Origin of the sequence: Anabaena sphaerica FACHB-251 (assembly GCF_014696825.1) — a bacterium.
Taxonomy (GTDB): domain Bacteria; phylum Cyanobacteriota; class Cyanobacteriia; order Cyanobacteriales; family Nostocaceae; genus RDYJ01.
Genome location: NZ_JACJQU010000021.1, coordinates 1 through 57,671 on the forward strand (window position 1 = coordinate 1; position 57,671 = coordinate 57,671).

A 57,671-nucleotide genomic window follows, 5' to 3' on the forward strand; every position below is an offset into this window, starting at 1 on the left:
AAATTGAGTTGTCAAGGTTCTGTCGGAATTTCTCCCGAATATTTCCCTTGCCTGTCATCCCCGAATATTTCTATTCGTTTCGACAGAACGAATCACACTAGCGAACTGCAAACATAATTATCCGTCAAAATGTCTTTGACAGACTACTAGTGTTGCGGCCGCATCTTTAACAATCTGTGAGCGGTGATAAGGAGCGCCGTCCCAAATCAATGTCATGGGGTGATTTGGGAAATCGTTTTGATTGAATTGCGTAACCAACGATTTGCTTCATCTTGATCGCTCAATGCACTCCACAACATCGAAATCATCCACGGTTCTGTGGCAATTGGTAGTTCAAAGATAGTCAAAGTGCAGATCATTGCAAAGCGGAAAGCGATGCGGTAAGGAAGTGCTGCTACCAAGTCACTGGATGCGATCGCAAAAGGCAAGACCAACATATGCGGCGTGGTTAGTGCAATGCGACGTTCTAAATTCTGCTCATTTAACGCTTTATCAATTTCGCCAATGGTATCTCGTCGCAAGGTGGTGAGGGCATGGGAAAAGGCCATGAATGCTTCTAAACTCATCTTTCCATTCCTAATCCCTGGGTGTCCTTGACGGCCAATTCCCACAAATCGTTCTTCAAAAATGGGTTCCCATAGGGTTTGCCGAGGTGGCTTCGGGAAAACGCCTAGTGCAATATCAATCACTCCCTGTTCAAACAAATCTCCAACACTGTCTTTTTCAAATCCAATCATTTGAAAGTTGAGAAACGGAGCGTTTTGATGGCTAAACTCCATTAGCGGTGGCACTAACACAAAGCTTGTGTAATCTGAACTACCAATGGCAAATGTGCGCTCGCTGGAGGTTGGCTCAAATGTCTGATTGGATGTCATGGTTTGACGAATCTGTTGCAATGCTGCCAATATCCCTGGTGCAAGTGCCTGAGCTTTGAGAGTTGGCTGCATTTGCCGTCCTAACCGCACAAATAACTCATCTTCAAACAAGATGCGTAAACGGTTGAGTGATGCACTCATAGCAGGTTGTCCAATCTGAAGTTGTTCAGCGGCTTTAGTCACACTGCGCTGCTCCAGTAAGGCTGCAAACGCAACCAACAGATTGAGGTCAATTGCTCCTAAATTTATTGATTTCATTAATAGTATTTATCTTAAATATCATCTTGTTCACTAGTTTAAGACTTGCTACGGTGACGGTATTACAAATTTAAACCGTATTTCTTGAAAAATATGATGCAGAAAATAGCAGTAATTACTGGCAGTCACAAAGGATTAGGGTATGCGATCGCCCGTAAGTTAGCACAAAAAGATGATATTCAAGTTGTGCTGACAAGCCGTAAGGAACAAGATGGTCTTGCCGCCCAAAAACAACTCTTGAATGAAAATATTCAAGTAGATTATCATTCCCTGGATGTGACAAGTGATTTAAGTGTGCAGCAGTTTACCGCCTGGTTGCAACAAACCTATGGCAGAGCCGATATTTTGGTCAACAATGCGGGTGTCAATCCCACCATGCAGCCAGAAGAATCTAGCTTGCTCACAGTACAAATCGAAATGATGCTATCAACATTTACCACCAATGTTCTAGCAGTTGCTCGCATCACCCAAGCTTTATTGCCATTGATGCAAGCGCAGAACTACGGGCGGATTGTCAACGTTTCTACTGAAATGGCTTCTCTCTCTTCGATGGGTAGCGATTACTATCCATTAGCTCCTTCATACCGCCTCTCCAAGATAGGGCTAAATGGGTTGACTGCAATCTTGGCAAAAGAACTTCAGGGTACAAATATTTTAGTCAATGCTTACTCTCCAGGCTGGATGCAAACCGATATGGGAGGTGCCAATGCACCATTCACAGCAGACGAAGGAGCAGAAACCGCCGTGTATCTAGCAACATTGCCAGAGAAAGGCGCACAGGGCAAATTTTTTGCTGAAATGCGGAAGTTTGGGGGGGCGATCGCACTGCCTTGGTAAGCTGTTAAACCTTTAAGTTGCACATTGAGACACATAGGGGAGAAAGATTAACGCTTTTTCTCCAAAATCAAAAATATGCAGCTTAATCTGATAATTTGGAACAACTGTTTGCTGACGATGCTTATCTGTTCTCACCCCAAATAAAAAAGTAAGTAGTCATACTAAAACTAACAACAATCACAAATATCCGCACAAAGCGAGGGTCTAAATTTCGAGCATAATGAGCGCATAAATAACCACCAAGAGAACCACCCACAGCCATTAAAATAGCCTGATGCCAAGCAATTAAACCAGCGAACATAAAAGGAAAAATAGCAATACCATTGATACAACTACCAAGAAAAGATTTAAAAGCATTCATAGTGTGAATATTTTTAATACCTAAAAAGCTTAAAGTTGCTAACATTAAAATTACTAAACCTGCACCAAAGAAACCACCATAGATAGATATTGCTAATTGAGCAATCACGAGAATTAATAAAGGTGGAGATTCTGATGATGATTTCTTGCTTTGAAATTGTAGCCACATTTTTAGGGGTTCGCTAAATGTAAATATCAGCGTTGCTGAAAGTAACAGATAAGGAAGTAGCTGTTTAAACATATCCGCTGATGTATATAGCAAAATAACAGAGCCAATTCCTCCACCAATTAAACTGGTAACACATAGTATCAAAAGCTGTCGTCGCGGGATGAGCAAATTGTAACGATATGCTCCTGCACTTGCCATAGCTGCAATCCATAAAGCAGTATTATTTGGATTCAGCCTACACCGATTACACCATTGAAGATGACTTGGAACAAACTAGTCAAATTAGTTTGAAAGTGATGCGGAAAAAGAAATCCACTTTAGTTGATTTAGGTGATGCCGTAGCTGATGAACTTTCTCTCCCTTTTGATGATATTTCATTAGAAATGATTTATCGTGGTCTTTATCATTTTACTATGGCTCATCAAAAAAGTAAGGCAACTGACCCTGTTCAGTATTTTGCTAACCCTCACAATCGAGATTTAGGTATTATCAAACAGAAGCGAAAACCAAATATTAAGTTAATTGTCTCTCCTTTTCCTGACCTTCAACGTGGGTCTGACCAATTCTTTTTCCATCATCCCCCAAAAGCCTCTTGACAAAATACTTTCAGCCTTAACTTGTCACCAATGGATCGCACTCAACTCTACACCAGAAATGCGTTAGCGAAGCGCACCGTAGGTATCGCTCTTAACTCTACATCAATAATGCGTTAGCGAAGCGCACCGTAGGTATCGCTCTTACTCTACATCAATAAATGCACTTACTTCCATTTATTGTTAAACTAGGAATATAACTTGAAAATATCAAACACAATGTCCAATCATTCTTCAGTTATAAGTGTGTCTCCTGAAATTATGAGTGGTACTCCTGTTTTTACTGGGACAAGAGTTCCTATACAAACACTTTTAGATTATTTGACAGCAGGAGATTCAATAGATTATTTTTTAGATGGTTTTCCCACGGTTACTAGAGAGCAAGTAATTACATTTCTAGAGGAAGCAGGAAAACAAATGATTAGTCAGGTAGCTTAGGATGAAACTGTATCTATTCGGTTTGGTTCAATGAAATATTAGCCTGGTTAGCACTAGAAAACTGATTTTCTTTCATAACTCTCATTAAAAACCGTAGTGCTTCATTCACTGCTTCAGCATTAGGAAACATCTCCGCAACATCAGCTTCTAACTTAACTGTTACCTCACCAAAGCTTTTCCGTTCAGCACCTAATTTCCTCACCCTGAGACTTTTTAAGTCATATTCTGGTCTGAGATCGTCTTCTATTTCTAGGTTATCCTTGTTCATAAGCTTCTCGTTCGGTTCGTGTTACAAGTCTGGCACTAATTAAACGAATAGAGTTTGTTCTTTCTGTATAGGACACAATTAATAAGCGTCCCTGATTTGACTCTCCAACTATAAGATAACGTTCTTCATCTACAGAATGATCTGGGTCGTAGAAATCTATATAGAGTGGGTCTTTAAAAACTGTTTTGGCTTCTTCAAAGGAAATTCCATGTTTTGACAGATTTTTTGTGGCTTTATTTTCATCCCATTCAAATTTCATGTAGTTATTATCAAGTTTAACATTTAGGAAAATAACAAATATATTTTACAGTTTTTGGTATAAAATAAATGCGTTTGCGTAGCGTCTCTTAGAGAAGGTATCGCTCTTACTCTACATCCATAAAATGCGATCGCTATTTACTCTACATCCATAAAATGCGTTAGCGAAGCGCACCGTAGGTATCGCACTCAACTCTACACCAGAAACGCGATCGCTATTTACTCTACATCAGAAATGCGATCGCTATTTACTCTACATCAGAAATGCGATCGCTATTTACTCTACATCCATAAAATGCGTTAGCGAAGCGCACCGTAGGTATCGCACTCAACTCTACACCAGAAACGCGATCGCTCTTTACTCTACATCAGAAATGCGATCGCTGTTTACTCTACCTCAGAAATGCGATCGCTATTTACTCTACATCAAAAATGCGTTAGCGAAGCGCACCGTAGGTATCGCTCTCAACTTTACATCAGAACTGCGATCGCTCTTACTTTACCTCAGAGATGCGATCGCTGTTTACTCTACCTCAGAAATGCGATCGCTATTTACTCTACATCAAAAATGCGTTAGCGAAGCGCACCGTAGGTATCGCTCTCAACTCTACATCAGAAATGCGATCGCTGTTTACTCTACATCCATAAAATGCGATCACTGTTTAATCTACATCAGAAATGCGATCGCTCTTTACTCTACATCAGAAATGCGATCGCTCTCAACTTTACATCCATAAAATGCGATCGCTCCTAACTCTACATCAGATAATGCGATCGCTCTCAACTTTACATCAATAGTGCGATCGCACTTCACCCTATATCTATAAAATGCGATCGCTCCTAACTTTACATCAATAAATGCGATCGCTATTCACTCTACATCAGATAATTTGATCGCTCTCACTTTACATCAGAAATGCGATCGCTCCCAACTCTACATCCATAAAATGCGATCGCTCTTAACTCTACATCAGATAATGCGTTAGCGAAGCTTACCGAAGGTATCGCTCCCGACTCTACATTGATATAGCTATACTCTTATTATGCAAGTCAATTTTTAAGAAACCAGCGCGAACTTCTTGATTTACCAGTACGATAAACATATTTTGATTCTCTTAAAAATGCACTTGTATAAGTGCTATTTTTATGTCCTAATAGATATGTTATATCCTCATTTGAGGCTTCTCCTACTTCCATTAAATACTCATATAATTTGACGTGTTTCTCTGAAGTTAGCATCTGAACAAAAAATGCTTTCCTAATTTCAAAAAACTCATTCCATGTTGGATTAACTCTTATAAAGATACCATCTTTGTTACCACACAACTCTACCTGTTCTATTCTTTCAACAGATTCTTTTACATCAAGCCATCCATTTCTTGAAACTCCGCTGACTCTTTGTATTACTTCGTTAACAGAAATTGCACCTTTTCTATATAGACTATTGATTATAATTAGATCAATCAGACCGTAATTATCAGGTTTTTCTTGTGTCACAACAAATATTCCAGGTAAAACTGATTCTGCCTGCATAATAACTTCTACAGAATTAAAAGATTCTTGAAATTTCGGAAACTCTCGACCATACATGAGTGAACCCAACCCCATTCTCTTAACACCCATTCCGGCTCTATCAACAAGTTGAAACTCCATCATGAGTTTGGCTAGAGCTTTATTTCGATGTCTTGGATGATGAATCGCAATATTATCTGATGTGACACCACCATAAAAATTACCTGGATTAGTAATTATCATTTCTGTTGAATCAAAGTCAACAGAGATCATTCCATCAATGGAGTAGTCACGATGAACAATTGCATTGATGAAAGCCTCATGGAATGCGATATCATCAAGAATAGGTACTTGGTACGTTTTATCTCTAAACTTTAATTCTAGCTTAACATTACATACTCCAAAACACTTTTTAGCTAATTTTACAGAATTCCAAATACATTCTTCCCTCACTTCATTTATGATAAGTTGACCTGTTCGAGTTTTCCAACTAAATCTGTACTCGTAAACACCCAGCCATTTTTTAATAACAACCGACTTGCCTAAAAATAAAAGACCAGACTTGGTAAGAGAACCATTGCTTGTTGCCCCAATTGCTTCTAAAAAAGCATTCTTGTCCGGCTTTGATTCTGGAGAATATTTTTTTCTATTACAATGATCTTCATAAGCTTCATCTATTGCTACAGGATTTAAAGAAGAAAACACATCTAGCTCAAGGATATCTGCGCTCCAGTCATAGTTTCGTAAATTAGTGACTGCTTGCCTAATCTCGTCAGGGTTCATAGGTCGGCTTGATCTACCGTCTCTAATACAAGTTTTTCCACTTGCTGTAGTTATCAAAGAATCACGTCTTTGAGGAACATGAATAACGAGATAATCTTTTGTTTCAAAATCTAAATATTCAGCCATTATATCAAAATAAGGTTTTATATTTCCTTTTATCCTTTGCTGAATTTCAATAACATCTCCACTTTCAAACCCAACAAGTTGACTCCCCCAATTCATATTATCTACATTATTACTATCTTTAACTCCAACAATAATAATTCCACCTTTCCAGTTGGCTAATGCTGATATTTCTTCAGCTAATTTCTGAGATTCGTTGTGTAGGGATTTAATATTTTTATATTCTTTAAATTCAACTTCCTCATTTTCAAGATTTTCGCTTGGTGTTACTTTGCATTCTGCCAATATTTCTCTTATTGAGTTTTGATCTTTAATTCTCATAACGGAGTTATTAATTGATGTTTTTATGTTTAACTATTTATTATACAAGAAGTTGATCAAGCATAACGGCAATAATACGCACATCATGAGTACGTTTACCCATTACCTTATTAGTTGTTACCAAATTTAACCAATTGGGAAAAATGTATTCAGACTCTTCCAGCAATGGGAAACGCTGACGAAGTTGGTGTATTGTGTTTCTGGTTTTTTCCACAGTCCACCCCAAACCATTAACTTCAAATGGTCGCGTAGCTACAACCCAAAACTCAACGAGTATTTGCGCTGTCAGCAAACATTCATCTCCCTGTGCGAGTAAGCGAGATATAGCCTCTGTTGCGAGGTGATGCTGAACATCAGAAGGATTACAGAAGCGCATCACAACATTAGTATCAAGAATATATCTCGTCATTCTTCGTAAATACTATCTCGACTAAAAGCTTCATCACTCAGACTCACACCAGTTTCAGGAAGTTGAGAAACCCAATCTCGAAACTCACTCGCCCTTGCTTCTGGTGTTAATTTTTGCCATAATGGAGTAGTGTCAGAAAACTTTTTAGATTGAAACTGAATAAAAGCTATAAAATCAGCTATTTTTTCCAGTTGTTCTTCATCGAGATGATCTAATTCTTGCTTGATTTTCTCTCGCAACATAACATAATTTAAGATTGTACAAATTAGACTGTAACAACAATCATTTTATAATTAGTCATTCCCCATTATCACTATATTCTAAATCAAGGTATCTTCTTTGCGCCTTTGCTCCTTCCCGTCTTTGCGCGAAACTTTAATCAAAATAAAGCATAATTAACCATTAACCAACACAGAAAAATCACTATGAACACACAACCTATCCGCGTCGGAGTTCTCGGTTTTGGTGGACTCGGACAAGCAGCCGCAAAACTCCTCTCCAGCAAACGGGAAATGATTCTCGTCGCAGCCGCAGACCAAAAAGGCTATGCTTACTCCACAGAAAGCTTAAACACCGAAGCTTGCATAACCACCTACCAAAAACAAGGTACAGTCGGCTATTTAGAACCAGTCGGGACATTAAGCAATAACAGCATTCAGGATTTAATTCAAGCCACAGGTAACGCTGTAGATGGTTATTTTCTGGCTTTACCCAACCTGCCTAACGACTTTATCCCCAACGTCGCTAAACAATTCATCCAAGCTGGTTGGAAAGGTGTGCTGGTGGATGCTATCAAACGCACCAGTGCAGTTGAACAACTCCTGTCCATGAAAGATGAACTCCAAGCCGCCGGAATTACTTACATGACTGGCTGTGGTGCTACCCCTGGACTATTAACCGCCGCCGCCGCTTTAGCTGCCCAAAGTTACGCCGAAATTCACAATGTAGTAATTACCTTTGGTGTGGGAATTGCTAACTGGGAAGCATATCGCGCCACAGTTCGGGAAGATATTGGTCATATGCCCGGTTATAGTGTGGAAACAGCTAGGGCGATGACTGACGCAGAGGTAGAAGCATTACTAGATAAAACCAACGGTGTGCTGACCTTGGAAAACATGGAACACGCCGATGATGTGATGTTAGAAATAACGGGAATTTGTTCACGGGATAGAGTGACAGTTGGTGGTGTAGTTGATACCCGCAACCCCAAAAAGCCTCTCAGTACCAATGTGAAAATTACCGGACGCACCTTTGAGGGTAAAATATCCACCCACACCTTTACATTAGGCGATGAAACCAGCATGGCGGCTAATGTGTGCGGTCCCGCCTTTGGTTATTTAAAAGCTGGTCAAGAATTACATCAACGTGGCATTTCCGGCTTATTTACCGCAGCGGAAATTATGCCTAAGTTTGTAAAATAGATGATTGGTGATAGGTCATGGGTAATTGGTTAATATTTCTATTATCTGTCACCTGTCACCTGTCACCTGTCACCTAGTCTAAGGAAGAATAAGATTCTTGATATTCTTCTTCTTCCAAAGTAGTAGGTGTTTGTATCACAAAAGGTAATTCTGCACCTATTAAACCTCGTTGGATACGTTCTGATGTTTGATTGAAAACTACAAACAGAGGATAGACAGTATTTGCACCTTCACTCAAAATATGACTATGACGGAAGGGCATGATCCATTCATATTCTTTATCTAACCAAACTTGGCATTGTCTCCATCTTCCTAATAAATCGGAAAAGTCTTCATGGGGACGATGAATAAATAGTAAGATTTCTACCCCAGTTTTAATTTTCCATTCTGGGTCACACATAATAATGGAAATATCACAGGGTAAAGCTCTTGTCTGTGAGGTTTTAGCTTCAATATCACGAAGCCGGACAATAGGTAAAGGAATAGTAATGACACTTTCAGAAGGACGACGCAAACTGGGTATCATCTCCAAATAGGGACGATGTTGTTTTAGTAGTGCGATCGCTGCTATATGATTGCTATATTCGGACAAACTAGCTTCATAAAGAGATCTTTGTACAGGCATAATATTAATTCAAACTTCAAACTTCAAAATAGATTGTTATCTAGTAACTGAGCCTTTATGTAAGTGTTATATTGAGTCTATCGCCAGGCTCAATATAACACTTGTCGAGAGCCTGATACATTTTACCCTGAGAATTTTGCTTTTCTGGACTAATCAACCGAGCTTTTCAAATACCTTAAACATCGGTAGATACATTGCCAGCAAAATCGTACCTACCATCCCCCCAAGAACCACAATCATTAAAGGTTCTAATACACTAGTCATTGATTTAACTGCCTGTTCTACTTCATCTTCATAAAAATCGGCAACTTTCATCAACATTCCATCTAATTCCCCTGTCTCTTCCCCAATCATCATCATCTGAACCGCCATAGCTGGGAAAACTTCGCCTTTTTTCAAAGCATCACTAATCATTCCCCCTTCTTGAACTTCTCGACGGGCTGCATCTATAGCATTAGCAATAACTTGGTTTCCTGATGTATCCCGCACAATTTCCAAACAAGTGATAATGGGTACACCTGAACGAGTTAAAGAACCAAAGGTACGGCTAAATCTAGCAACCGAAGATTTTTGGATTAAATCACCAAACAGGGGAACTTTAAGAGAAAGGCGATCAATAGTTTCTTTACCTACACGGGTTTTGTAATACTGCTTATAGGCAAAACTGGCAGCCATAAAGCCAGCAATAATCACAAAAGACCAATAACTTCGTAATATTTCACTACAAGTCATCAAGAATTGGGTGAGGGCTGGTAACTCTACTCCTATTTCTTTGAAAATGTTGGCAAAAATAGGAATTAGAAAAACCGTCATACCCACAAAGATAGCGGTTGCCAAAAAACCGACTACCACTGGATAAGACATAGCAGATTTGATTTGGTTTTGTAATCGCGCCATGTCTTCTAATAGTTTGGCTAGACGATTTAATACTTCATCTAATACACCACCTATTTCCCCAGCTTGAACCATACTCACATACAATCCATCAAAGCAATCAGGATGCTTCCGCATAGAATCGGAAAGGTTAATGCCAGTTTGCACATCATTACAAATCTCAATCAGAGCCTTTTTTAGTTTCGGATTGCTGCACTGTTCTGACAGCACACCCAAACCTCTAACAATTGCTACACCTGCATTTACCAAGGCAGCAAATTGACGAGAAAATACTGCTTTGTCTTTCACAGAAACCTTAACAAAGGAATTCTGAAATTTTTCCAAATTAAAGCGAGAAGCAAAAGTTTGAGATTCTTTTAGATCTTGAACTATAAAACCCTTATCTCTGAGATTAGTGCGTGCATCTGTTAAAGAATCAGCCACAAATTTTGCAGTTCGGGATTTTCCTTGAGAGTCCCGAACACGGGCAAGGTAGGTTGGCATAATATTAATTCAAGATTAGGTAATTGGTAGTTGAGAATTCATAATTTATAATTCATAATTCATAATTACCATGGGAACTACGAATTACGAATTAGAAAATTTAACGCGCTTTTGCACCAGGTTTTGCACCTGCTGGTGGTGCCGTTGCACCAATTAGACGTTGGACTTCATCGGGTTTAGAAGTCTTCGACATTGCTGATTCAAAGGAGATAGTTCCAGCTTTGTACATATCAGCTAAAACTTTCTCTAGAGTTTGCATACCTAATTTACCACCAGTTTGAATAGCTGAGTAAATTTGGGCTGTTTTACCTTCCCGAATCAAGTTAGAAATAGCGGGAGTGATAATCATAATTTCCTGCGCCATTACCCGACCATATTCACCTGGTTTGGGATTCTTCTTGGGTACTAAAGTTTGGCTAAAAACTGCCACTAAGGAGTTAGACAATTGTACCCGCACTTGGGTTTGTCTTTCCGCTGGGAAAACGTCAATCATCCGGTCAACGGTTTGAGAAGCGGAACTAGTGTGCAGTGTACCAAATACTAAGTGACCTGTTTCTGCAGCAGAAATCGCCAAAGAAATAGTTTCCAAGTCCCGCATTTCACCTACCAGAATGATATCTGGATCTTCCCGCAAAGCTGCTTTCAAAGCATTAGCAAAGCTTTTGGTATCTTCACCTAATTGACGTTGGTGAACTAGACTTTTGATTGGTTCATAAACGAATTCAACGGGGTCTTCAACGGTTAAAATATGCTCTGCCCTAGTGCGGTTAATTAAGTCAATCATGGCTGCTAGGGTAGTGGTTTTACCAGAACCTGTTGGACCTGTGACGAGAATTAATCCTCTAGGCTTTTCAGACATTTCCCGGACTATATCTGGCAAACCCAATTTGTCAAAGTTAGGAATTTTAGAACTTAAAGCTCGCAAACAAGCAGCATAAGCACCACGTTCTTTATAGACGTTTACCCGGAAGCGAGCTAATCCTTTGACACCATAGGAACAATCTAATTCCCATGTCTGTTCTAAGGTTTTCCGCTGGGTATTGTTGAGCATACTAAATATCAGCCTTTGACACTGATCTGCCGTCAGTATGTGATCACCAATAGGGGTGAGTTTGCCACTGATACGGAAGTAGGGCGGCAAACCTGCGGATAAGTGCAGATCCGAACCACCCATATCTATTAGCTGCTCCATCAAGTCTTCAATCATGAATTCCATAGTCTTGCTCCCTTTTAATTGAAAATGATAAAAGTAGTATGGCTTAAGCCAAGCTGCGCTATCAGTAGTAAATAAGAAATTGTTACCTTCTGCCTCCTGTTTCCTGGTACTAATCTATAAACCGAGGTGTCATACAGTAAGGACAATCTAGCCATTCCGGTTGTAATGTGGCATCACAATTTTTACAGGTTAGACCGCTCTTGCGTTTGGCTTTTAATTCAGCTTCCAAACCTGTATCAGTAAATGTCACCCGTTCGACTTCTTCCAGAGTAGTCGCACCTTGACGGACTAAATCTAGGCTATAAGCGAGTAAGGTTTTCATACCCTCTTCTACAGCTACTTCCTTGATCCGTTCTGTAGGTGCTTCTTGGTTGATCAAGGTTTGCAGGTTTTCTGTAATCCTCATGACTTCATAAACACCACAACGTCCCTTATAACCAATACCATTACACTTGGGGCAAACCTTAATTTTGCCTTTGCCTTCGGCTATGACTTCTGGTGGTATGATGTTGGCTTTGTAGAAAGTGACAGCACCTTCTTGAGAAGCTGACAAACCGTAACGAGCTAGTTCTGCTGGTGTAGGAGTATGGGGAATTTTACATTCCGAACAGACACGGCGCATTAAGCGTTGTGCTAATACACCGATGAGGGAACTGGAAACCATGAACGGTTCAATACCCATTTCTCCCAAACGAGCGATCGCACCAGGAGCATCATTGGTGTGCAACGTAGTTAATACTAAGTGACCTGTCAGCGCGGCCTCAATCGCTGTTTTGGCTGTTTCCTTATCCCGTGTTTCACCCACCAGTAGCACATCTGGGTCTTGTCGCAAGAAAGCCCGCAGAGCAGTAGCAAAATCCAGCCCTTTTTCTCTAATTACCTGTACTTGAGTAATCCCTGGCAAACTGTACTCAACCGGGTCTTCTACGGTACTGATGTTAATTCCTGGATCATTTTTTTCTGCCAGTGCCGAATACAACGAAGTAGTTTTACCAGAACCAGTTGGACCTGTCACCAAAATTAACCCAAAGGGCTTGCTGACCATATCCTTAACTATGTGCAAAGTCTCTGGATCAGTAATTAACTTATCCAAGCCCAGTTGGGTGGATGAGTTATCCAAAATCCGCAGACAGATTTTTTCTCCATAGCGACTGGGTAAGGTATTGACCCGGAAGTCTACTTTTCTACCATCAAAAACTCGACGGATACGTCCGTCTTGAGGTAAACGCCTTTCCGCAATATCTAGATTAGAGATAATTTTAAATCGAGCCGTTACCGCCGGCACAATGTGTTTCGGCATTGGGCGGATAGCTTCAGATTCACGCAGCACTCCATCTTTACGGAAGCGGATTCGTAAGTTTTCTTCTTGGGGTTCAACGTGAATATCAGAAACTGAATCCCGCAAAGCCACAAAGAGAATTTTATTGACAAGATTGATAATAGGCGCATCATCAGCATCCTTCATGGCTGCTGTCAGATCAACTTCTGAATCTTCCAGGGTCTCCTGAACAGCTTGGAGACTCAGACTTTCTAGATCCTGAGTGATGTCTGTGATTTTTGCTTGTTGTATTTTCTCTTGCCGAACAGCAAACTCATCTAAGTATTGGTTAATCAACCGCTGGTAATCTTCCTCGGTAATTACCATCCGCTGTAAAGAAAAATCTTTGTTACGCAAGATGCGATTAAGTTCATCAGAGGCCTCTAGATTATCTGGATCAACCATCGCCACCAAGACGTAAGGTGATTTTCCGTCTTCGTGTTTCGACAGAGGTACTAGACGGTGACGACGACAGACATCTACTGGTATTAACTCTTCAATGAGTTGTCCCACCATCATGTTGCCAATTTGATTGACTTCTGGATCTAGGAATTCAACGCCGTATAGTATTTTTAGTTCAAATAAATGCTGCTTCTTGTATTCCCTGAGAAACTCAGGTGCTAGTTGTTGCCCAGTGATTGACTCTAATACTTCTGTCAGCATTTTGCCAGATTTGCGGCTTTCAATCAGCGCCTGTCTCATCTGTTGACTGTTGACATAGCCAGATTGCACCAGCTTGTTGCCGAAGGGCGAAAACTCTGTTTTTGTTGTGAGAGCAGTACTGCGCCTTTGTGGTGATGAGTAAGTCATAAGCAATGAGTAGGGGAAACCTCTTATTCTAGTATTCCCACACTGTAGTCAATAATTCTCATTGTGAGTGTATTAAATTTCAGTTTAAAAATTTTTCTTCTTAAAAATTTTTATGATCAGTACCTGGTTGAGGGGGCAGGAGACAGGGAAATGGGAAGAATTACCTTCTATCCCGGATTTCTGCCTCTTGCCATCTGCCTCTTCTCACGGACAACTGACAGCAGACAGGCTACGCGAATCCGTTCAGCATTTGTCAAAATAAGAAGATGGTGACATCACTTTCCAGAAAATCTCGGCGATTACATCAGCTTTAGCTGCAAGCCGTACACAACCACCCTGGCAAGATACAGTAACCGTAGTGTCAACTATGGGATAAATCCAAAATCTAAAATCCAAAATCTCAAATCTGAGATTGAGCCTCTGTCGCAAGACATAGGTTGAATCCAAAATCTACAATTGCTTCAGGCACTGCCGTAAAAAGCATCTGGGATGAGTAGATAATGATGGATGAAAATAAACAAGTAAACAATACAAGTCAGCAATTGGGCGAACCAATAGAGGTAAAGCAAGCAATGAAAAGCGACTCCCCAGCCGAAATTAATTCTCACGAATCTGGCAGCGATGTGACTGAGTATCAGGCAGACCAAACTAATGTACCGGGAGAACCTGCACTCACAGAAGAAAATGGTGTCGCTGCGGCAGAAGCAACAGAAGTGGATACGGCGGCTTTAGCACAATTGACTCAACAACTTGAGTCCATGAAAATGCAATTTGAAGAGCGCAATACTCAATATATGCGTATTGCAGCAGATTTTGAGAATTACCGCAAACGCATCTCCAAAGAAAAAGAAGAAATGGAGACACAGGTGAAGAGAAACACAATTATGGAATTGTTACCTGTAGTTGATAATTTTGAGAGAGCGCGGGCGCACCTCAAACCACAAAATGATGGTGAGATGACAATTCACAAAAGTTATCAAGGGGTTTATAAACAATTAGTGGATTGTCTCAAGCGATTGGGGGTGTCACCAATGCGTCCTGAAGGTCAGGAATTTGATCCCAACTTACACGAAGCAGTCATGCGGGAACCGACGGATGAGCATCCAGAAGGAACGGTGTTAGAAGAATTAGTACGGGGATACTATTTGGGCGATCGCATACTGCGCCATGCAATGGTGAAAGTATCTGCTGCCAAGGAAGATACACCTACAGAACAGGAAGATGAGCCTAGTCAGGAAAACAGTTAAGCCGTATTCACTCGTCGTACTGACTGAAAAGTTCTAGAATTTGGGGAAGAAATCACATTTCTTTAAACGGATAGGGCTGTTGATACTTTTCGGAAGTTGATCAGCCCTTCCATCAGCAAATTTTATCAAAGACTCGGCTTTCTCATCAGTAGCAGACATTTGGTATTGTAAAACAATACTATTGCCAATTTTCCCAAATATGTCTGAAACCCAATAAAATCGTGACGATATCAATAGAGTTTCAGGGTTTTGGCAATAGTATTGGTAAAACATAGCTTTATCTAATTCCACTTTTGGCAGGAGAATTTACTCAGACCTTAACTCGAACTTCCGGCCCTGAGCAAAAACTATAGTCCGCAAAAAATCACGATAACAGCACTCACTAAAAATACTGGCAATATGGGAAAAGTTATTGGAATCGACTTAGGCACTACTAACAGTTGCGTGGCTGTTATGGAAGGTGGTCAACCGATAGTGATTGCCAATTCCGAAGGGGGACGCACTACTCCTAGTATTGTCGGATTCGGCAAGAGTGGCGATCTTTTGGTTGGTCAGCTGGCCAAACGGCAATCCATCACTAATGCTGAAAACACAATCTACAGTATCAAAAGATTTATAGGTCGCCGTTGGGACGATACTGAATCAGAACGCGCTCGTGTACCCTATAACTGTGTCAAAGGTCGAGACGATACCGTTGACGTGCAAATTCGTGGACGCAATTACACACCCCAAGAAATATCCGCGATGATCCTGCAAAAACTCAAACAGGAGGCGGAAAACTTTTTGGGTGAACAAGTCACTCAGGCAGTGATTACCGTACCAGCATATTTCACCGATGCCCAAAGACAAGCAACTAAAGATGCTGGCACAATTGCTGGCTTAGAAGTTCTGCGGATCATCAACGAACCAACAGCTGCTGCTTTAGCTTTTGGTTTAGACAAGCAAGACCAAGAACAATTAATTTTAGTATTCGATTTGGGAGGCGGAACTTTCGATGTCTCCATCCTGCAACTAGGAGACGGCGTTTTTGAAGTTAAAGCTACCAGTGGTAACAATCAACTGGGTGGAGATGACTTTGACAATTGCATTGTCCTCTGGATGGTAGAGCAATTTCAGGAGCAAGAGAAAATTGACATTTCCCAAGATAAGATGGCACTGCAACGCCTGCGGGAGGCAGCAGAAAAGGCAAAAATTGAACTTTCCAGCATGGTAAATACTTCAATTAACTTGCCATTTATCACTGCTGATCAAACAGGACCCAAGCATCTGGAAATGGAATTGAGCCGTTCCAAATTTGAAGACCTCACCGCCCATTTAATTGCGGCTACCATCGAACCGATGAGTCAAGCACTCAAAGACGCAGACCTCAAACCTGATGAAATAGATCGGATTATTTTGGTTGGTGGTTCTACTCGCATTCCCGCAGTTCTTAATGCTGTGATCAAATTCTATAATGGTAAAACCCCTGATCGCTCTATTAACCCTGATGAAGCGGTAGCATTAGGAGCCGCAGTTCAAGCAGGTGTGCTGGGTGGGGAAGTTGATACGCTGCTGCTTTTAGATGTTACTCCCCTATCTTTGGGACTGGAAACTCTAGGGGAAGTATTCACTAAAATCATTGAACGTAATACGACCATTCCCACTAGCAAATCCCAAGTATTTTCTACAGCAGTGGATGGACAAAATTCTGTGGAAATTCACGTTCTCCAAGGAGAACGGGCAATGGCAAAAGATAACAAATCTCTGGGTAAGTTTCTCTTGGCTGGGCTTCCCCCTGCTCCCCGTGGTGTACCCCAAATTGAAGTGGCTTTTGACATCGATGTTAACGGCATCCTCAAAGTCTCTGCTCAAGATAAGGGTACAGGTAGAGAGCAGAGTATTCGCATTACCAATACAGGTGGTTTAAGTCAAACCGAAGTGGAACAGATGCGGAAACAAGCTGAATTATTCGGAGAAGAAGACAGAAAACGTAAACAACTGATTGAACTTAAAAATCAAGCAGATAACCTTTTATTTAGCTACGCAACTACGTTGAAAGACAATGGGGAATTCGTCAGTGAAGAAATTAAAGCTCTGGCAGATGAGAAATTAGCTATACTCCAAGAAGCTATGAGTGACCCAAATATCTCCGCATCTGCCTTTAAGCCGATATTGGAGGACTTCCAACAAACGCTGTTTGCTATGGGTGCAGATGTTTACAAACGAGCAAGTAGCCCTATAAACAGCCAACTGGAAGAGGAAGAGGAAGACGAAGATATTTCTGATATTTCCTTAACTTTTGTGGAAGAAAGTTCTACGACAGAAACATCAATACCACAATTTAATTTTGATTTTGATGAGGATAATACTGCTTCTACTGATTATGAAGCGATAGATTAGGTAATGGGTAATGGGTAATGGGTAATTGGGTTATTCACCTCCCCTGCTCCCCTGCCCCTCTGCTTCCCCATCTCCCCTGACTCCTGAAAATGGTTTGATCTTCTAATGTTTGCTAGATTGTAGAAGCGAACTTCAGTGAATTAGATGCTTTAATACTAGAGATGAGACTAAAAGTATATGGTGGGTTTCCACACTAAATGGTACGGTTAGTTCCTCTGTTTGACGGGCTTGGTTTTGCTCATCTAAGTAGCACAATTGTAAAAGAGATGGGCTGAAGCAGTCTCAGGATGATGCAACTAAATTCACTGATAATTTCGTTGCTTTTGTCTTTTACCACCAAGAAAGTATCTGTTAATCAAGATTTGCTGGTGATTTTTGGCAAAGGTAAAAGGTAAAATAAATTTATTAACAAAAATTAAGTATTGTCTCTATTCCTTTACCTTGATCTTTTAGGTACTTCTGCTTTCTTACTTCTAACTTTTACCCTTGCTCTATGGCCCGCGACTATTATGAAATTCTGGGTGTCTCTCGTGACGCCGACAAAGAAGAAATTAAACAGGCTTATCGCCGCCAAGCCCGGAAGTATCACCCAGATGTGAACAAAGAACCGGGTGCTGAAGAAAGGTTCAAGGAAATCAACCGCGCTTATGAAGTGCTGTCAGAGCCAGAAACCCGTGAGCGTTACAACCGTTTTGGGGAAGCTGGTGTATCTGGTGCTGCCGCCGCTGGTGCTGGCTTCCAAGATATGGGCGATATGGGCGGTTTTGCCGATATCTTTGAAAGCATTTTCAGTGGCTTTGCTGGCGGAATGGGGAGTCCAACCCAGCCGCAAAGACGGCGTAGTGGACCTGTGCGTGGTGATGACCTGCGGCTAGACCTGAAGTTAGATTTTCGGGAAGCAGTATTTGGTGGTGAAAAAGAAATCCGCATTTCTCATCTAGAAACTTGCGAAGTCTGTAGTGGTTCAGGTGCTAAACCAGGAACTCGTCCCCGGACTTGTGCAACTTGCAGCGGATCTGGTCAGGTTCGACGTGTGACTAGAACTCCTTTTGGGAGTTTTACCCAAGTTTCTACTTGTCCTACCTGTAATGGCACAGGGGCGGTAGTTGAGGATAAATGTGATGCTTGTGACGGAAAAGGCGCAAATCAGGTCACGAAAAAGCTGAAAATCACGATTCCGGCTGGAGTGGATAATGGGACACGCTTGCGGATCTCCCAGGAAGGTGATGCTGGTCAACGGGGCGGACCGCCTGGAGATTTGTATGTTTACCTGTTTGTGAATGAGGATGAGGAATTCCAACGTGATGGAATTAACGTTCTTTCGGAAATCAAACTCAGCTATCTGCAAGCGATTTTAGGCTGCCGTTTAGAGGTGAATACTGTAGATGGTCCTGTGGAGTTAATCATTCCCGCAGGAACTCAACCAAATACGGTGATGAAGTTGGAAAATCGTGGTGTACCCCGGTTGGGAAATCCTGTCAGTCGGGGCGACCATATGCTAACAGTGTTGATTGATATTCCTACTAAGATCACCCCAGAGGAGAGAGAACTGCTGGAGAAACTGGCTAAAATTAAGGGAGACAGAACTGGTAAAGGTGGGGGATTTTTTGAAAATCTGTTTAAGTCATGAGTGTATCTTCCTTGTTAACTCCTGATGCTCAACTAGATTTACGCGGCACTCCTTGCCCGATTAATTTTGTGCGGACAAAACTCCGTTTGGAACAAATGCCACATGGAGGTTTATTGGAAGTCTGGTTAGATGCTGGTGAACCAATTGAACAAGTTCCTGATAGCTTAACAATGGCAGGTTATCAGGTGGAAAATATTGCAGACTGCTCTGACTATTTTTCTTTGTTGGTACGCCGTCCGGCAACTGCCGCATGAAAGGAGATACTGTTTCTACGGCTGGACAGTTAGTAGGTACGGTGTTAGCTGTACAGGCGAATTTTTATCGTGTGCAGCTGGATGAAGAACAGGCAGGGGAGCAGGGGAGCAGGGGAGCAGAGGAGCAGAGGAGCAGAGAAGAAAATTCTTCGCCTACCGCTTCTTCTTTGGAGTCCCCAGTCCCCAGTCCCCAATCGCTCCTCTGTACCCGGAGAACTCGGTTAAAAAAAATTGGTCAACAGGTGATGGTAGGCGATCGCGTGATCGTGGAAGAACCAGATTGGAGTGGTGGAAGAGGGGCGATCGCTGATGTTTTACCCCGACAAAGTGAGTTAGACAGACCAGCGATCGCTAATGTTAACCAAATTCTCTTGGTCTTTGCGGTTGCTGATCCACCTTTAGAACCTGTGCAATTGAGCCGATTTTTAATTAAGACTGAGTCTACAGGGGTTGATGTGCTGTTGTGCCTGAATAAATGTGATTTAATTACTGAAGAGGAACAACAGGAAATAAGCGATCGCTTATTTAGTTGGGGTTATAAATCCATTTTTATTAGTGTTCAAAATAATATTAATATTCCCCAAGTTGACGAATATTTAAATAATAAAATTACGGTTATTGCAGGTCCTTCCGGTGTCGGAAAATCCAGTTTAATTAATATGTTAATCCCCGATGCTAATTTGCGTGTGGGGGAAGTTTCCGGTAAATTAGCCCGTGGTCGCCATACCACTCGTCATGTAGAATTATTTGAACTCCCTAGCGGTGGTTTATTGGCTGATACTCCTGGTTTTAATCAACCTGATTTAAATTGTAGTCCTGAAGAATTAATCTATTATTTCCCTGAAGCGAGAAAACGTTTAGAAATTGGTAGTTGTCGATTTAGTGATTGTTTGCATCGAGATGAACCCGATTGTGTAGTGGGTAATGATTGGGAAAGGTATGAGCATTATTTAGAATTTTTGGATGATGCGATCGCATATCAAACTTTTTTAAAACAACAAACCGATCCTGAATCTACATTAAAGTTAATGAGTAAAGGTAAAGGTCAAAATCAATACGAACCCAAACTAGAAAGTAAAAAATATCGTCGGGTTTCTCGTCGGGTACAAGTGCAGAATTTACAAGATTTTTATACAGATAGTGAGGATTGAAGGAGGTAGGAGTCAGAAGTCAGAATTCAGAATATTTTGAATTTTGAATTGAATATATTCACATCTATATATGTATAGATAGTAACAAGAAGTAGGAAATTTTAGCAGTCCGATTTAATTTGTGAAAATAGAAAAGCGCAGATCCCTGAATTCTTTAAGAAGTCGGGGATCTTCTTGTTCACGAATGATTAACGATTGCTATATGATCTTAAAATATTGTTAATTTCTGCCAAACTCTCGACCTTCAATTTACAACCCACCCCAGGACCATTATGGCTATAGGCTACGTCGCGCTTGTACTTCACGCACATTTACCCTTCGTTCGTCACCCAGAAAGTGACTACGTGCTGGAAGAAGAATGGCTCTATGAAGCCATCACCGAAACATATATCCCCTTATTGAAAGTATTTGAAGGCTTAAAGCGAGACGGGATCGACTTTAAAATCACGATGAGTATGACACCTCCCCTCGTGTCAATGCTGCGTGATCCTTTGCTACAAGAACGCTATGACGCACATTTATCTCAACTAGAAGAACTTATAGAACTGGAAGCGGAGCGGAATGTCCAAAACGGACATCTTCGTTATTTAGCGGAACATTACGCAACTGAGTTCAACGAAGCGCGTGAGCTATGGGAACGCTATGACGGTGATTTAGTAACAGCTTTTAAAGGGTTCCAAGATACTAATAACCTAGAAATTATCACTTGCGGTGCTACTCATGGGTATTTACCGCTGATGAAAATGTATCCCCAAGCTGTATGGGCGCAAATTCAGGTAGCTTGTGAACATTACGAGGAAACTTTTGGTAAAGCACCCAGAGGCATTTGGTTGCCAGAATGCGCTTATTATGAAGGTTTAGACCGAATGTTGGCGGACGCAGGTTTGCGTTATTTCCTCACAGATGGGCATGGTATATTATACGCCCGTCCCCGCCCCCGCTTCGGTACTTATGCGCCAATTTTCACTGAACCTGGTGTAGCAGCTTTCGGTCGAGATCATGAATCTTCTCAACAGGTATGGTCTTCGGAAGTAGGTTATCCTGGTGCGGCTGAATATCGGGAATTTTACAAAGATTTGGGCTGGGAAGCTGAATATGAGTATATTAAGCCTTACATTATGCCCAATGGTCAGAGGAAAAACACGGGCATTAAGTATCATAAAATTACTGGACGCGGTTTAGGTCTTTCTGATAAGGCACTCTATGATCCTTATTGGGCAAAGGAAAAAGCGGCTGATCACGCTGCTAACTTTATGTATAATCGTGAAAGACAATCTGAGCATTTACACGGTATCATGGGTCGTCCACCAATCATTGTTTCACCTTATGATGCAGAATTATTTGGTCATTGGTGGTATGAAGGCCCTTGGTTTATTGATTACCTGTTTCGTAAGTCTTGGTATGACCAAGGAACTTATGAAATGACTCATTTGGCTGATTATTTACGTGCAAATCCCACCCAACAAGTTTGTCGTCCTGCTCAGTCGAGTTGGGGATATAAAGGATTTCACGAGTATTGGTTAAATGAGACAAATGCCTGGGTTTACCCACATTTACACAAAGCTGCGGAACGGATGATTGAAATATCAACTCTGGAACCAGAGGATGAATTGCAATGGAAGGCTTTAAACCAAGCAGCAAGAGAGTTATTATTAGCACAATCTTCAGACTGGGCATTTATTATGCGGACGGGAACAATGGTTCCTTATGCAGTGAGAAGAACGCGATCGCACTTAATGCGGTTTAATAAACTGTATGAAGATGTGAAAGTAGGTAAGGTTGATAGCGGTTGGTTGGAAAAAGTCGAGTTGATGGATAATATTTTCCCTGAAATCAACTATCGCGTTTACCGTCCTGTCTAGTCTCTGTCGGCATCAGGATTTACAGGATTTGAGGATGAATCAAGATGAGTAAAGATAACAGGTGACAGGGAACAGGTGACAGGTGACGATGCTCAAAGCCTTTTGGTGTCTAAGTTGTAGCATGAGTTCATGTCCTAATCACCTTGTCCGTTGCTACATATCTGAAATCTTGAAAATCTTCAAATCCTGACCAATCCTGATTCCGACAAAAAATAGATACACTTATACAGATGAGATATTTTCCTAACCTCACCTATATCTAACTGTATCTAAAATCCTGTAAATCCTTAAATCCTGATGCCGACAATAAAAATAAACACACTTTTAGCCAATTGTATTCCCAATATAGCCGAAAAAATCCAGGTGTCAATATCAATGGCTGAAAAAACCAAAACTCATCAGATTATTGACTTTATTATCAATAATCTTGAGAATAAAGCTACTTATTACGAAAAAACTTGACAAACACCTTTTTTGCTGAAAATCAGATTTAAAAAACTAATGAAAACAAAACCCCCAGTGACGGTACTGAGGGTTATTTTTATAGACATTTGATTAAGCGGCCTTGACTACTATTGAGGTAAAGTGCGGCTGGTGTAAGCATCGATCGCATAGGCGGGAGTGCGATCTCTGTAATCTATTTCCATGCCAGTAATAGACTTAGCCAATTGTTCAAAAGACTCAGAACGCCAGTTACGTTCATGTATAGGCTTGGTTTGTTCACCCATGAAGTAAGCCAAAGAACCGACAACAGAACCAGCAACCCAACCTACAACTAATAATGCAATTAAGATAGTCATTCTGAAAACCTCGTCGTTTAAGTTATATTTCCTTATGTAAATAAATGTAACAGGTTTTTAATAAATTTGCAAACTGTCTCCAAGGTGTGCTAACCGATGGGTTCTATTGGGTATTCCACACTGTGACCATTTTCGCAACTCAATGTAAACACGCCAAACTTTTTATAAATGCACTATAAAATGTATTTACATTTTCTGTTCCCGAAATAAGCGAAGAGATGATTGAAAAATAAGTAAATTCTGTGACACAATGAGTATAATATTTCTCAGTCTTAACAATTCTTTCCCAGTTGACATAAATGAAACTTTGGCAACCCAATCAACATCTGAATAATGGCAGATTCATTATCCAAAAAGTGCTGGGTAGCGGTGGCTTTGGTGTGACTTATAGCGTCAGAGAAAGGGATACATATAAATTATTTGTCCTGAAAACTCTCAACCATATTCAACAAAATAAACAAAATTTTAAACAGCTACAGGTAAAGTTTGTTAATGAAGCTTTGCGGTTAGCTAAATGTAGTCATCCCCATATTGTCAAAGTCTATGAAGTGATCCAAGAAGACGGACTTTGGTGCATGGTAATGGAATATATTGATGGACAAGATATAGCTAATTATATTGATATCAATGGAGTGTTATCAGAACAAGAAGCACTACTATATATCGATCAAATTGGGCAAGCTTTAGAATATATACATCACCAAGGATTTTTACATCGAGATATCAAGCCTAGTAATATAATTTTACGTCGAGGAAAATCAGAAGTAGTTTTAATAGATTTTGGTTTAGCACGAGAATATACCAACGGGCAAATTAAAAGCATGACTAATGAGAGAACCGATGGTTATGCACCAATTGAACAATATAAAAGAAGAGGTAATTTTGGTGCATATACAGATATTTATGCCTTAGCTGCAACTCTGTATACTTTATTAACCAAAGAAGTACCTATACCTGCTGAATATAGAAATAGAAATAATACTTTACCACCACCAAAGCAATTTAACTCACAAATTAGTGACAGAGTAAATGATGCTATTGTGCAAGGGATGGCTTTGGAACCGGAAAACCGTCCTCAGTCGATATTTGATTTTAGAGAATTACTAGGTCTTGCTAGTATTTTATCCTCTCAGGATATAGAGGAAAAACTGATTTCAGCGGTGGGGATGGACTATACCCGACTGCGGGACTTACTCGCATCTGGAAGGTGGAAAGAAGCAGATGAAGAAACAACGCGCGTGATGTTAGCAGTAGTAGGAAAAGAAAATGATGGTTGCTTGAATGAAAAAGATATTTATAATTTTCCCTGTCGAGATATCCGCACTATTGACCAACTGTGGGTAAAATATAGTCATGGAAGGTTTGGGTTTTCTGTGCAAAAACGTATTTATCAAAGTATGCGGGGGACTAAAAATTTTTACCGAGATTTTTGGAATAATTTTGGTGAGCAAGTGGGTTGGAGGAAAGACAAAAAGTGGATGTACTATGAAGATTTGACTTTTAATATTACCGCACCAGAAGCCCATTTACCAAGTGGAATTTTTTGGTTTGATTCTTGGTGGGGACGTTATGGGTGGTTTTTGTTGGATGGGGTAGAGAAGCGTTTTTATTATTTAGTAGCGCGAGTAATTAAGTGTAATATATGATATACCGCAGAATTCAGAACTCAGGAGTAAAACTGGCTTTGTGTCTAGCTTGTAATTTAGATTCTGTACTTCATTGATCTGCAATCTGCTGTATCTTAATTTATAAATCTATGAAAATCTGGATACCTAATCAAGAACTGAAAAACGGTAGATTTATTATCCAAAAAGCTCACTGTGCAGGTGGGTTTGGTGCAACTTAATAATGTCTCATGAAATATAGCAATCCTAAATGATTCATAAACACTTTCTGTTCCCTGTTCCCTGTTCCCTGTTCCCTTCCCATGACTTACGTCACGCTACGCTATCACCGATAAGTTCTCAACTCAAATAGGATCGCTATATATATTTTAAATATCTATCCTACGTTATTTTATAAATATATGGTTATATATTTCCTGCGGTAGACACACAAGAAATTGCTTTTTGGTAAGTTAGAGTAGATTTATAAAGTAACAGCAGTTTACCAATCGCCTGCCTATCTTGGTTTAGCTGGCATAATGTCGCAATAGCCGATATCTCTATTCAACCTGAGTTTGTTGAAAGCGGGTCATCAAGAAGTCCTTATCGTAACTTTTGGAATCAATACTAATTTCACCCCGTCAACGTCAAGAAAATCTACTGTGCAATATGTTTCAATATATTAAATAAAATTGCAGTTAAAAATGATGGAAAATACATTAGTTGATAAAACCTTCCGTGACAGCAATGGCAAAATTGTTTTAGCTCAGATGCCAAACCTACCGCTTATTGTTTGGATAGTAGCTAGTTTACTAGCTATAGTTTTTACAACTGGCAAAATTAATACAGTGTTAGGCGTACTGGCAGATGGCTCGTTGTTTACTTGGGCCTGGATGGAATTATTTCAAGGCGTTAATTATTTTCGCAGATCGCTAGGTCTTGCCGTATTTATTGGTATTATCGTATCAAAACTGATGTACTAAAAACCAATAACCGAAGTTGCCTTACGACGTTGTTCCGGGCTTACCTCAAGATAACGTTGCAGAGTTGTTGAGTGTTTCATTAGATTTCATGTCTATAAAAAAAGACAGGCAATATGCCTGTCCCATAAATAATTATTTAGCAGAGAATTTAGAAATTCATCTCAGCAGCTTGGACTTTTTCCACCTGCTTCTTCTTCAGCACTAGCATAACTTGTGCCAACATCACTAAACAGATGAAAGCAACCATCCATGCAACTCTGGAACTATCTTGTAAGACGATTTCTGCATCTTTTTGACCGAAACCACCAACGTTGGGATTCACGGTAAGAGCATCACCAGATGCAACTGTTTGTCCTTCAGAAACAATCAGTTCTGGACCTGCGGGAACGGTATCGTTAACAACTTCACCAGATGCGGTTGTGATGCTAACTACATACTTAACATTACCGTCTTCATCTTCTGTTTTGGCAATCTTGCTGATTGTGCCAGCAGCAGAAGCGTTGTAAATGTTGTTATTGCTCTTTTCACCTGTGGGGTAAACTTGTCCACGTCCTCTGTTACCGCCAACATGAACGGAATATTTGCCAAAGTGGATATTTTTGTCGGTAGCGGGGTTAGGTGAAAGCACAGGGAAGACGATTTCTTGATATTCTTCACCTGGTAAGGGTCCAACGATGACGATATTTTCTTTGTCTTCGCTGTAGCTTTGGAAGGGAGTCTCACCGATTTCTTCCTTCATTTCTTCAGGAATGCGGTCTTCTGGCGCAATCTTGAAGCCTTCGGGTAACATCAATACAGCACCAACGTTTAAACCGACTTTAGAACCATCAGCACCTACTTGCTGTACGCTGGTATCGTAGGGGATTTTGACGATCGCTTTAAATACGGTATCAGGTAATACTGATTGGGGTACTTCTACTTCTGTATTTTTTGCGGCTAAGTGACAGTTAGCGCAAACGATCCGTCCTGTCGGTTCGCGGGGGGTTTCAGGATAGGTGGCTTGCGCCCAGAAGGGATAAGCAGCAGCAGTTTGGGGTCGGGCGAAATCGCTGGTGAAGAAAAATGTCACGGTAGCGATCGCTATAAGTAATGTATTTAACATTACTTTAGCAGCGCGAGTTAACCTCGCAGGTGTACGGGCGTTTCTCATCTCTATAAAGTCATTTGTCAGTGGTCAGTTGTCAGTGGTCAGTGGTCAGTTGTCATTGGTCAGTTGTCGAGAGTTGACTAAAGACTAATAACTCGATACCCCGCACTCAGAAATCAATTAACTCCACCAAGGTTCTTCACCGGTGCGGAAGTCGGTTTCTGTCCAAGCGGTTAAAACAATTTTGTCGTTATCTGTTTTGGCATGAGCCAAAGCCAAAGACTTGGGTGCAGGTCCGCGGACAACTTTACCAGTAGCATCGTACTGGGAACCGTGACAAGGGCATTTAAACTTGTTCTCTGCTACGTTCCAGGGAACAACACAACCTAAGTGGGTGCAAATAGCATTAATGCCATAGTCTGCGATCGCTTCTTTGCTTTCCACCACAATATAGGTAGGATCTCCCTTGAGTCCTTGTACTAGGGTGCGATCGCCTACATTATGGCTTTCTAGAAACTTAGCAAGGCTAACATCGTTACCCAATTCGTCTTTTGCTGTTGCACCACCACCAGCACCACCGCTGCTAGGAGGGATAAAGTAATTGACAACAGGATACAATGCACCTAGAGCTACTCCGGTGACAGTCCCAAAAGTCAGCAGGTTCATGAACTGACGACGACCCATGTCGGGTACGTCCATTGATTCAGAAAATTGAGCCATAGTCTACGCGCTCTTTGTGTAATTTGTTAAGCATTTTGACAAGAGTGGTAGCAACTAGCCTCACACTTTGCCTGAGTCGAAATGCTAACGCCCTCAGCGATGCCATACTTCTTTGTTGCAAGACTGATCTAGCATCATTGTCTGTTAGCATTACATTTCTTTATATCCTTATCATACTGGAGTTACGGAACTTAATATCATAACTAAATGTAAAATCTAATTGAGATAATCCATGATCCCATAAGGCTTAGGCTCTCATCTTTCCCAGGGTTAAGACAGACTCACTATCATTATTCTGTTCCCGTAGCCTGGCGTAAGCCATATCGAAAATCGAAAATCCTAAATTTTGAATTAATATGACAGGACAGGAATTACGTCAACTGTTGATTGATAAATGGGGATACTCTTACGATGTCCAGTTCCGCAGGACGCAGGGGAAGATATTTCTGCAAGTCATGTGGAAATATCTTGAGCAAGCTTCATTCCCTTTAAACGAAGCCGAATACCAAGAGCATCTGGATAGCATCACTAATTATCTCAACGCCTTGGGGGGAACAATTCAAGTACAGAATTTTATTACACAAACAAAAGAGCGTCCCCGTCTAGGCAAAGCTGTTAGTATCCCTCTCGATTTGGGCGATCGCGCATCTGAATGGATAGTATAGCAGGTGACTGGTGACTAGTGACGACTTGAAAGCCTGTTTCTGTCCTCACTAGCTTGGTTGTTGCTGTATAAATTTTTATATGAAAATTAACCAAAAAGCGATCGCCACAGAACATGAAAAAATCTGTCAGTAAAAGTAGATTTCAACTACAAATCATCAGTAAACCTGCCTTAGTTCGCTTGTCTGTACTTGTGGCTATTTTTCTGGTTTTAAGTATCTGGGGTTGGTGGATGATGTTTTGGATGCCAAAACAAAGTTATCAAGGACAACTTCCACCTTTACAACCCCAAGAAATAGTTCTGGAGAAATTGTTAAAACAAGATTTACAAAAGCTATCTGTTGAAATTGGTATTCGTAATTATAGTCAATATCAAAAACTCAATAATGCTAAAGATTTTTTGATAACTTCTTTGCATCAAGCAGGTTACAAAGTCAATCAACAAGAATATAAAATAGACAACAAATCTTATTACAACATTGAAGTTGAACACAAAGGCCTTAAAAAACCAGATGAAATAATTATAGTTGGTGGTCATTATGATTCAGCCTTTACTAGTCCAGGTGCAAATGATAATGGTACAGGTGCAGTAGCAACCCTAGAACTTGCCAAGATTTTCGCCAACAAAAAAACTAACCGCACCATTCGTTTTGTTGAGTTTACCAACGAAGAACCACCTTTTTTCTGGACAGAAAATATGGGAAGTTTGGTATATGCCAAACAGTTGCACCAGCATAATGAGAATGTTTTGGCAATGTTGAGTTTAGAAACAATAGGATATTTTTCCGATCAACCAGGTAGTCAACAATATCCTTTTCCTCTTGATTTATTATATCCTAATCAGGGAAATTTTATCAGCTTTATCGGGAATATAAACTCTGGAGATTTGGTCAAAAAAGCAGTTGGTTCTTTTCGTCGTCATGTCCAGTTTCCCTCTCAAGGAACTGCTCTTCCAGGTTGGATTCCTGGCGTTGGTTGGTCAGATCAATGGTCTTTTTGGGAGCAGGGTTATCCAGGAATTATGGTGACAGATACCGCCCCTTATCGCTATCAATATTATCATACAGATGAAGATACTATAGATAAAATTGACTTCGAGAAACTAACAAGAGTTGTTAATGGTTTAGTAAACGTAATATCTGATTTAGCCACATGATTGAATATATTAAAACCTCCCGTCTCAATATCGCTTATCACAGCTATGGTGAAAGTAACGCACCAACCATAATTCTTTTACACGGTTGGCCTGATGATGCACTAACTTGGAATGCAATTATTCCTGAATTAGTAAATGCAAACTATCGCTGTATCACCCCATATCTGAGAGGTTTTGGACTTACACATTTTCTTGATTCTCAAACCTTACGTAGCGGACAACTCGCAGCTTTAGCACAAGATATAATTGAGTTTATTGAAGCCTTAAAAATCGGTTATGTACATTTAGTAGGTCACGACTGGGGCGCACGCATTGGTTATAATATTGCTGCCTTACGTCCCGATTTATTACATACTCTCACAGCATTATCCGTAGGTTACGGAACTAATAATCCTCAGCAAACATTATCATTTGCACAGGTGCAACAATATTGGTATCAGTGGTTTTTTGCCACAGAGAGAGGAAGGCAAACCCTAGCAGCAAATAGAAATGGTTTTATCCGCAAACTATGGCAGTTTTGGTGTCCTTCCTGGAATTTTAGTGATGCAGAATTTGAGACAACTGCACAATCATTTAATAACCCAGACTGGGTAGATATTACCATTGATTCATACCGCAATCGTTGGGGATTTTCTCCTAATGATTCTGAATATGAAGCTATTCACCAAAAATTGATGTCTGCACCTAAAATTGATGTACCAACAACGGTATTACATGGAGGTGCTGATGGTGCAACTTTACCAGAAACTAGTGATAATAAAGAACAGTTTTTTTTAAAAGATTATAAAAGATTTGTAATACCAGAAGTTGGGCATTTTATCCAGCGGGAATCACCAAAAACAGTAATTGAAGCTGTTCTTAATCGTGTACAAAGCATATTTTAATAATTAACAATATTTGAGGTCAATAGTTGATGAATAAAAATTCTCTAATTGTTCCATTCTATTCAGGAAGCTCTGCTGATATTCGCGGTCGAATGCTTGCAGAGATATGGCAAGAAAATTATGACTGTTTGGAAAAAACTCATGATTATATTCAGTGGTTATTTCCCCTCACAGAAAGGAGTCGTTTTAATCCTAATGCACCGATTTTAACAGATGACGATATTCAAAGTTTTCAGAATAGAGAAGAATTGAGAAATAATTTACTCGCATCTTTAAAATTGATGTTAGGCTTTTATGGCTTGTCATGTCAAGAAAGCGAAGATGGTAAGGTAGAGATTAATATTGAACAATCATTTTTAGAACGTAAAAAAATATGGGTTCATTGGGGAAATCACAACCATTTGCGAATTACTAGAATTTTGAGAAGTTTGTATTTATTGGGTTTAGAAGTATATGCTCAAGCTTTTTTCAAGTGTTTGCAGGAAATATATAATTTAGAAAAAGGTGAAATTACTAAACTTACCTTTTCTCATTGGCAAGATGCAATAAGAGGTTAAGAATATTTGTAGATAGTAATTACCATAAAGTTCCTCAACTCAAACTATACAGTTTGATTTTTTGGCTTAACCAAGAATTCTTGAGATTAACTAGGGGATGCTGAATAAATCTCAAAACATTACAGGTAAACGGTTTTAGCTATTTTGACTTTCAAAAAGTGCAAGATTTTATGACGTGGAAACTCGAAAACCTTGCATTTAAGTTTGATGCAAAGGAAAAATCGCTCCCATCCAAATCTTGAAACTGTTCCCTGTTAAGAGTTCCCTGTTCCCTGCCTCCACGACAAGACTATTTCAGCAAACCCTAACTATGACTATGGCGATATTTCCAAATACCTACTCCGACCAAAATTCCCAATAGCGTACCAATAAATAAACCCATTGGAGCTAAAGCCAAAAAACTCAGATCTCCTTGATTTCCTTTGGGATAACCGCCAAACACAATGATACCCCCAAATCCAATGCTGCCTCCAATAATAGAACCAAGCAGCATCCATAACATCACATTTTTAGACTTCAACCATGATGAAACTGCTAATGCCATCAAGCCGATAATTAATCCCGTGAGTAATCCTATCACAGCCCCATAACCGACAACGGTAATAACCCAGGTATAGCTGATAATCAATGCGCCTAGTCCAGCGATTAAAGCTCCAAAGCCTAGCCAGAGAAATATTCCCAGGAGAAAGAAGAAAAGTTTTGTCTGCATTTTGTTCATACTTAAACGATTTTAAAGCAGCGACAATGTGATATTAGGTATTTTTATATACATAGCAATATACTAAATTATAGGCAAAAGAGCAAGTAAGTGATCGCTGCTAATAGGATCAACCCAATGATAATGATAAGCTTTTTCAATAAGCTTTAGTATTTTTTCATATTTACCTCGTTTCTGTCTTTAGTCTAAAAGCTTGTGTTTTAAGGCTTTTGGACTCTAACTTTGCCAAACAAAGTTAAGCTTGACTAATTGATCAGGCTAAGAGAAACTAAATAATGGTAGATGTAACTGCTAATCAAATTAATAATTTTTGTAAAGTTTTTGAGATATATATTTTGAAAGATGGAACATTAGTTAACAAACGGCTACTTTGTCTCTAAGTTCCTTAGGCAATGAAAGAGTAACTCTGCTAAAGCAGTAAAGTTCAAGGATACTATCGAGGTTGGCGTTCATAGAATGGAAACATTAGAATTCATAATTTATCCAGACGGTCGGGTACAAGAGAAAGCCACTGGTATTGTGGGGGCTTCTTGTGCTGAAGTGACAGCAGCGATAGAAGCGCAACTAGGGCAAGTGCTAAGTCAGGAGCCAACCTCAGAATTTTTCGCCACCAACAATAATATACAAGAATCTGGAGTGGTGAATACCCAAACCGCTTTTAGCGACTGGTAAATTTTCCAACTAGTTTATGTTCATTGATTACAAACCACCATGTCACACTTTAGCCAAATCAAAACTCAAATCCGTAACCTAGAATCCTTACAAGATGCGCTTTCTGACTTGGGTATAGACTGGAAACCAGGACCCCATGAAGTGCGCGGTTATCGAGGTCAAACCCATCCTGCCGAAGTTACCATTGAGCAAGAAAATGGGTATGACATCGGTTTTAGATGGAATGGTAAGGAATACGAATTGGTGGCTGATCTACAATATTGGCAACAAGATTTGTCTGTAGATGGATTTTTACGTCAAGTCACCCAGCGTTATGCTTATCAAACAGTGATGAAAGAAACAGCTAAGGTTGGTTTCCAAGTTGCTGAACAACAAAAAAATGAAGATGGTTCCATTCGTCTAGTAGTACAACGCTGGAGTGCGTAATGTCCCAATTGCAGCCGTTACCAGAAGATTTAGAAAACAATCCTTCCGGTTTAGAGCCAGAACTAGGCGGTTTTTTGCGAGATGAACCAGAACGTTCTGGGTTAGAACCGGAACTGGGCGGACTGCTGCGACAGAAAGGCGTTTATGTAGATGAAATTACTTGTATAGGGTGTAAACATTGCGCCCATGTTGCCCGTAATACCTTTTATATTGAGCCAGATTATGGGCGATCGCGTGTGATTCGTCAAGATGGAGATTCTGAAGAGGTAATTCAAGAAGCTATAGATACCTGTCCTGTTGATTGTATTCACTGGGTTGATTACACCGAACTGAAAAACCTAGAAGAAGACCGCAGATATCAGGTAATTCCCGTCGTGGGTTATCCCGTAGACCATGCTGTAGCTACCACAGAAAAACGACGCAAAAAGCAAAAGTTAAAAAAGAAACAATCATAAAATTAAAATATCAAACAATTAATACTTTTCCAGGCTGGTTTTAAATTCCAGCCTTTATTTTTTGCCCTTTTCCCCAATGCGAATGAAATTATGTAGGTTGTTGGATTGTGGAACGTGAACGTTCGCGGAGCAATGGAACGAAACCCAACATTTACAACGGTTTGTTGGGTTTCACTTTGTACCCTACGGGATCTTGCTACAACCCAACCTACTAAAATCCTTAACCGAACAGTATTGGAAAGACACGTAGTGTTCAAAAATACGTCCGTTTCAAATCCCCTAATTTTAATGATAGGGATTTCCCTGTTGCCCATTTCCTGTTCCCTTTTAATCCTGACTCCCGCTGTATTTATGGCGTTTCTGGAAAAGTTTGCACCTTGCCATCTGGACTGAATACAACTCGTAGTTTGAGATTTTGCCCAGCTTTGTTAGTAGAAACAAAGGGTTTTCCAATTTGTGGCATACCTGTGTTATCAATATATTCTCTAGCGGCTCGATTCAAAGGCAAAATGCGCTCAATAGAGCCGTCTACACCCAACATTAGGCTATACTCTAGTGTTTGAGAAAAACCCGCAGGTGGCCGCCAATTCTTTTGCAAATACTCTCTGGCTTCTGCTGATTGAGGTATATCAAATAATTTGTTTTCCTCAGTTGCAACCTCTGTAGGGAATGGTGCATTTCTTGTTGCTCGCAATTTTGCCACTAAATCATCATCACTTGCGATCGCAGGAGTTTTGGTTGCAGAAGTAGCACCTCGATTCAATTGTTGTGACTCTGGTTGAGAGGTTATTTTCGGAGGAATCTGACTGGGAATTTGATCAGGTAAGGTAATAATAGAGTCAGGGATGGAAGAGATATTGCTGGTATTTCCCGAAGGCAAATTCTGACCTGTGCCAAAAGGAATACCACTTTGGCTAATCACACCTGTAGAGTTTTGTTGGGAACTGGGTGTTGTTGATGGGATTTGTAGATTACTAGGAATAATCGGCTTGGTTGTTTGCGGTATTGTCAGTGCATTTTCTTGGGATGTGCCAGATGTGTCCGGGACAGTGGAATTGGGGAAGGAAAGAGGCGTTTTTACCAGACTAGGATCGACAGGTGGAGGGGGGGGATCTAAATTGGGTAGCGGCATAATATCACTACTACCTGGGGGAGTGACACCTGGTTGAGGGGTAGTTAAATTAAGTGGGGGTGAGGATTCGAGAGCAGCATTTTCTGTGGTTGAAGTGGGATTTTTAGCTGTCTGCTGCTGATTTTGCTTGATGCTGTTGGCATATTGCCAAGTTAAGGGAGTTAAACCCACAGCTAATGCTAACATTGCAGCTATAGGAGTCCAACTTGGTAAACTGGAAATCGAACTCTCTCTTTTGAGATTTGGTAGTGTTATGACATCAGCAGAATATTCATCTAAAGCAGTTGCCAAATCAAATAGTTGTAACAGAGTAAGTTGAATTATAGTCCCAGATGTTGGATTAGCAAGGGAACCGAGATATAGTTTATGAGTTAAATTGTCACTAGATTCTAAGTAAATTGTTGCCTCTAGAATTCCCATGCTGGAGGGGTTTGGGATCTTAGATGACGGTGATGAAGCGGGGGTAATATCTTTTAATTCTGGTTGCTCAGATGTTGTGCTTGATGGTTGCGATTTGAAGGAAGTGAAACAAAAGCTATCTGCTGATTTGTGGAGAAGTTGCTGAACGTAGTTAGTGACAGCATTACACAAAGCTTCTAGTTGATCGCGATCGCCATGAATGGGTACTTTGAGTTCTTCTGGCAGTGCTGGATCATCAAAATGCAGTTCAAAACGCACTTGATTAAGGACAGTTTGCCCCATCCAACGGGATAAAGGTGAGCTTTGCGCCGAGATTTCTAGTGTGCAAGTGGGGGGAGTATAGCGACGAATGACAGAATTTGATCCAGGCATAGCAAGAATGGCAATGGGGACAAAAGAGAATTTTGGATTTTGGATTAGTAATTTCAAATCTAAAATCTAAAATCTAAAATCTAAAATCTAAAATCTAAAATTATTTTGTGGAACGATCCAGCAGTGTTAGCCACAGACGACGGTGTCCACTAGGGGCGCTATAAAATAGTAAATCTACCAGCAGTTTTATTGCTAAGTTGGTTAGCAAATCTGTGGATATTTTTTCATCCTCTTCCATCCGTTCTTGATAGGTGTTACAGAAAGCATCGATATAATCTCCCAGTAAAGCATTTTGATGAGGTTCCTGATTGTTTGCGGCTATTTTTTCTAATAACCCAACAGCACGGCGAATTAACTCCTGGTGCTGTTTGGCAAGATAGCAGGTAATCAGAACTAGCGATCGCGCCTCTTCTACATCCAGTTTTTTTCGCCCTCCTTGACCTTTGCGTATAGGGTTAGATTGGCGCAGTCGCCATAAAGCTACGCGGTCTGGGACTCTTGACTCTAAATTCAAATTAATGGCTGCCGAGAGCATAGCCTCAGAACCAATGCCCGTTAAAGTTTCTAGTGCCAACAACACCAAATCTAACTGGGTTTTAATATTCTCCCATTGAACTGAGTGTGGGGTTGTAAACTGGCTTAACTCCTCCCACTGGGAATTCGGTGTGGCTGAATTGGCGGCCGATTGCATAACTTTTAGCATAGGTGATCAGGCGAATAAAGGCTGTTGCTGTTACCTTTTTTGAAACAGACCATCAAGCATGAAAATTGGTTTCTCGTCATGTAGCCCTAAATCAGTTTAGTCACAGCAGTTATCTTGGTTTTTTTACTTTAGATGAAAATTTCTTGTCTCAATATGAGAAATTAATGAGGCTTTCGTGAAGACTGGGGACTGGGGGCAGGGAGATGGGGAGAAATTTATCTTTCTTCTTGCCTGCCTTCTGCTTTCTGCCTTCTGCCTTCTGCCTCCTGTCAACTGTCACCTGTTACTTATTCAACATGAGCAATAGTCACACCAGTACCACCATCTGCTTGTTCTGCACTTTCGTAATGGCTGACTCTGGGGTGTTGATACAGAAATGCGTGAACTCCTTGCTTTAATTTACCAGTACCATAACCGTGAATAATCCACAATGGTCCAGCAGCTTCGGAAATAGCTTTGTCTAAGATATATTCGGCATCAGCTACCCGTTTTCCGCGCAAATCAACTGTATTTTTCGAGGTGCGAATGGCTAAAGCCGGGGCTGGTGGTGGGGTAACGGTCGGGGTCGGTTTTGGTTTGACTATGGGTTCTGGTTTCTGCCCATCTAAAGATTCTACGTCTTGTAATTGCACCGTCATTTTCATGATGCCAAAACGCACACTAAATTCTCCATCTTCATCAGGGGCGGTTAACACTTCGGCAGTTTGCCCTAATTTGGGTATGCGAATGCGATCGCCTACTTTGGGCATAAACCCTGGTTTGGGTTTGGGTGGTGGTGCAGGTTGATATTTTTCAGTAATTTCACTTAATGCTTTGGTTGCTTGCTGGGCATCTTGAGCGGTGGGTTTTCCTTGTTGCAAACGGCGAATAACTTGGGCAATTTCTCCTTTGGCTTGGATTATTGCTTGTTGTACTGCTACTTCCTGAGAAGCGCGTAAATCTTTTTCTCGCTCTTCCAAAGCTGTGGCTTTTCGAGAAACTTCTTGGTATAATTTCTCGGCTTGCTTTAATAATTCTTGAGCTTCAGCCGCTTTGGTTTCCTGACTGCGACGTTGCGCCTCTAAGCCAGCAATTACCTGATTAACTTCGTCCGTGGCTTCTCCTACTTGGCTTTTTGCTGCTTCTACCACTTCTGGTTTTAAACCCAACCGTAAAGCAATAGTTAAGGCGTTAGAACGTCCCGGAATCCCCCACAATAACCGATAGGTGGGTGAAAGAGTGGCTTCGTCAAATTCTACTGAGGCGTTTTCAAAGCGAATATCCTCATATTTTAAAGCTTTTAATTCCCCAAAGTGGGTGGTGGCAATGGTTAACTGGGCATGATCAGCGAGATATTGCAAAAGAGCGATCGCTAATGCACTTCCTTCCACCGGATCTGTACCTGCACCCACTTCATCTAGTAAAACTAGGGATTGGGGACTGGGGACTGGGGACTGGGGATTGGTGATTGGTGATGGGGAAAAATCTTCTCCCCTGCTCCCCTGCTCCACTGCTCCCCTGCTCCACTGCTCCCCTGCTCCACTGCTACCTGCTCCCTGTTCCCCTTCCTTTTCTTCTTCCCAGTCCCCAGTCCCCAGTCCCCGATCACCAGCCCCCAAAGCATTTAAAATCCGACTAATGCGGCGAATATGACCGGAAAAAGTAGATAAGCTTTGTTGTAAAGATTGTTCATCCCCAATATCGGCTAAAACTTGATCAAACCAAGGCATTTCGACTGGTTCACGGGCAGGAACAAATAAACCCACTTTAGCCATTAAGGCAGCTAATCCCAAGGTTTTTAAAGTTACAGTTTTACCGCCAGTATTGGGCCCGGTAATTGTGACTACTTTGATGTGGGGACTGATTAATAAATTAACGGGAATTACTGGATGTCCTTGCTCATGCTGTTGTTGCCAAACTAACAAAGGATGCCGTAATTGCCGCAGGGTAATTATTTCCTGTTCTTGGCGATTTACGAACCGGGGCGGATTTGCACCTATCCAAAAACTATACCTAGCTTTAGCTGTGGCTAAGTCTAAGGTGGTGACAATTGCTAATAACTTTTCTAAATCGGGTTTAACTGCGGCGACTTGTTCTGTTAAATTGCGACGAATAACTTCTTCTTCGGCTTGTTCTTTTCTGATAGCTTGGCGCAGTTGGTTGCCCATTGGCACAATGCTATTAGGTTCGATATACAAGGTTGCGCCGCTGGTGGATGTGTCGTGAACAATGCCAGGAATTGCGTCTTTTTGCGGTGCTTTCACGGGAATAACATAGCGATCGCCCCTTTGGGTGATAATCTGCTCTTGTAATGCTCCCGATTTTACCTGAATGATATTTTGCAGTTTACGTGTAATTTGACTGCGTAATTTTCGCAAATCTTCGCGAATTTCCCCTAATTTCTGACTAGCGCGGTCTGTAACTTGCGCCCGTTCATCAATACAACGGTGAATTTCTTGCTCTAGTTCTGGGTAAGTCCGTAATTCGGCAACTAACTCAGTCAGGATCGGTATATCTTCCTGATTATCAATTACCCGGCGTAAATTTCTTGCACCGGCGAGGGTTGTAGCAATACCTAACAGTTCTTCCCCAGACAAAATTCCTTGTAGTTCGGCTCGTTCTAGGGAGTCGCCAATATCTTGAATGCCTTCAAAGGATAACCCAGGCGTAAGCCGACTTTCCAGTTGATAGACTTCTTTGGTTTGCGCTAATAACTCTGTACTTTCCGCTTGAGTTGTCGGTATCGGCAAGGCACGGGCAACCATCGCCCCTAACTTAGTTGCCGCAAAGGTGGAAAGGTGCTGGCAAAGGCGATGCCATTCTAATAGTTCTAGGGTTTCAGACTGGATCAAGGCTTCACTATCTAATCTGAAACTATGGTAACAATTCTCGTCACAAGAAAGCTAAATCTTCTATAGTTTTCTTCCTCGTTCCTAGACTCTGGCTAGGAATGAAATCTCAGAGCCGACCTCTCTCCTACCTCTCCCTAACCCTCTCCTAAGAGGAGAGGGGAAAGGAATAACTTTTTTTACTTGAGAGGCTTTGATTTACCCCCCTTCCCTTGTAGGGAAGGGGCTGGGGGTTAGGTCTAATAATTGTGATTTAAATACATGAAAACTACTGTAAACCCCTTGTAGAGACTTTCCAGGAAACGTCTTTACAGTACAATTAGCCGAAAACTTTTGTAATCCTGAATATTGTGTCTGGAGGCTACCCAGGGTCTGCTATGGTGCTGCTGTTACAAAAATGGTAACACTAGCTTTATTTTGCTCATTTGCATACATACTGTTCTGAGTGCGATAGCTTTGCTCGCCGTAGGCATCGCTACACCAGTCCATACCAAGTTCGCAAATGAACACAAAACCATATCTGACAGCAACAGTCACAGGGCTTGCTGTCTTGTCCATACAGGTTCTAGCATCACAAACCGGCTTTACGCTCTCCGAACCAAATCCCCCCTCCTAAAACAGGATTCAAACCTTGTTCTAGCTCAAAATTCAGAGGAACAAACGCGAATTCGGGTGAATCAGGCAGCAAGTCCCAGTGTTGTATATATTAATATGGGCAAATCAAGTGGTAGTGGTTTTATTGTTAGTAGAGATGGGTTAATTATTACCAATGCTCACGTTTTAGAAGATGCTTCTAGCACCGTTACCGTTGTTCTGTCCGATGGGAGAAGGTTGCCGGCTGATATCATTGGCTTTGCTAAAAATGGTCTAGATTTAGCAGCAATTAAAATTCTTAACCAGAATAATTTGCCCGCATTACCTTTAGCAAAATCAGCCAAAACTGGACAATCTGTATATGCTATTGGTAGTCCCTTTGGTTATGAAAATCCCAATAATTTTACTGCAGGTGTTGTTAGTAATATTGACAATTTAGCAGGAGTAATTAAACACGATGCCCGAATTAATTCCGGTAATTCTGGTAGTCCATTACTCAACTCTCAAGCACAAGTTATTGGTGTGAATACAGCTGTGAGACTTGATAGACAGGGAGGCAATAGTGGCATTAGTATTGCCATTTCTGTTGATAAACTACAAGGCTTTTTAACAGCACTTCGTCAAGGTAATTTTTCCTCTGTGAGTACATTACCAAAAGAAGAGATAAAAAATCAGTCTCAACCATTAACTATGAATGGTCGAGCAATAAGTGGAAACCTCACTCAAAATGATAACAAGTTTGAAGATAATAGCTACTTTAGAAGCTACATCTTTGAGGGTAAACGAGGGCAAAAAATATCAATTCAAATGAATAGCAATGAAATAGATCCATTTTTAATGATTTTGAATTCTGAAGGAAAACCAATCGCACAAAATGACGATATATCACCTAATAATTTTAATGCCAGAATTGCTGCAACACTACCAAAAGATGATACCTACACAGTCATAGCTGGCAGTTTTGGTGCATCTGAATTAGGAGCTTTCACTATTACCGCTAATTCTGCTCCTTAGTATTTCCCTCGTTCCTAGTCTCCGACTAGGAATGAACTCTGAGAGGCTCTGCCTCCCTGAATACTAATACAAGGCAGAGCCTCTTAAACAGCATTCCCAGGTTCTACCTGGGAACGAGAAAACGAGAATAATTCAAAAAATTAACCCAAATTAGGAGCTTTGAAAAATCATGAGATTAGCATTATTAACTACTCTGTTCTTAACCACCACATTAGCCGCTACTCCTGTTTCTGCTCAGAAAGATGCAAATAATCAAGTTAGCTTTATCTGTGCTACCAGTCGTCATTCCCAATCTCAAAAGCGTGTTTCTACAACTTTTCTTTGGACACCAAATGGTAAAAAAGCAATGGTGAATTGGACATCTGTTTTAGCTGGTTATGCACCCGAAGAACGTTGTCAAAAAGTTTCTGAAAATTTTCAAGTTGCTTTCAATAATGGCAGTCTGAATTACGTTACCAATGCTGTCCAAAATGGTAGTAAAGTAATTTGTTCTGTGCGCTCAAGTGATGGTGCTTGTGATACTGTATTATTTACACTGCGCCCTAAAGACAATTCTAGAGATATTCTCAAACAATTAAATCAACTCTGGCTTGGTACTGCTACCACAGGACCTATTCAACAAAGTTCTGGAGAAGCAAAGTTTTACATTGATATTCGCCAATTTCTCAATACACCAACATCAAATAAAGTGTAATAACGAAAATTCTCGAAAATTGTAGGTTGGGTAGAACGAAGTGAAACCCAACAAATTCACGGAAGCATTCTTTTAAATACCTCACGCATTTGATTTAAGGAAGATAGAACGAAGTGAAACCCAACAAATTTACGGAAGCATTCTTTTAAATACCTCACGCATTTGATTTAAGGAGGGTAGAACGAAGTGAAACCCAACAAATTTACGGAGGTGTTGGGTTATGGCTTCGCCACACTTCGTGAACGTTCCTCAACCCAACCTACGTATAGTCTAAAATCTCTTTATTCACCCAAACGAAAAAACAAAATGAAACGCCTATTTTTCACCCTCATCTGCACAACTGCTTTATTAACTATCTCCCCACAATTATTATTTGTTCCTCCTAACCCTGTCACCGCACAACAAACCACTCCACAATTATTAACTACAGAAGAATTACAGAATTTAGCTAAATCAATCACTATCAAAGTATTAACTAAAAATGGCAGTGGTTCAGGGACTTTAATTGCTAAAAATGGGAATAATTACACGGTTTTAACTAATGATCATGTTTTGAGTCCCGGTGAATCTTATCGCGTTCAAACACCAGATGGTAAAATTTATGCGGCTACTGTGATTAAAGAAAAACCACCATCTTTAAAAAATCAAGATGTGGCTTTATTGCAGTTTCAATCAACAGCAGAATATACTATAGCCTCTTTAGGAATTTCTTCACCTATTGCTGTAGAACAAAAAATTGTTGCGGCTGGGTTTGTTTATGATAATGCTAAAATAATTTTCACAGACGGTAATATTTCTCTGTTACCAGATAAAAGTTTTCAAAGAGGTTATCGCATTGGTTACAGTAACAAAATTCAACCGGGAATGAGTGGGGGACCCATACTCAATTATCAAGGTGAAGTAATTGGGATTAATGCTGTTCATGCTTATCCTATTTCTGATAAAATATATGTATTTTCTGATAACTCTAAACCCAGTGCAGCCGAACGTCAACAAATGCGTCAATATAGTTGGGGTGTACCGATTTATAGTGTCGCTAAAGTCCTAACTGATATCAATGATGTCAATGTTGATAATAACCGATTGACAGCTAAAAAAGGTTTGATTAATGATATTGATAAAATTGCTCAAGAAATTACAGTTTTAATTCCTGCTGCTGATGGTGTTGGTTCAGGGGTAATTATTGCCCAAAAAAGTGATACTTATTATGTGCTGACATCTGATCATGTGGTATGGGATAATTTGCATGAAAAAAGATTTAGAGATAAGTTAGAAATTGTCACACCAAATAATCAAAGATATGCTGTAAATGTCAGCAAAATCAACAGAATGCCCGGTGTTGATTTAGCAGTTATGCAGTTTACCAGCAATAAAAAATATCGCGTTGCGACTTTAGCAAATTATAGTTTAGAAAATAAAAAAATGAATGTTTTTGTTTCTGGATTTCCTGCTAAGAAACAACAAAATAAGAATAAACCTAATCGCATTCTAACGGCGGGAAGTTTGATGAAACAAGAAAGGGTTAGGTTGAATACTTATGTAAGTTTCAATAATCAAGGTTCTTTAGAAAATCAACCTTCTATTCAACGTCGTCAAGTAGAGACTGTTTTGAGTGATGGTTATGAGCTACTTTATAGTAATATAACTGAGGGAGGTATGAGTGGCGGTGCTGTTTTGGATACCCAGGGGCGAGTTGTTGGTATTCATGGCAGAGTAGAAGCTGAACTAGAAAATAATAAACTTGAAGAAATCAATTTAGGTAGAAGTTCAGGTATTCCTATTAGTACCTTTTTAGGTTTAGTTAAGCAGGTAGGGATAGAGTCAGATTTAAAGATAGAAACTACTTTGCCACCTACACTTAAAAAGCCAGAAGAAGATTTAATTAGTGAATATTTATTACCATTAGATCAAGTTCCTCAAGATAGTGATGATGAAATATCATGGTTAAATTATGCAAATCAACTATGGCGTTCTAAGAAATATCCAGAAGCGATAAAAGCTGTTGATAAAGCGATTGAGAAAAAACCAGATTTTATCAAGCTTGGTATTTGAAAGGTTTGATATTCAATAATGAAGAAAAATATTTAGAATCTATTGCTGCTTTTGATAAAGCTGTGGAAATTAATCCAAACTTTGCTCAAGCTTGGAAATATCGTGGTAGGTCGCTATCAGGAACAAAGCAATTTTCAGAAGCATTGGTATCTTTTGATAAAGCTATTGCACTCAGCCCCAATCAGTTTGATCTTTATTTTTCCCGAGGTTTTATGTTGTTCCTATTAAACCGTTTTCCTGAAGCCATTAATGATTACAATCAAGCTATTAATATTTATCCTCACTCTTGGGTATATCAGAAGCGAGGTAATGCCTACGGAGAATTAGAAGACTATACAAAGGCTATATCAGACTACACTGAAGCCATTCGCCTTAACCCTAATGATGCTTTATCCTACTACTTTCGGGCTGTTGATTACTCTGAATTAAAAAACTATAAACAGGCTATATTAGACTATACTGAAGCCATTCGTTTCGACCCTAAAAATGCCTCATACTACTACTTTCGGGGTTTTATGTACTCAGAGAATTTACAAGATAATAAACAGGCTATAGCTGATTTCACTCAAGCCATTTATCTCGAACCTGAAAATGCTGAATACTACCAGTGGCGGGGTTTTGTATACTATCGTTTAAATGAAGAGAAAAAGGCTATAGCTGATTACAAAAAAGCAGTTGAGATTAAACCAAAAAATGCAGATGATTATCAGACACGGGGTCTTGTTTACTTACTATTGAGAGATTATAAACAGGCTATAGCTGATTACACTCAAGCCATTAAACTTGACCCTAAAAATGCCGACTACTACTGGAGTCGGAGTACTCCCTACAAAATATTAAAAGACTATAAACAAGCTATAGCTGATTTAGATCAAGCGATTAAAATCAACCCTAAAGATGCTGAATACTACAGCTTTCGGGCTGATGTCTACAAAGACTTAGAAGACTATAAACAGGCGATAGCTGATTTCACTCAAGCCATTAAACTTGACCCTAAAAATTCCTCCTACTACTTCGCACGGGGTCTTACCTACTCATATGATTTAAAAGACTATAGACAGGCAATAGCAGATTACACTCAAGCAATTAAATTTAAACCTGAAGAGGTCTTATTCTATAACAACCGGGGTGATGCTTACTCTGAGTTACAAGAGTATAAACAGGCGATTGATGATTACACTCAAGCAATAAAGATTGAACCTGAGAATGCCTTCTACGTCATCAATAACCCCTACAGCAGTCGTGGTTTTGCTCACTTTCACTTAAAAGAGTACAAACAGGCAATTGATGACTATAATAAAGCAATTAAAATTGCACCTAAAAATCCTGGACACTACTTGATACGGGGTCTTGCTTACGGTGAATTAAAAGACTACAAACAGGCGATTGATGACTTTAATAAAGCCATTCAATTTAATCCAGAATTCCCTGAAGCCTACTACACCCGGGGTATTGCCTACTATTTATCAAAAAACTATCAACAAGCAATAAATGATTGGACTCAAGCTATTAAATTCAAACCTGAATATCCTGAAGCATACACCAATTTAGGCATAGTTCGCTATGAAATGGGAGAAGTAGAAACAGCAATTAATCATTGGCGAAATGCGGTAAAAATAAATAGCAATTTTGCAGAAGCCCATTTAGCTTTAGGTGTAGCTTTGTACGCTAAAGGTGATAAAGAAGCGGGTTTAAAATCGGGAGAAACGGCATTAAAATTAGATAAAATTTATGGAAAGATAGAGTTTTTGAAAGAAAATGGTTGGGGTGAAAAGTTGATAAAAGATAGTCAGGAGCTTTTGAATAATCCCAGGATGAAAAGTTTGATTTAACGTGAGTTTAAGGGATATTAAAAACCCCTCTCCAAACCTCTCCCCTGCAAGGAGAGAGGCTTTGAAAGTCTGATTTTTCTGTAAACCAGGATTTTTGCCCCTCTCCGATGCGGAGAGGGGTTGGGGAGAGGTTCATGAAAATCACACGTTAACTTAAAGCTGTCCTAAACCGCCTCTTTTTTTCAGAACATCTAATCAACCTTATACCTAGCTAATAATTCCTCACGGGAAAGATTAAGTAACAACTGAGTTCTTTCTGTGAGAGAAAGTTCCATCATCGGAGTCGCAATAGCAGATAACTCATCATCTAAATTACCAAAACGCACTGTTAGTAAACTCTCTATCATCAAACGCTGTCCGTCTTTTTGTCCTTCTTGTTTCCATTCTTCCCGTTGTTTCAGATATGCTGGTGATAAACTCATAATTAACTCCTTTACCTCTTCATCATTGACATCACTATTCAATTCTAAATTTTTTCGCCAAGATGCGAAAATTTCCACCAGTCTGTTCCATTTATCATTCTTTTTTGAGAGTTGAACTACTTCGGTAATAGCTTCCGTTTGAGTTCTGCCTTTTCCTAGTACCCTTAACCATAGTGTATCCTCTGTCATGGGTAATTGGTTAATGGCAACAATGGCAGTTTTATAAGCTTTTGGGAGAAAATATACTCCTTTTTCCCAGTTATCTTTTGCTTTTCCTCCAAAACTGTTGAGGATTTTTTCAGAACAGGTTGGTGTTAAAATCCATAAACAAGGTAATTCTTCTTCAGATAAAGAACGTTTTTCTCTTTTCGCTTGTCTTAACAATTCACCTTGAACGCTATACAATTTTAACAAACAACTCCTAATTTCTATTTCATTAGGTGCATTACGGTAAGGTTCAAATAGACAGCTTGTAACCGCCATTTTTCCTAATAATCCTAACTCTGAATTTTCAGATTTTGTGGTTGGAATAAACCAAACATCAATTTATTGAACTTCGCTTTTTACATCTTTGCTAGTTGTGACATTACCTAGAGGTGTTAATATTTCCTCTAGATACTCTTTTGCTAGTTGGTCATGGGGTTGTCGTGTCATGAAATTGATTAAGATACTGGCATTTATTAAATTTATTAGTTTATATCTAGTTTAACTTAATATGGTTTGAATTGGTAGGAGGTTAGCAATTCTAAACCCCTACAAAAATTTATCTGTATCAGGATTTTCGTTAATTTGTATCACCCTAGTTATCAAAATGTTCAAACTTAAATTATCTAGTTTTGTTAATATTATTAATCATCATAAAGTTAAGTTGTTAATAAAGTTAAGTAATCTAAAAAAAACAAAGATTTAATCTTGACATCTCTCTAGAAAAGAGAATAAAATGTATTCAAACAAGAATATAAAAATACCTGCTAAATATCTTGCAGGAGAAAATATGCTGTTTAGTCCAGCTAACTTACCTTATTGGATTTTCCTAATCACGGGAATATTGCTTTTTTTGTTCATGATTTTTATAGGAGGGGGAGAAGCAGAATTAGATGCTGATGCAGATTTAGATGTGGAAACTGACAGCGAAGTGAGCTTTGGAAACTTTCTCGGATGGGCAGGTATTGGTAAAGCTCCATTGTTGTTATTGTTGGCAACAGATTTAAGTCTGTGGGGTGTTATTGGTTGGATGTTCAATGTTTGGTTTGGTGGCATTGCTCAAAATCTAAAAGTTCCTTTCATCGAGATTATTATCTTGTTGGTTTCCCTATTTATAAGTTTATTTATAGGTAGATTGATAGCTGAACCAATTGGTAAAATGTTTGCTGAATTTAGTGAAGATGCAAGTAGCGATCGCCTAGTAGGTTGCATTGGTACTGTTACTTCTGTCTATATTCCTACGGAAAATCTAGGCAAAATTGGTCAGGTAGATATTCTCGATCCAAAAGGTAATTTTTTGACTATTAATGCTGTTATTCCAGATTGGGCAACTATCGCACCACAACGGGGAGAGAAAGTGATAGTAATTGAAATTAAACAGCAACTTTATTTAGTGATTACTAAAGACAGTGTAGATGAAGAACATTGGTTAAATAGCTCAAACTCTAAAAATTAAAGTTAGTTCAAGGAAAAGAATATGCTTTTTTGGCTGACATTTATCCAGGCTCTACCAACTGTTAATGTACCGGAAATATCATCATTTAAGGGACAATCAAAGCAGGAATATACAACATCAATTAATCCCGCATTTCCACTGACAACACAGCCGACTTTAGCCCAAATAAATGGGGGAATAGTATTTCCTGGGATTGTTGTTACTTTAGTTTTACTGCTGCTATTAAGCTTGTTTGCTTATACCAGAGTTTATGTAGTCACACCCAACAACGAAGCTTTTGTGAGGACGGGGGGACTATTTACTAAAAAGAAAGCGGTAATTCTCTATGGTGGTTGCATTGTTTTACCGGGATTTCATCAATTAACAAGAGTACCTTTGAGGGAAATTTCTATTGATGTAGAACGCACTGGAAAAATGGCTGTGCGTACCAAAGATTATCTGAGAGCAGATATCAGAGTTACTTTTTATGTATGTATTAATGCCTCAGAAGATGATGTTTTGACTGCTGCTGCCAGACTATCACAAAATGGTACAAAAATTAATCCTGAAGACATCAAAAATGCTTTAGAAAAAAGAGCAGATGACGCAATTAGAGCCGCAGCTAAAACCAAGGATTTAGCAGAAATTGATTCTGATAAATTGGGGTTTGCTCAGGAAGTTTTAAACTTGGTGGGTACAGATTTGAAGAAAGTGGGATTAACACTAAATAATATTGCCATTTCGGAAATATTAGAAAGTGTTACCTATGATCCTGATAATTTCTTTGATGCTCAAGGTGTACGTTTGCGAACGGAAATTATTCAACGTTCAGTGCAACAAAAACGGGAAGTTGAATTATCAGCACAGGTGACAATTGAGCAGAAAGAATTGGATGCTCAAAAAAGATCATTGCAAATTGCCCAAGAGCAAGAAAGTGCTAAACTATCTCAAAAGCTGCAAGTAGAAGCACTAAAAGCACAGCGAGAAAGGGAAATTCAAGAGTCTAAAGATAGAGAAGCTGCAACGGTACAACGTACCAAAATTTTGCAAGAAAAATCAGTGGAAGAGGAAGAAATTCGCAGAAAGTTATCCCTCCAACAAAGCCAAATTGAAGCTGATATTGCTTTAGAAGAACGGAATAAACAATTAAAAGTAGCGCAAGCATTGCAAAAACAAGAAGCAGAATTAGCAGAAATTATTCGTCAACAAAGTGTACAATCTGGAAAGTTGAAAGCACAAGTACAGATAGCTGAATCAGAAAGAGTCGCAAGATTAGCTCAAGAAGATGTGGCCATAGCAATTGCTAACAAAAAACGTGAAAGCTTTGTTGCACAAGCAGAACAAGCTAAAGCCGAAGAATCTGTAAAAACAGCCGGTGAAGTCGAAAAAGCTGAACGTACCAAACGCTTATCTATTATAGCCGCAGAAAGGGAAGCTCAAGAACGGAGTATCAGCGATCGCAACGTTGTCGAAATCGACGCTTTCCGTCGTCGTCGTCAAGCAGAAATTGCCCAAGAAGCAGCCGAATTAGAAGCAGAAGCAATTCGTACTCTCGCAGATGCTAACCGTGATAAAGCCTTAGCTGAAGCAGAAGGTATTCAAGCTAAAATTGCGGCCGAAAATACTATTAGCAATGCTAACTTAAGTGCGAAAATTCTCACAACTATCTGGCCAGAATTAGCGGATAAACTACCAGAAATTGTCACTGCTTTAGCACCACAACCAGGAGTTTTAGGAGATACTCGCATTTATTCCTTCCCCGGTGCAAATGGTAGTAATGGCAGTCAAGATATTAACAAGTTGCTATTATCTACTAGCGGACTTTCCTTAATTAATACCTTGTTAGATGAAGGTAAATTAGGAGACTTAATTGGGCAAGTTAGTCAAATGGTGCGTAGTAATAACTCAGTCAGTCCACCCAGTCTGAATCACCAAGACAAAGAAAGTAATTAATAATTACTAATTCATAATTCGTAATCGAAATAAATTATGAATTATGAATTATGAATTTTCAAACAGTAGCTTTTTCTTGCACTAAAACGTAAGGTTCAACAATTAGAGCATTAAACCGCTTGGTGCGATCGCTATTCCATTCTCCTAACTGTTCTGGTGTGGGTTTGGCCAGCAACTGTTCATCAATCCAATTTTGGACAGAGGGCATATTATCACTAGCGATCGCTTCTCCCACATCCAGCAAATCTAACCCATCCGCTACCACAATGATCGCATCCCTTTGTGCATGGGGAATTAGCCAATCCCATTCCGCTTCATCCAAGTTTTCTTTTAAAGCATCTTTTAAATCTGACATAATTCATCGATGATATTCTTATAATTTTCATTTTATATGATTTATCAACTTGAGTAAACTAATTCGTAATTCATATTCCAAAACCCTTCCAAATACCAATGGCACACACTAATTTTGAGCGCGGATACACAGATGCTTGAGTTCTTATCTCCCATCATCCATGACTAATGACTAAATCTCTGATTTCATTTCTTCGATTTCTAACAAAGATACAATAATACCTGTGATGGGAATAGATATAAAAATACCCAATAAACCAGCAATTCTAGCACCCAATAGTATAGCCAAAAAAACCACAACAGGATTAAGATTTAATGTACCTTGCATCACTCGTGGGGCAATTAAATTATCTTGAATTTGCTGGAGAATAATACACGTACCCAATACCTTGAATGCTAACCAGACATCCTGGGATAAAATGATTAAACTAACTATACTAATTCCTAAAGTTGCCCCAATACCAGGAATAATATCAATTAGACCCACTATAACTGCCAGTAGCAAAGCAAAAGGCACATTTAATAATATAAAAACTAAAAACGTGGAAGTTGTGAGAAATAAAGTTAATAATAATTGCGCTCTAAAAAATCCTAAAAAATTACGTTTGATTACTTTAGTAACTCTACCGCGTTGCTTCTGGGGTATGATTTTGAGCATCAATTTCCACAGCTTTTCGCCATCAAGTAACATGAAGAAAGCCACAACGGCAATTAAGATAAAAGTAATAAAATTAGTGAGTACTGCTTGTAAAATAGCCAAACTTGTAACTAGAGTTGATACAGCTTGATCGCGTATTTGTGTTTCAATAGCACTCAAGTCTATCTGAAGATTTCGGGATTGTAAAAATTTTTCTATTTGCTCTATTAAAGGTACTAAAGAATTTAAAAAAACTGTAATACTATCTACTAATTGTTGACCCTGGGATAAAACTGCTAAACTTACAGTAATAGCTATACCTCCCAGAATAAATATGCTCACCAAGAAAACAACAATAACTGCTAACCCGTGAGGTAAAAACCTTTGTAACCATTTGACAGGATAGCTAAGTAAAAAGGCCAAAATAGTAGCAAATGTGAAAATCACAATTACCAATTGAAAATAATCTAGCAGTTGTATAATTACCCAACCACAAGCAATTAAAAGTAAAAATCGGACTAATGCTAAACTATTGAGACGCTGCAATAAATTTCTGGCTTCAAAGCCACTCGTATCAATTTTTGATTCTTGATTTTGGCTTGTCAAAATATTCACAAAATAAGCTTTTAGAAACTTTGTCTGTGGCAATCATTTTCTCAATGGCTAATACCATTTCTATAAAGAAATGCGCCTAATGATTAACGTAAAGGTGGGCTTTGTCTATATAAACCCAGATTTATGTTATGTTCGCGTAGCGTGCTGTAGGCATGGGTAGAATTATAGTGGTGAAGTTCAATCAAATATATACTATTACCGAATTGTTCGCTACATCCTTAAAGCATATTCCTTAGTAGATAAATTTTGTCGGCACTTTTACAATTTATGATCCAAAATCTAAACTTGCTATTATCTATCGTCCTAAATCGTGCATTTCATTAATCACAGTCGCACATTTTTGTGTCATTGCTTCTAATTCTGGTTTACTAGTAGAAGTAGGAGCATCAATTAGTTTACCAATTCTGACAGTAATGGGAACTGCACGGGGAAGAGATGAACCTGGTTGTAAAATCTTGTCAGTACCCCATAAACTCACGGGTAAAAAAGGTACTTTGGCCTTAGCTGCTATTAGTGCTGCGCCTTTTTTGGGGTCAGTAATGCGACCGTCGGGGGTACGAGTACCTTCTAAAAATACACCCACAGCCCAACCATGATCAAGACATTCTAGAGCCGCACGAATAGCAGCACGGTCAGCACTACCCCGACTGACGGGATAAGCACCGTATAGTTTAATAGCTTGTGCTAAAACTGGGACTTTAAACAATTCTTCCTTAGCCATATACGCGACTGGACGACGTACACAATTAGAAACAATTGGAGGGTCAAAGTAACTTGCATGATTGCTAACTACTAGCACTGGACTGGTTTGGGGGACATTTTCCACGCCATAAATCTTCACACGGAAATAAGTGTGAAGTATGGGACTAACCACTGACCACTTGAAAGCCTGGTAAAGTGCCAAACTAATTAAAGGTTCGCGTTCTCTGGTCACGGAAGATAATTCAAATGAGACTAAAATTTAGCATACAGTAGAAGTGGATTAAATCACTAATAAGGAATCAAAAGGGAACAGGGAAAGGGCAACAGGGAACAGGGCAAGCCCCATCATTAAAATTAGGGCATTTGAAACGGACGTATTTTTGAAGCACTAAGTGTCTTTCGACAAATGTTTTTACCTCTTTGCGCTATCACTTCAAGAAGAAAAATTTTGATATTTAAGATACATCCGCAGGTAGAGAATATTCACAGCGAACGCCAATAGCCTATATATTAAACCACCAATTATATAGAGGTTAGGTTATGGCAGTATCTGCGATTGATATTTCCAGAAGTCTCAGTGGCATAGATTTTCCTGCAAATAAAGAGGATTTGGTCAGCCATGCCAGAGATAAAAATGCCAGCAAGGAGGTAATCGACGTTCTCCAACAAATGCCAGAGCGTGAATATGAAAACATGGCAGATGTGGAACACGAATTTGGTCAAGTTAGATAATTTTGAATGTTTTTGTTTTCTTGTCTGTCTACTTCATTAGACATCGACCAAAATTAAATTTGCCTTTTTTAGAAACCTTGTGGAGACGTTCCATGGAACGTCTCTACATTATGCTTCACTAGATGTCTATTGAATTATTTTTTGCTATTATTTCTCTTTTAATTGTGAATTAATTAATCATCAACAGGTAACTCCCCAGTATTACGAATATTCTCCAACTTCAAGCCAGAGGCAGTACGTTTAATCAAACCAGTTAAAACGTTGCCAGGTCCAATTTCTACTACTTTCTCAATCCCATGTTCTGGTAATTGCAAAGCAATTTCTCGCCAACGCACTGAACCAGTCATTTGTTGAGTTAAACGCTGCTTTAAAATGTCTGCATCAACTTCAGGAACTGGATCTACATTTGATGCAACGGGAACAACAGCTGTTTGAAAAACTGTTGCATCTAAAATTTCTTGAAATTCCTGTGATGCTGCTGCCATTAAATGTGAGTGAAAAGCACCGGAAACTTTGAGAGGCACAGCACGTTTAGCTTTCACTTGGGACATTACAGCTTGTACACCTTCAGGAGTCCCCGAAATAACAACTTGTGCTGAACTGTTATCATTTGCTAACACGACATCCGGTGTTTCGGAAATCACTTGGTCTAATTGTTCCCGGTCAAAATTGAGTAATGCAGCCATCATCCCACCAGCAGCATTATCCATAATTTCTGCGCGGCGTTTGACTAAGTGTAAACCAGTAGACCAGTCAAAAACACCAGCAGCATAAAGAGCAATATATTCTCCTAAACTGTGACCGGCGACTAAATTTGGTTCTTGTCCCCGTTCCCGCAATAAATCAACGAGAATACTTTCTATCACATATAAACAGGGCTGTGTGTAAAGTGTGCGTGATAATCTTTCTTCGTCATTTTGACAAATTTCGCTCACAGACCAGCCCAAAATTGCCTCAGCTTGGTCGAATTTTGCTTTGGCAGATGGTATATCTAGTAGATCCATTCCCATGCCCAAGGCTTGCGAACCTTGTCCGGGAAACACCCATGCAGTTTTAGTCATTTGTCCTTAGTAATTAGTAATTAGTCATTGGTAATAGGGAAAAATACAATTTATTACCCAGCCCCCAGTCCCCAGTCCCCAGTCCCCAGTAACCTATCTTCCCCATTGAAAAATTGCTGCACCCCAGGTTAAGCCTGCGCCAAAGCCAGAGGTGGCAATGATATCATTAGGTTTGATTTTGCCTTGCCTTACTGCTTCATCTAATGCCAAGGGGATGGAAGCAGCGGAGGTGTTTCCATAATGAGCAACATTACTAATTACTTTATGTTCAGGAATATTTAAGCGTTCAGCCACGGAATTGATAATACGCTGATTTGCTTGATGTAAAATTAACCAATCTATTTTATCTACACTCAGATGAGCCTCAAATAAAGCTTTGTCTATGACTTCTGGCACTTTCTGAACGGCAAAGCGATAAACTTCTTTACCGTTCATGCTGATGGGTTGATAAGTGCCTGTAGGTACATGAATATTTGGTGTCACTTGTTGAGTAGTACCTTGATAAGCCAAGTTGAGATAATGGTTTTGAGTTCCATCGCTTTTTAGGGAAAATCCCAATAAGCGATCGCTCTTATTCGCTTGCAAAACCACTGCCCCAGCACCATCACCGAACAATACACAAGTGCGGCGATCTTGCCAATCTACCCAACGAGATAGGATATCTCCCCCGATCAATAGTACATTTTGGTAAACACCTGTTCTGATATATTGGGCTGCTGTGACTAGTCCAAACACGAAACCAGAACAGGCGGCTGTTAAATCAAAGGCCACTGCTTTGATTGCCCCTAATTCAGCTTGAACTCGACAAGCACTACCAAATAAGTCATCTGGGGTAGAAGTTGCCAGCAAAATTAAATCAATATCCTCTGCTTTAATTCCTGCTGCTGCAAGAGCCTGTTTACTAGCATCCGTTGCCAGTGTAGTCAATGATTCAGGCGGTAATGCTAACTGCCGTTGACTAATTCCTGTTCTTGTGGTAATCCACTCGTCTGAAGTCTCAACGAGTTCCGTTAGTAACTGGTTATCCAAGGGAGTTGCTGGTACTGCCGAGCCACTCCCTGTTATTGCTATGCCATTGTTGAATAAATTCTGCACTCCTAATCTCCCCATTTGTCAGTTGTCAGTTGTCAGTTGTCAGTTGTCAGTTGTCTTTTATTCAGCAGAAATAACCAATAACTAGGTACTAATAATGACCGATGACTAATGACAAATGACGATGGCTATTCGCGTAGCGTTTCGGAGAGAAGGCTAATCGCTTTCGCTCTGTAGGATTTGATATTGTGACTGTAGTCTTTGTAATACTTGATTATCTACAGCTTCTTTGGCCATGCGAATAGCACTAAAAATAGAAGGTGCTTGGGAACTACCATGACCAATAAAACAGATTCCGTTTACGCCTAACAGCAAAGCCCCACCATGTTCTGCGTGATCCATCCGCTGTTTAACACGCTTGAGGTTGGGTTTTAAGATTGCTGTGCCGATTTGTCCATGTAGCCCTTGGGGTAATTCTTCCCGCAGAATTTGCAGAATTACTCCTCCGACTGCTTCGGCAAATTTTAATAACACATTACCGACAAAACCATCACAGACGATCACATCAAATTCACCAGATAAGACATCACGACCTTCCGCGTTGCCACTAAAGTTAATTTGGGTATTTTCTCGTAATAATTGATAGGCACGGAGGGCTGCTTCATTACCTTTGGTATCTTCTTCACCTATATTCAATAATCCTATTTTGGGTTCAGGCATCCCCAATACATACTGACTATAAATCGAACCCATCACCGCAAACTGCTCTAAAAATTTAGGACGACAGTCTACATTAGCGCCAACATCAAGTATTAATACTGGCTTGCCTGCTTTGATGGTGGGGAATACTGTCCCAATTGCCGGGCGGTCAATTCCTGGTAGTCTACCTAAACGTAGCAAAGCGGATGCCATTGCTGCGCCAGAGTGACCAGCAGAAAATATAGCATCTGCCTGATTATTTTTAACTAAATCCATCGCTACATTAATGGAAGCCTTACGCTTTTTTCTAACTGCGTTTAAAGGCTCTTCATCCATAGCGATCGCTTCCTCAGCAGGAACAATCTCCAATCCCGCCATATTTGTTTTTGGCGGTATGACAGCTTCAATTTGTTGGAGATCACCCACCAACAAGATTTTCACACCCAATTCTTCCTTCGCTCGCAGTGCGCCAGCGACGATTTCAGCGGGTGCGTAATCGCCTCCCATAGCATCAATTGCGATCCTTACACCAGTCGATCCCATTGCTCCTAGCTCAAAGAAACCTTACAAATTTTATCAGATTGCAATACTCAACAATTAAAAATTCTCAAAAAAAGCTTAAGAAGCTGGACCTTTCCTGCAACTAAGCGCAGTATGTAAACATCTATATATTAAGACTCGCTTATTAAAAGCCATAAAGCAGTTGGTTAATATAGAGGATATTGAAAAATAATTCAGTAATTACACTAGCTTACAGAATAAAAACGTTACTGTCAAGTATTTCTTTATAGCGTTTTGTGATGAAAATTGGCTTGCTTTTATGATTGTAGAGACTTTACATCTAACGTCTTTAGGACTTACGCAAGATTGAACTCAAAACCTGATTCTTGCGTAGGGGTAATTCATGGAGCTTGCTTGCCCGTTGCGGTATTACCCCTACTTCCGTTCTGTTTTGCGTAAGTTCTGGTCTTTACAAGCTGGCTGCTTGTTTTTTTCAATTATAGCAGTGGACAAGGCAGTTAGGACTTTCTTGAAAGCTAAAACTCAGTGATGGCAAGGGTTTTACTTTTGCCTGATACCTCTTTCCTTCTGCTATATCTGTCAGAAACTAGAAATACCATCAAAAAAAGGCTCTGTCTCTGGTATCACCCAAAGCAGAACCTTCCATAATTCAGCACTTACGCACGATGTGGCTGAAAACCCTATTTTTGCGTAGGGGCAATTCATGTAGCTTGCTTCCCGAAGGGTATTGCCCCTACTGTCGTGACCTTTTGCGTAAGTCCTATAATTTATAAAACCGAAAAAACTAACTCAGTACCCAATTAACCAGTGTTCTCACACCAAAACCAGTAGCACCAGCACCGTTGTAACCATTTTCCTTATCAGCCCAAACTGGGCCTGCAATATCTAGATGCGCCCACGGGGTATCCTTAACAAACTGCTTCAGGAACAAAGCCGCCGTAATAGAACCACCATAACGGGGTCCGGTATTTTTCATATCCGCGATACCAGATTTTAACCCGTCAAAATATTTCTCTTCCATCGGCAGCCGCCAAATTTTCTCACCAGCTGTTTCCGAAGCTGTTTGCAATTGGGAAGCTACAGCATCATCGGGAGTAAATAAACCGGCGATATCATCACCCAAAGCCACCACACAAGCACCTGTGAGAGTGGCTAAATCAACGATCGCATCTACACCTAATTTATCAGCATATACCAACGCATCAGCCAAGGTTAAACGCCCTTCTGCGTCGGTGTTGTTGACTTCGATTGTTTTGCCATTAGAAGCTGTAAGGACATCTCCTGGGTGCATAGCCTTACCGCTAATCATGTTTTCGGTGACGGCTGAGATAAAGTGAACCTCTACATCTGGTTTTAACTGCCCAATGGCTTTGGCCGCACCGAGAGTGGCCGCAGCACCACCCATGTCAATTTTCATGGTTTCAATCCCGCTACCAGCGCCTTTGATGTTCAAACCACCGGAGTCGAAGGTTAAACCTTTACCAATAATGGCTAATTTGCGTCTGGGTGCGGTTTCTGGTTTGTAGATGAGGTGAATAAATTTTGGTGGCAAGTCGGAAGCTTGGGCAACTCCTAAAAATGCACCCATGCCTAATTTTTCACATTCTGCTTGTTCCAGAATTTCCAGTTGCAAACCGTGATCTTTAGCTATGGCTTGGGCTGTTTGTGCCATAGTAATCGGTGTCACCGCATTAGCTGGGGCTGCTACTAACTGCCTAGCCAAAATTACCCCAGAAACAATTTGTTCAGCACGGGTAATAGCTGCTTCTTGTCCCGCTAGTCCCAGTAAATCAATAGTTTCGATTTGGGGATTTTTATCTTCTGGTTCTGATTTAAAGCGAGTATCTTGGTAAAGTGCCAGTTGTGTGCCTTCAGCAATAGCTTGGGCTGTACCTGCTGGGTCATTGTTGTAAACGGGTAAACTGATAGCCAGAGTTTTGGTTTTTTGCTTTTTAGCTGTTCGCGCTACTGTAGCCGCAACACGGCGTAAAGTTTCTAATTTCAGCGCCTCTGGTTTCCCTAAACCCACTAAAATCACTTTCCGCACGGGATGACTAGCGCCTACCCGAATGACAACGGTGCTATTAGCTTTACCTGTAAATTCTTCTTCAGCAATGATTTCTTGGAAAATTCCGCCGCTTTTCTCGTTTAAAGTGGCTAAATCGCCTGTTAACTCTACTGCGTCTTCAAATAAGCCAACGGCTAAAGTATCACCACTCCAATCTAATAAAGCTGTATTTGTAGGTTGAATCGTCATTTTTGTAATGTTCTGTTAACCTTCCTTACTTGTACCAGTATTGCTTAAAATTTCAGAATCATGGGTAAGGCTATGGGGTGATGACAGAAATTGCGCTTTGTCTTCTGCTTCCTGGCTGTTCTGCCACTGATCATGATTTATACTAAATTCAAGGTGAAGCTGCATAGAATCAGATTTCCAGAATAA

54 protein-coding genes and 3 pseudogenes are annotated in these 57,671 nt (G+C 40.0%); 28 read left to right on the forward strand and 29 right to left on the reverse strand.

The features are described 5' to 3' along the window. Positions 1-212: 212 nt before the first annotated feature. On the reverse strand, positions 213-1,133 hold the full coding sequence (locus tag H6G06_RS23125) for a LysR family transcriptional regulator (protein ID WP_190564413.1): 921 nt from the start codon (positions 1,131-1,133) through the stop codon (positions 213-215). A gap of 93 nt (positions 1,134-1,226) precedes the next feature. On the opposite strand from H6G06_RS23125, the gene H6G06_RS23130 reads away from it, so the two are divergent. After that, positions 1,227-1,970, forward strand: a complete 744-nt coding sequence (locus H6G06_RS23130) for an SDR family oxidoreductase (RefSeq protein ID WP_190564414.1) — start codon at positions 1,227-1,229, stop codon at positions 1,968-1,970. 121 nt (positions 1,971-2,091) lie between these two features. Here the strand turns inward: H6G06_RS23130 and H6G06_RS23135 are convergent, their stop codons facing one another. Beyond that, on the reverse strand, positions 2,092-2,697 hold the full coding sequence (locus tag H6G06_RS23135) for a sulfite exporter TauE/SafE family protein (protein WP_190564415.1): 606 nt from the start codon (positions 2,695-2,697) through the stop codon (positions 2,092-2,094). A gap of 17 nt (positions 2,698-2,714) precedes the next feature. Here H6G06_RS23135 and H6G06_RS28170 point away from each other — a divergent pair. The 3 genes and pseudogenes from H6G06_RS28170 to H6G06_RS23145 form a co-directional block, all read left to right on the forward strand. Continuing rightward, positions 2,715-2,825 (forward strand): annotated as a pseudogene (locus tag H6G06_RS28170) (IS982 family transposase); the annotation flags it as partial. Then, positions 2,811-3,095 (forward strand): annotated as a pseudogene (locus H6G06_RS23140) (IS4 family transposase); the annotation flags it as partial. The pseudogenes H6G06_RS28170 and H6G06_RS23140, both read left to right, overlap by 15 nt. A 216-nt stretch (positions 3,096-3,311) precedes the next feature. Further along, positions 3,312-3,530: a DUF433 domain-containing protein gene (locus H6G06_RS23145; protein WP_190564416.1), complete on the forward strand. Its 219-nt coding sequence runs from the start codon at positions 3,312-3,314 to the stop codon at positions 3,528-3,530. Positions 3,531-3,543: 13 nt separating this feature from the next. Here H6G06_RS23145 and H6G06_RS23150 read toward each other — a convergent pair whose 3' ends face one another. Next, the gene (locus H6G06_RS23150) at positions 3,544-3,798 is read right to left on the reverse strand and encodes a hypothetical protein (RefSeq protein ID WP_190564417.1); all 255 of its coding nucleotides are present in this window, start codon (positions 3,796-3,798) and stop codon (positions 3,544-3,546) included. Continuing rightward, a complete protein-coding gene (locus tag H6G06_RS23155) occupies positions 3,785-4,057 on the reverse strand; it encodes a BrnT family toxin (protein ID WP_190564418.1) in 273 nt (90 codons plus the stop codon). The genes H6G06_RS23150 and H6G06_RS23155 overlap by 14 nt, the downstream gene beginning before the upstream one ends. Positions 4,058-4,430: 373 nt before the next feature. Here H6G06_RS23155 and H6G06_RS23160 point away from each other — a divergent pair, with 373 nt between their 5' ends. Beyond that, positions 4,431-4,793, forward strand: coding sequence for a hypothetical protein (locus H6G06_RS23160; RefSeq protein ID WP_190564419.1), 363 nt, complete (start codon positions 4,431-4,433; stop codon positions 4,791-4,793). On the opposite strand, the gene H6G06_RS27910 is transcribed toward H6G06_RS23160, so the two are convergent. The 4 genes from H6G06_RS27910 to H6G06_RS23175 all read right to left on the reverse strand — a co-directional run bounded on the left by H6G06_RS27910 (position 4,748) and on the right by H6G06_RS23175 (position 7,446). Next, positions 4,748-4,870, reverse strand: coding sequence for a hypothetical protein (locus H6G06_RS27910; protein WP_277875218.1), 123 nt, complete (start codon positions 4,868-4,870; stop codon positions 4,748-4,750). The two genes, H6G06_RS23160 and H6G06_RS27910, sit on opposite strands and share 46 nt — an antisense overlap. Positions 4,871-5,106: 236 nt before the next feature. Continuing rightward, positions 5,107-6,795: an RNA-binding domain-containing protein gene (locus tag H6G06_RS23165; RefSeq protein ID WP_190564420.1), complete on the reverse strand. Its 1,689-nt coding sequence runs from the start codon at positions 6,793-6,795 to the stop codon at positions 5,107-5,109. 40 nt (positions 6,796-6,835) lie between these two features. Further along, positions 6,836-7,204 carry a type II toxin-antitoxin system VapC family toxin gene (locus H6G06_RS23170; protein WP_190564421.1) on the reverse strand — a complete coding sequence of 123 codons (369 nt, stop codon included), beginning with the start codon at positions 7,202-7,204 and terminating at the stop codon, positions 6,836-6,838. Beyond that, a complete protein-coding gene (locus tag H6G06_RS23175) occupies positions 7,201-7,446 on the reverse strand; it encodes a hypothetical protein (RefSeq protein ID WP_190564422.1) in 246 nt (81 codons plus the stop codon). The genes H6G06_RS23170 and H6G06_RS23175 overlap by 4 nt, the downstream gene beginning before the upstream one ends. A 183-nt stretch (positions 7,447-7,629) precedes the next feature. Between H6G06_RS23175 and bioU the strand changes: the two genes are divergently transcribed. Beyond that, positions 7,630-8,625 carry a (S)-8-amino-7-oxononanoate synthase BioU gene (bioU, locus tag H6G06_RS23180; protein WP_190564423.1) on the forward strand — a complete coding sequence of 332 codons (996 nt, stop codon included), beginning with the start codon at positions 7,630-7,632 and terminating at the stop codon, positions 8,623-8,625. A gap of 73 nt (positions 8,626-8,698) precedes the next feature. Here bioU and H6G06_RS23185 read toward each other — a convergent pair whose 3' ends face one another. From H6G06_RS23185 to H6G06_RS23200, 4 genes are all read right to left on the reverse strand, one after another. Next, positions 8,699-9,250 carry a hypothetical protein gene (locus tag H6G06_RS23185; protein ID WP_190564424.1) on the reverse strand — a complete coding sequence of 184 codons (552 nt, stop codon included), beginning with the start codon at positions 9,248-9,250 and terminating at the stop codon, positions 8,699-8,701. Positions 9,251-9,403: 153 nt separating this feature from the next. Then, a complete protein-coding gene (locus H6G06_RS23190) occupies positions 9,404-10,627 on the reverse strand; it encodes a type II secretion system F family protein (protein WP_190564425.1) in 1,224 nt (407 codons plus the stop codon). Between the two features lie 100 nt (positions 10,628-10,727). Next, positions 10,728-11,957, reverse strand: coding sequence for a type IV pilus twitching motility protein PilT (locus tag H6G06_RS23195; RefSeq protein WP_479683772.1), 1,230 nt, complete (start codon positions 11,955-11,957; stop codon positions 10,728-10,730). Beyond that, the gene (locus tag H6G06_RS23200) at positions 11,953-13,971 is read right to left on the reverse strand and encodes a GspE/PulE family protein (RefSeq protein ID WP_190564427.1); all 2,019 of its coding nucleotides are present in this window, start codon (positions 13,969-13,971) and stop codon (positions 11,953-11,955) included. The genes H6G06_RS23195 and H6G06_RS23200 overlap by 5 nt, the downstream gene beginning before the upstream one ends. 500 nt (positions 13,972-14,471) lie before the next feature. Here H6G06_RS23200 and grpE point away from each other — a divergent pair, with 500 nt between their 5' ends. From grpE to H6G06_RS23230, 6 genes are all read left to right on the forward strand, one after another. Further along, on the forward strand, positions 14,472-15,218 hold the full coding sequence (grpE, locus tag H6G06_RS23205; protein WP_190564428.1) for a nucleotide exchange factor GrpE: 747 nt from the start codon (positions 14,472-14,474) through the stop codon (positions 15,216-15,218). Positions 15,219-15,617: 399 nt separating this feature from the next. Further along, entirely contained in the window at positions 15,618-17,597 is a 1,980-nt protein-coding gene (gene dnaK / locus H6G06_RS23210) for a molecular chaperone DnaK (RefSeq protein WP_190564429.1), read from the forward strand. Positions 17,598-18,090: 493 nt separating this feature from the next. Further along, the gene (gene dnaJ, locus H6G06_RS23215) at positions 18,091-19,227 is read left to right on the forward strand and encodes a molecular chaperone DnaJ (protein ID WP_190564430.1); all 1,137 of its coding nucleotides are present in this window, start codon (positions 18,091-18,093) and stop codon (positions 19,225-19,227) included. Then, positions 19,224-19,481: a sulfurtransferase TusA family protein gene (locus tag H6G06_RS23220; protein WP_190564431.1), complete on the forward strand. Its 258-nt coding sequence runs from the start codon at positions 19,224-19,226 to the stop codon at positions 19,479-19,481. The genes dnaJ and H6G06_RS23220 overlap by 4 nt, the downstream gene beginning before the upstream one ends. Continuing rightward, positions 19,478-20,632, forward strand: coding sequence for a small ribosomal subunit biogenesis GTPase RsgA (gene rsgA / locus H6G06_RS23225; RefSeq protein ID WP_190564432.1), 1,155 nt, complete (start codon positions 19,478-19,480; stop codon positions 20,630-20,632). Before H6G06_RS23220 ends, rsgA begins: the two co-directional genes overlap by 4 nt. A gap of 272 nt (positions 20,633-20,904) precedes the next feature. Continuing rightward, a complete protein-coding gene (locus H6G06_RS23230) occupies positions 20,905-22,494 on the forward strand; it encodes a glycoside hydrolase family 57 protein (protein ID WP_190564433.1) in 1,590 nt (529 codons plus the stop codon). Between the two features lie 572 nt (positions 22,495-23,066). On the opposite strand, the gene H6G06_RS23235 is transcribed toward H6G06_RS23230, so the two are convergent. Beyond that, positions 23,067-23,294, reverse strand: coding sequence for a photosystem II protein, Psb35-related (locus tag H6G06_RS23235; protein ID WP_190564434.1), 228 nt, complete (start codon positions 23,292-23,294; stop codon positions 23,067-23,069). A gap of 299 nt (positions 23,295-23,593) precedes the next feature. Here H6G06_RS23235 and H6G06_RS23240 point away from each other — a divergent pair, with 299 nt between their 5' ends. Then, positions 23,594-24,940 carry a serine/threonine-protein kinase gene (locus tag H6G06_RS23240; protein ID WP_190564435.1) on the forward strand — a complete coding sequence of 449 codons (1,347 nt, stop codon included), beginning with the start codon at positions 23,594-23,596 and terminating at the stop codon, positions 24,938-24,940. A gap of 665 nt (positions 24,941-25,605) precedes the next feature. Then, positions 25,606-25,881: a hypothetical protein gene (locus tag H6G06_RS23245; protein WP_190564476.1), complete on the forward strand. Its 276-nt coding sequence runs from the start codon at positions 25,606-25,608 to the stop codon at positions 25,879-25,881. 148 nt (positions 25,882-26,029) lie between these two features. On the opposite strand, the gene petA is transcribed toward H6G06_RS23245, so the two are convergent. Both petA and petC read right to left on the reverse strand, forming a co-directional pair. After that, positions 26,030-27,031, reverse strand: a complete 1,002-nt coding sequence (gene petA, locus H6G06_RS23250) for a cytochrome f (RefSeq protein ID WP_190564436.1) — start codon at positions 27,029-27,031, stop codon at positions 26,030-26,032. A gap of 117 nt (positions 27,032-27,148) precedes the next feature. Beyond that, positions 27,149-27,688 carry a cytochrome b6-f complex iron-sulfur subunit gene (gene petC, locus H6G06_RS23255; RefSeq protein ID WP_190564437.1) on the reverse strand — a complete coding sequence of 180 codons (540 nt, stop codon included), beginning with the start codon at positions 27,686-27,688 and terminating at the stop codon, positions 27,149-27,151. A gap of 356 nt (positions 27,689-28,044) precedes the next feature. Between petC and H6G06_RS23260 the strand changes: the two genes are divergently transcribed. The 4 genes from H6G06_RS23260 (at position 28,045) to H6G06_RS23275 (ending at position 30,948) form a co-directional block, all read left to right on the forward strand. Then, positions 28,045-28,353, forward strand: coding sequence for a DUF3067 family protein (locus tag H6G06_RS23260; RefSeq protein ID WP_190564438.1), 309 nt, complete (start codon positions 28,045-28,047; stop codon positions 28,351-28,353). Positions 28,354-28,466: 113 nt separating this feature from the next. Further along, positions 28,467-29,507, forward strand: a complete 1,041-nt coding sequence (locus H6G06_RS23265) for a M28 family peptidase (RefSeq protein WP_190564439.1) — start codon at positions 28,467-28,469, stop codon at positions 29,505-29,507. Continuing rightward, positions 29,504-30,391, forward strand: a complete 888-nt coding sequence (locus H6G06_RS23270; protein ID WP_190564440.1) for an alpha/beta fold hydrolase — start codon at positions 29,504-29,506, stop codon at positions 30,389-30,391. Before H6G06_RS23265 ends, H6G06_RS23270 begins: the two co-directional genes overlap by 4 nt. Positions 30,392-30,420: 29 nt before the next feature. Next, entirely contained in the window at positions 30,421-30,948 is a 528-nt protein-coding gene (locus H6G06_RS23275; protein ID WP_190564441.1) for an opioid growth factor receptor-related protein, read from the forward strand. Between the two features lie 304 nt (positions 30,949-31,252). On the opposite strand, the gene H6G06_RS23280 is transcribed toward H6G06_RS23275, so the two are convergent. Next, on the reverse strand, positions 31,253-31,657 hold the full coding sequence (locus H6G06_RS23280) for a hypothetical protein (RefSeq protein ID WP_206754721.1): 405 nt from the start codon (positions 31,655-31,657) through the stop codon (positions 31,253-31,255). Between the two features lie 465 nt (positions 31,658-32,122). On the opposite strand from H6G06_RS23280, the gene H6G06_RS23285 reads away from it, so the two are divergent. From H6G06_RS23285 to H6G06_RS23295, 3 genes are read left to right on the forward strand one after another with little or no spacing between them, the layout of a single operon-like run. Further along, positions 32,123-32,338 (forward strand): DUF2997 domain-containing protein, encoded by a 216-nt coding sequence (locus H6G06_RS23285; RefSeq protein WP_190564443.1) that lies wholly within the window; start codon positions 32,123-32,125, stop codon positions 32,336-32,338. A 39-nt stretch (positions 32,339-32,377) separates the two neighbouring features. Next, positions 32,378-32,764, forward strand: coding sequence for a DUF1257 domain-containing protein (locus tag H6G06_RS23290; protein WP_190564444.1), 387 nt, complete (start codon positions 32,378-32,380; stop codon positions 32,762-32,764). Then, a complete protein-coding gene (locus tag H6G06_RS23295; protein WP_190564445.1) occupies positions 32,764-33,219 on the forward strand; it encodes a ferredoxin in 456 nt (151 codons plus the stop codon). Before H6G06_RS23290 ends, H6G06_RS23295 begins: the two co-directional genes overlap by 1 nt. A 349-nt stretch (positions 33,220-33,568) precedes the next feature. Here the strand turns inward: H6G06_RS23295 and H6G06_RS23300 are convergent, their stop codons facing one another. From H6G06_RS23300 to H6G06_RS27915, 4 genes are all read right to left on the reverse strand, one after another. Further along, complete coding sequence (locus tag H6G06_RS23300; protein ID WP_190564446.1) at positions 33,569-35,143, reverse strand: DUF4335 domain-containing protein; 1,575 nt, start codon at positions 35,141-35,143, stop codon at positions 33,569-33,571. A gap of 100 nt (positions 35,144-35,243) precedes the next feature. Then, positions 35,244-35,846, reverse strand: a complete 603-nt coding sequence (locus tag H6G06_RS23305) for a DUF3038 domain-containing protein (protein ID WP_190564447.1) — start codon at positions 35,844-35,846, stop codon at positions 35,244-35,246. 287 nt (positions 35,847-36,133) lie between these two features. After that, on the reverse strand, positions 36,134-38,677 hold the full coding sequence (locus tag H6G06_RS23310) for an endonuclease MutS2 (protein WP_190564448.1): 2,544 nt from the start codon (positions 38,675-38,677) through the stop codon (positions 36,134-36,136). A 372-nt stretch (positions 38,678-39,049) separates the two neighbouring features. Next, a complete protein-coding gene (locus H6G06_RS27915) occupies positions 39,050-39,184 on the reverse strand; it encodes a hypothetical protein (RefSeq protein ID WP_277875220.1) in 135 nt (44 codons plus the stop codon). Between the two features lie 6 nt (positions 39,185-39,190). On the opposite strand from H6G06_RS27915, the gene H6G06_RS23315 reads away from it, so the two are divergent. From H6G06_RS23315 to H6G06_RS23330, 4 genes are all read left to right on the forward strand, one after another. Then, positions 39,191-40,282 carry a trypsin-like peptidase domain-containing protein gene (locus H6G06_RS23315; RefSeq protein ID WP_422387060.1) on the forward strand — a complete coding sequence of 364 codons (1,092 nt, stop codon included), beginning with the start codon at positions 39,191-39,193 and terminating at the stop codon, positions 40,280-40,282. 169 nt (positions 40,283-40,451) lie between these two features. Then, the gene (locus tag H6G06_RS23320) at positions 40,452-40,976 is read left to right on the forward strand and encodes a COP23 domain-containing protein (protein ID WP_190564450.1); all 525 of its coding nucleotides are present in this window, start codon (positions 40,452-40,454) and stop codon (positions 40,974-40,976) included. Positions 40,977-41,162: 186 nt separating this feature from the next. Then, the gene (locus H6G06_RS23325; protein ID WP_206754722.1) at positions 41,163-43,028 is read left to right on the forward strand and encodes a trypsin-like peptidase domain-containing protein; all 1,866 of its coding nucleotides are present in this window, start codon (positions 41,163-41,165) and stop codon (positions 43,026-43,028) included. A gap of 5 nt (positions 43,029-43,033) precedes the next feature. After that, the gene (locus H6G06_RS23330) at positions 43,034-44,860 is read left to right on the forward strand and encodes a tetratricopeptide repeat protein (protein ID WP_190564452.1); all 1,827 of its coding nucleotides are present in this window, start codon (positions 43,034-43,036) and stop codon (positions 44,858-44,860) included. 191 nt (positions 44,861-45,051) lie between these two features. Here the strand turns inward: H6G06_RS23330 and H6G06_RS23335 are convergent. Continuing rightward, positions 45,052-45,936 (reverse strand): annotated as a pseudogene (locus tag H6G06_RS23335) (hypothetical protein). Positions 45,937-46,222: 286 nt separating this feature from the next. Between H6G06_RS23335 and H6G06_RS23340 the strand changes: the two are divergent. Together H6G06_RS23340 and H6G06_RS23345 are read left to right on the forward strand one after the other, a co-directional pair. Further along, positions 46,223-46,942: an OB-fold-containig protein gene (locus H6G06_RS23340; RefSeq protein ID WP_242039830.1), complete on the forward strand. Its 720-nt coding sequence runs from the start codon at positions 46,223-46,225 to the stop codon at positions 46,940-46,942. 21 nt (positions 46,943-46,963) lie between these two features. After that, a complete protein-coding gene (locus H6G06_RS23345; RefSeq protein ID WP_190564453.1) occupies positions 46,964-48,874 on the forward strand; it encodes a flotillin family protein in 1,911 nt (636 codons plus the stop codon). 58 nt (positions 48,875-48,932) lie between these two features. Here the strand turns inward: H6G06_RS23345 and H6G06_RS23350 are convergent, their stop codons facing one another. From H6G06_RS23350 to H6G06_RS23360, 3 genes are all read right to left on the reverse strand, one after another. Then, positions 48,933-49,229: a DUF2288 domain-containing protein gene (locus H6G06_RS23350; RefSeq protein ID WP_190564454.1), complete on the reverse strand. Its 297-nt coding sequence runs from the start codon at positions 49,227-49,229 to the stop codon at positions 48,933-48,935. Positions 49,230-49,400: 171 nt separating this feature from the next. Further along, positions 49,401-50,474: an AI-2E family transporter gene (locus tag H6G06_RS23355; protein ID WP_422387061.1), complete on the reverse strand. Its 1,074-nt coding sequence runs from the start codon at positions 50,472-50,474 to the stop codon at positions 49,401-49,403. 301 nt (positions 50,475-50,775) lie between these two features. Continuing rightward, on the reverse strand, positions 50,776-51,414 hold the full coding sequence (locus H6G06_RS23360; RefSeq protein WP_190564455.1) for a 1-acylglycerol-3-phosphate O-acyltransferase: 639 nt from the start codon (positions 51,412-51,414) through the stop codon (positions 50,776-50,778). A 308-nt stretch (positions 51,415-51,722) separates the two neighbouring features. On the opposite strand from H6G06_RS23360, the gene H6G06_RS23365 reads away from it, so the two are divergent. Then, positions 51,723-51,914: a DUF2795 domain-containing protein gene (locus tag H6G06_RS23365; RefSeq protein ID WP_190564456.1), complete on the forward strand. Its 192-nt coding sequence runs from the start codon at positions 51,723-51,725 to the stop codon at positions 51,912-51,914. A gap of 173 nt (positions 51,915-52,087) precedes the next feature. Here the strand turns inward: H6G06_RS23365 and fabD are convergent, their stop codons facing one another. From fabD to H6G06_RS23390, 5 genes are all read right to left on the reverse strand, one after another. Next, on the reverse strand, positions 52,088-52,975 hold the full coding sequence (gene fabD, locus H6G06_RS23370; protein WP_190564457.1) for an ACP S-malonyltransferase: 888 nt from the start codon (positions 52,973-52,975) through the stop codon (positions 52,088-52,090). A gap of 93 nt (positions 52,976-53,068) precedes the next feature. Next, positions 53,069-54,085 carry a beta-ketoacyl-ACP synthase III gene (locus H6G06_RS23375; RefSeq protein WP_199306850.1) on the reverse strand — a complete coding sequence of 339 codons (1,017 nt, stop codon included), beginning with the start codon at positions 54,083-54,085 and terminating at the stop codon, positions 53,069-53,071. 138 nt (positions 54,086-54,223) lie between these two features. Further along, the gene (gene plsX / locus H6G06_RS23380) at positions 54,224-55,249 is read right to left on the reverse strand and encodes a phosphate acyltransferase PlsX (RefSeq protein WP_190564458.1); all 1,026 of its coding nucleotides are present in this window, start codon (positions 55,247-55,249) and stop codon (positions 54,224-54,226) included. A 763-nt stretch (positions 55,250-56,012) separates the two neighbouring features. Beyond that, positions 56,013-57,485, reverse strand: a complete 1,473-nt coding sequence (locus tag H6G06_RS23385) for a leucyl aminopeptidase (RefSeq protein ID WP_190564459.1) — start codon at positions 57,483-57,485, stop codon at positions 56,013-56,015. Between the two features lie 15 nt (positions 57,486-57,500). Next, entirely contained in the window at positions 57,501-57,650 is a 150-nt protein-coding gene (locus tag H6G06_RS23390; protein ID WP_190564460.1) for a hypothetical protein, read from the reverse strand. Positions 57,651-57,671: the final 21 nt, after the last annotated feature.

Excerpts from the sequence above, each read along its gene's own strand:
- H6G06_RS23155 (WP_190564418.1), bottom strand. The coding sequence starts at position 4,057 with ATGAAATTTGAATGGGATGAAAATAAAGCCACAAAAAATCTGTCAAAA.
- dnaK (WP_190564429.1), top strand. The coding sequence starts at position 15,618 with ATGGGAAAAGTTATTGGAATCGACTTAGGCACTACTAACAGTTGCGTG.
- H6G06_RS23275 (WP_190564441.1), top strand. The coding sequence starts at position 30,421 with ATGAATAAAAATTCTCTAATTGTTCCATTCTATTCAGGAAGCTCTGCT.
- H6G06_RS23235 (WP_190564434.1), bottom strand. The coding sequence starts at position 23,294 with ATGACTATCTTAATTGCATTATTAGTTGTAGGTTGGGTTGCTGGTTCT.
- H6G06_RS23345 (WP_190564453.1), top strand. The coding sequence starts at position 46,964 with ATGCTTTTTTGGCTGACATTTATCCAGGCTCTACCAACTGTTAATGTA.
- H6G06_RS23390 (WP_190564460.1), bottom strand. The coding sequence starts at position 57,650 with ATGCAGCTTCACCTTGAATTTAGTATAAATCATGATCAGTGGCAGAAC.
- H6G06_RS23285 (WP_190564443.1), top strand. The coding sequence starts at position 32,123 with ATGGAAACATTAGAATTCATAATTTATCCAGACGGTCGGGTACAAGAG.
- H6G06_RS23265 (WP_190564439.1), top strand. The coding sequence starts at position 28,467 with ATGAAAAAATCTGTCAGTAAAAGTAGATTTCAACTACAAATCATCAGT.
- petC (WP_190564437.1), bottom strand. The coding sequence starts at position 27,688 with ATGGCTCAATTTTCTGAATCAATGGACGTACCCGACATGGGTCGTCGT.
- H6G06_RS23270 (WP_190564440.1), top strand. The coding sequence starts at position 29,504 with ATGATTGAATATATTAAAACCTCCCGTCTCAATATCGCTTATCACAGC.
- H6G06_RS23145 (WP_190564416.1), top strand. The coding sequence starts at position 3,312 with ATGTCCAATCATTCTTCAGTTATAAGTGTGTCTCCTGAAATTATGAGT.
- H6G06_RS23150 (WP_190564417.1), bottom strand. The coding sequence starts at position 3,798 with ATGAACAAGGATAACCTAGAAATAGAAGACGATCTCAGACCAGAATAT.
- H6G06_RS23175 (WP_190564422.1), bottom strand. The coding sequence starts at position 7,446 with ATGTTGCGAGAGAAAATCAAGCAAGAATTAGATCATCTCGATGAAGAA.
- H6G06_RS23125 (WP_190564413.1), bottom strand. The coding sequence starts at position 1,133 with ATGAAATCAATAAATTTAGGAGCAATTGACCTCAATCTGTTGGTTGCG.
- H6G06_RS23200 (WP_190564427.1), bottom strand. The coding sequence starts at position 13,971 with ATGACTTACTCATCACCACAAAGGCGCAGTACTGCTCTCACAACAAAA.
- H6G06_RS23350 (WP_190564454.1), bottom strand. The coding sequence starts at position 49,229 with ATGTCAGATTTAAAAGATGCTTTAAAAGAAAACTTGGATGAAGCGGAA.
- H6G06_RS23340 (WP_242039830.1), top strand. The coding sequence starts at position 46,223 with ATGTATTCAAACAAGAATATAAAAATACCTGCTAAATATCTTGCAGGA.
- H6G06_RS23185 (WP_190564424.1), bottom strand. The coding sequence starts at position 9,250 with ATGCCTGTACAAAGATCTCTTTATGAAGCTAGTTTGTCCGAATATAGC.
- grpE (WP_190564428.1), top strand. The coding sequence starts at position 14,472 with ATGATGGATGAAAATAAACAAGTAAACAATACAAGTCAGCAATTGGGC.
- H6G06_RS23135 (WP_190564415.1), bottom strand. The coding sequence starts at position 2,697 with ATGGCAAGTGCAGGAGCATATCGTTACAATTTGCTCATCCCGCGACGA.
- H6G06_RS23170 (WP_190564421.1), bottom strand. The coding sequence starts at position 7,204 with ATGACGAGATATATTCTTGATACTAATGTTGTGATGCGCTTCTGTAAT.
- fabD (WP_190564457.1), bottom strand. The coding sequence starts at position 52,975 with ATGACTAAAACTGCATGGGTGTTTCCCGGACAAGGTTCGCAAGCCTTG.
- H6G06_RS23300 (WP_190564446.1), bottom strand. The coding sequence starts at position 35,143 with ATGCCTGGATCAAATTCTGTCATTCGTCGCTATACTCCCCCCACTTGC.
- H6G06_RS23130 (WP_190564414.1), top strand. The coding sequence starts at position 1,227 with ATGATGCAGAAAATAGCAGTAATTACTGGCAGTCACAAAGGATTAGGG.
- H6G06_RS23165 (WP_190564420.1), bottom strand. The coding sequence starts at position 6,795 with ATGAGAATTAAAGATCAAAACTCAATAAGAGAAATATTGGCAGAATGC.
- H6G06_RS23365 (WP_190564456.1), top strand. The coding sequence starts at position 51,723 with ATGGCAGTATCTGCGATTGATATTTCCAGAAGTCTCAGTGGCATAGAT.
- H6G06_RS23260 (WP_190564438.1), top strand. The coding sequence starts at position 28,045 with ATGACAGGACAGGAATTACGTCAACTGTTGATTGATAAATGGGGATAC.
- plsX (WP_190564458.1), bottom strand. The coding sequence starts at position 55,249 with ATGGGATCGACTGGTGTAAGGATCGCAATTGATGCTATGGGAGGCGAT.
- rsgA (WP_190564432.1), top strand. The coding sequence starts at position 19,478 with ATGAAAGGAGATACTGTTTCTACGGCTGGACAGTTAGTAGGTACGGTG.
- H6G06_RS23320 (WP_190564450.1), top strand. The coding sequence starts at position 40,452 with ATGAGATTAGCATTATTAACTACTCTGTTCTTAACCACCACATTAGCC.
- H6G06_RS23290 (WP_190564444.1), top strand. The coding sequence starts at position 32,378 with ATGTCACACTTTAGCCAAATCAAAACTCAAATCCGTAACCTAGAATCC.
- H6G06_RS23160 (WP_190564419.1), top strand. The coding sequence starts at position 4,431 with ATGCGATCGCTGTTTACTCTACCTCAGAAATGCGATCGCTATTTACTC.
- H6G06_RS23220 (WP_190564431.1), top strand. The coding sequence starts at position 19,224 with ATGAGTGTATCTTCCTTGTTAACTCCTGATGCTCAACTAGATTTACGC.
- H6G06_RS23305 (WP_190564447.1), bottom strand. The coding sequence starts at position 35,846 with ATGCTAAAAGTTATGCAATCGGCCGCCAATTCAGCCACACCGAATTCC.
- H6G06_RS23280 (WP_206754721.1), bottom strand. The coding sequence starts at position 31,657 with ATGCAGACAAAACTTTTCTTCTTTCTCCTGGGAATATTTCTCTGGCTA.
- H6G06_RS23240 (WP_190564435.1), top strand. The coding sequence starts at position 23,594 with ATGAAACTTTGGCAACCCAATCAACATCTGAATAATGGCAGATTCATT.
- H6G06_RS23295 (WP_190564445.1), top strand. The coding sequence starts at position 32,764 with ATGTCCCAATTGCAGCCGTTACCAGAAGATTTAGAAAACAATCCTTCC.
- H6G06_RS23245 (WP_190564476.1), top strand. The coding sequence starts at position 25,606 with ATGGAAAATACATTAGTTGATAAAACCTTCCGTGACAGCAATGGCAAA.
- H6G06_RS23385 (WP_190564459.1), bottom strand. The coding sequence starts at position 57,485 with ATGACGATTCAACCTACAAATACAGCTTTATTAGATTGGAGTGGTGAT.
- H6G06_RS23190 (WP_190564425.1), bottom strand. The coding sequence starts at position 10,627 with ATGCCAACCTACCTTGCCCGTGTTCGGGACTCTCAAGGAAAATCCCGA.
- dnaJ (WP_190564430.1), top strand. The coding sequence starts at position 18,091 with ATGGCCCGCGACTATTATGAAATTCTGGGTGTCTCTCGTGACGCCGAC.
- bioU (WP_190564423.1), top strand. The coding sequence starts at position 7,630 with ATGAACACACAACCTATCCGCGTCGGAGTTCTCGGTTTTGGTGGACTC.
- H6G06_RS23375 (WP_199306850.1), bottom strand. The coding sequence starts at position 54,085 with ATGGGGAGATTAGGAGTGCAGAATTTATTCAACAATGGCATAGCAATA.
- petA (WP_190564436.1), bottom strand. The coding sequence starts at position 27,031 with ATGAGAAACGCCCGTACACCTGCGAGGTTAACTCGCGCTGCTAAAGTA.
- H6G06_RS23230 (WP_190564433.1), top strand. The coding sequence starts at position 20,905 with ATGGCTATAGGCTACGTCGCGCTTGTACTTCACGCACATTTACCCTTC.